Annotated in this window: 49 protein-coding genes and 2 riboswitches (2 of these 51 cut by a window edge); of the genes, 15 read left to right on the top strand and 34 right to left on the bottom strand. The window is 30.8% G+C overall.

All coding sequences use genetic code 11. From position 1 onward, the window contains the following. Positions 1–41 carry the 5' portion of a DNA-3-methyladenine glycosylase family protein gene (locus tag HGPB_RS02190; protein WP_019132048.1) on the bottom strand. 838 nt of this gene lie to the left of the window's left edge, so only the first 41 of its 879 coding nucleotides appear in the window; it begins with the start codon at positions 39–41; its stop codon lies beyond the left edge, outside the window. 182 nt (positions 42–223) lie between these two features. On the opposite strand from HGPB_RS02190, the gene HGPB_RS02195 reads away from it, so the two are divergent. Then, positions 224–2,110, top strand: coding sequence for an ABC-F family ATP-binding cassette domain-containing protein (locus tag HGPB_RS02195; protein WP_019132049.1), 1,887 nt, complete (start codon positions 224–226; stop codon positions 2,108–2,110). 413 nt (positions 2,111–2,523) lie between these two features. Here the strand turns inward: HGPB_RS02195 and HGPB_RS08415 are convergent, their stop codons facing one another. Continuing rightward, complete coding sequence (locus HGPB_RS08415; protein ID WP_019132050.1) at positions 2,524–4,086, bottom strand: stalk domain-containing protein; 1,563 nt, start codon at positions 4,084–4,086, stop codon at positions 2,524–2,526. 155 nt (positions 4,087–4,241) lie between these two features. Beyond that, complete coding sequence (locus tag HGPB_RS02205) at positions 4,242–5,186, bottom strand: hypothetical protein (protein ID WP_019132051.1); 945 nt, start codon at positions 5,184–5,186, stop codon at positions 4,242–4,244. A gap of 325 nt (positions 5,187–5,511) precedes the next feature. Between HGPB_RS02205 and HGPB_RS02210 the strand changes: the two genes are divergently transcribed. Then, the gene (locus HGPB_RS02210) at positions 5,512–6,225 is read left to right on the top strand and encodes a hypothetical protein (protein ID WP_019132052.1); all 714 of its coding nucleotides are present in this window, start codon (positions 5,512–5,514) and stop codon (positions 6,223–6,225) included. 19 nt (positions 6,226–6,244) lie between these two features. On the opposite strand, the gene HGPB_RS02215 is transcribed toward HGPB_RS02210, so the two are convergent. The 5 genes from HGPB_RS02215 to murI all read right to left on the bottom strand — a co-directional run bounded on the left by HGPB_RS02215 (position 6,245) and on the right by murI (position 13,916). Continuing rightward, positions 6,245–6,991, bottom strand: a complete 747-nt coding sequence (locus tag HGPB_RS02215) for a nitroreductase family protein (protein ID WP_036738027.1) — start codon at positions 6,989–6,991, stop codon at positions 6,245–6,247. A 14-nt stretch (positions 6,992–7,005) separates the two neighbouring features. Next, complete coding sequence (locus HGPB_RS02220) at positions 7,006–7,902, bottom strand: diacylglycerol/lipid kinase family protein (protein WP_019132054.1); 897 nt, start codon at positions 7,900–7,902, stop codon at positions 7,006–7,008. A 112-nt stretch (positions 7,903–8,014) separates the two neighbouring features. After that, the gene (locus HGPB_RS08935; RefSeq protein WP_019132055.1) at positions 8,015–11,431 is read right to left on the bottom strand and encodes an S-layer homology domain-containing protein; all 3,417 of its coding nucleotides are present in this window, start codon (positions 11,429–11,431) and stop codon (positions 8,015–8,017) included. A gap of 276 nt (positions 11,432–11,707) precedes the next feature. Beyond that, a complete protein-coding gene (gene hisS / locus HGPB_RS02235; protein ID WP_019132056.1) occupies positions 11,708–13,021 on the bottom strand; it encodes a histidine--tRNA ligase in 1,314 nt (437 codons plus the stop codon). Positions 13,022–13,094: 73 nt separating this feature from the next. Further along, positions 13,095–13,916 (bottom strand): glutamate racemase, encoded by an 822-nt coding sequence (murI, locus tag HGPB_RS02240; protein ID WP_019132057.1) that lies wholly within the window; start codon positions 13,914–13,916, stop codon positions 13,095–13,097. A gap of 160 nt (positions 13,917–14,076) precedes the next feature. Here murI and HGPB_RS02245 point away from each other — a divergent pair, with 160 nt between their 5' ends. Further along, the gene (locus HGPB_RS02245; RefSeq protein ID WP_019132058.1) at positions 14,077–14,601 is read left to right on the top strand and encodes an AAA family ATPase; all 525 of its coding nucleotides are present in this window, start codon (positions 14,077–14,079) and stop codon (positions 14,599–14,601) included. Positions 14,602–14,924: 323 nt separating this feature from the next. Here the strand turns inward: HGPB_RS02245 and HGPB_RS02250 are convergent, their stop codons facing one another. The 6 genes from HGPB_RS02250 to HGPB_RS02275 form a co-directional block, all read right to left on the bottom strand. Next, entirely contained in the window at positions 14,925–15,704 is a 780-nt protein-coding gene (locus tag HGPB_RS02250) for an alpha/beta hydrolase family protein (RefSeq protein WP_019132059.1), read from the bottom strand. A gap of 9 nt (positions 15,705–15,713) precedes the next feature. Beyond that, positions 15,714–16,379, bottom strand: coding sequence for a uracil-DNA glycosylase (locus HGPB_RS02255; RefSeq protein ID WP_019132060.1), 666 nt, complete (start codon positions 16,377–16,379; stop codon positions 15,714–15,716). Between the two features lie 12 nt (positions 16,380–16,391). Further along, complete coding sequence (locus HGPB_RS02260) at positions 16,392–17,762, bottom strand: NAD-binding protein (RefSeq protein ID WP_019132061.1); 1,371 nt, start codon at positions 17,760–17,762, stop codon at positions 16,392–16,394. Positions 17,763–17,941: 179 nt separating this feature from the next. Then, positions 17,942–19,243 (bottom strand): TrkH family potassium uptake protein, encoded by a 1,302-nt coding sequence (locus tag HGPB_RS02265; RefSeq protein WP_019132062.1) that lies wholly within the window; start codon positions 19,241–19,243, stop codon positions 17,942–17,944. Continuing rightward, positions 19,221–20,606, bottom strand: a complete 1,386-nt coding sequence (trkA, locus tag HGPB_RS02270; RefSeq protein ID WP_019132063.1) for a Trk system potassium transporter TrkA — start codon at positions 20,604–20,606, stop codon at positions 19,221–19,223. The genes HGPB_RS02265 and trkA overlap by 23 nt, the downstream gene beginning before the upstream one ends. An 8-nt stretch (positions 20,607–20,614) precedes the next feature. Beyond that, complete coding sequence (locus HGPB_RS02275) at positions 20,615–21,763, bottom strand: cation diffusion facilitator family transporter (protein WP_019132064.1); 1,149 nt, start codon at positions 21,761–21,763, stop codon at positions 20,615–20,617. Positions 21,764–21,898: 135 nt separating this feature from the next. On the opposite strand from HGPB_RS02275, the gene HGPB_RS02280 reads away from it, so the two are divergent. Genes HGPB_RS02280 through HGPB_RS02290 form a run of 3 tightly spaced genes read left to right on the top strand, consistent with a single transcriptional unit; the run spans position 21,899 to position 24,083 of the window. After that, the gene (locus HGPB_RS02280) at positions 21,899–22,417 is read left to right on the top strand and encodes an LURP-one-related/scramblase family protein (protein WP_019132065.1); all 519 of its coding nucleotides are present in this window, start codon (positions 21,899–21,901) and stop codon (positions 22,415–22,417) included. Positions 22,418–22,426: 9 nt separating this feature from the next. Beyond that, positions 22,427–22,933, top strand: a complete 507-nt coding sequence (locus tag HGPB_RS02285) for a DUF4825 domain-containing protein (RefSeq protein WP_019132066.1) — start codon at positions 22,427–22,429, stop codon at positions 22,931–22,933. Then, positions 22,926–24,083 carry an AI-2E family transporter gene (locus HGPB_RS02290; protein ID WP_019132067.1) on the top strand — a complete coding sequence of 386 codons (1,158 nt, stop codon included), beginning with the start codon at positions 22,926–22,928 and terminating at the stop codon, positions 24,081–24,083. The genes HGPB_RS02285 and HGPB_RS02290 overlap by 8 nt, the downstream gene beginning before the upstream one ends. 48 nt (positions 24,084–24,131) lie before the next feature. Here the strand turns inward: HGPB_RS02290 and HGPB_RS02295 are convergent, their stop codons facing one another. Continuing rightward, a complete protein-coding gene (locus tag HGPB_RS02295) occupies positions 24,132–25,043 on the bottom strand; it encodes a hypothetical protein (protein WP_019132068.1) in 912 nt (303 codons plus the stop codon). Between the two features lie 118 nt (positions 25,044–25,161). Here HGPB_RS02295 and HGPB_RS02300 point away from each other — a divergent pair, with 118 nt between their 5' ends. Continuing rightward, positions 25,162–26,592 (top strand): phospholipase D-like domain-containing protein, encoded by a 1,431-nt coding sequence (locus HGPB_RS02300; protein ID WP_019132069.1) that lies wholly within the window; start codon positions 25,162–25,164, stop codon positions 26,590–26,592. 85 nt (positions 26,593–26,677) lie between these two features. Here the strand turns inward: HGPB_RS02300 and HGPB_RS02305 are convergent, their stop codons facing one another. The 12 genes from HGPB_RS02305 to HGPB_RS02360 all read right to left on the bottom strand — a co-directional run bounded on the left by HGPB_RS02305 (position 26,678) and on the right by HGPB_RS02360 (position 40,490). Further along, entirely contained in the window at positions 26,678–27,640 is a 963-nt protein-coding gene (locus HGPB_RS02305; RefSeq protein WP_051008319.1) for a diaminopimelate dehydrogenase, read from the bottom strand. Positions 27,641–27,642: 2 nt separating this feature from the next. Beyond that, positions 27,643–28,383 (bottom strand): 4-hydroxy-tetrahydrodipicolinate reductase, encoded by a 741-nt coding sequence (gene dapB / locus HGPB_RS02310; protein ID WP_019132071.1) that lies wholly within the window; start codon positions 28,381–28,383, stop codon positions 27,643–27,645. Beyond that, entirely contained in the window at positions 28,380–29,246 is an 867-nt protein-coding gene (gene dapA, locus HGPB_RS02315; RefSeq protein ID WP_019132072.1) for a 4-hydroxy-tetrahydrodipicolinate synthase, read from the bottom strand. Before dapA ends, dapB begins: the two co-directional genes overlap by 4 nt. Before the next feature lie 10 nt (positions 29,247–29,256). Then, positions 29,257–30,417 (bottom strand): aspartate kinase, encoded by a 1,161-nt coding sequence (locus tag HGPB_RS02320; protein WP_019132073.1) that lies wholly within the window; start codon positions 30,415–30,417, stop codon positions 29,257–29,259. Next, positions 30,414–31,718, bottom strand: coding sequence for a diaminopimelate decarboxylase (lysA, locus tag HGPB_RS02325; RefSeq protein WP_019132074.1), 1,305 nt, complete (start codon positions 31,716–31,718; stop codon positions 30,414–30,416). Before lysA ends, HGPB_RS02320 begins: the two co-directional genes overlap by 4 nt. A gap of 77 nt (positions 31,719–31,795) precedes the next feature. Further along, positions 31,796–31,934, bottom strand: a riboswitch (Lysine riboswitch). Positions 31,935–32,215: 281 nt separating this feature from the next. Continuing rightward, a complete protein-coding gene (locus tag HGPB_RS02330) occupies positions 32,216–33,100 on the bottom strand; it encodes a histidine racemase CntK family protein (protein ID WP_019132075.1) in 885 nt (294 codons plus the stop codon). 1 nt (position 33,101) lies between these two features. Beyond that, positions 33,102–34,481 carry a methylaspartate mutase accessory protein GlmL gene (gene glmL / locus HGPB_RS02335; protein WP_019132076.1) on the bottom strand — a complete coding sequence of 460 codons (1,380 nt, stop codon included), beginning with the start codon at positions 34,479–34,481 and terminating at the stop codon, positions 33,102–33,104. A 130-nt stretch (positions 34,482–34,611) separates the two neighbouring features. After that, positions 34,612–35,241, bottom strand: a complete 630-nt coding sequence (locus HGPB_RS02340; protein WP_019132077.1) for a cyclodeaminase/cyclohydrolase family protein — start codon at positions 35,239–35,241, stop codon at positions 34,612–34,614. 17 nt (positions 35,242–35,258) lie between these two features. Next, positions 35,259–36,938, bottom strand: a complete 1,680-nt coding sequence (locus HGPB_RS02345; protein ID WP_019132078.1) for a formate--tetrahydrofolate ligase — start codon at positions 36,936–36,938, stop codon at positions 35,259–35,261. 38 nt (positions 36,939–36,976) lie between these two features. After that, positions 36,977–37,870 carry a glutamate formimidoyltransferase gene (gene ftcD, locus HGPB_RS02350; protein WP_019132079.1) on the bottom strand — a complete coding sequence of 298 codons (894 nt, stop codon included), beginning with the start codon at positions 37,868–37,870 and terminating at the stop codon, positions 36,977–36,979. A gap of 355 nt (positions 37,871–38,225) precedes the next feature. Continuing rightward, positions 38,226–39,560: a D-alanyl-D-alanine carboxypeptidase family protein gene (locus HGPB_RS02355; protein ID WP_019132080.1), complete on the bottom strand. Its 1,335-nt coding sequence runs from the start codon at positions 39,558–39,560 to the stop codon at positions 38,226–38,228. Between the two features lie 96 nt (positions 39,561–39,656). Then, complete coding sequence (locus HGPB_RS02360) at positions 39,657–40,490, bottom strand: tRNA lysidine(34) synthetase (RefSeq protein WP_019132081.1); 834 nt, start codon at positions 40,488–40,490, stop codon at positions 39,657–39,659. A gap of 119 nt (positions 40,491–40,609) precedes the next feature. On the opposite strand from HGPB_RS02360, the gene HGPB_RS02365 reads away from it, so the two are divergent. Next, complete coding sequence (locus tag HGPB_RS02365) at positions 40,610–41,215, top strand: hypothetical protein (RefSeq protein WP_019132082.1); 606 nt, start codon at positions 40,610–40,612, stop codon at positions 41,213–41,215. Positions 41,216–41,376: 161 nt separating this feature from the next. Here the strand turns inward: HGPB_RS02365 and HGPB_RS02370 are convergent, their stop codons facing one another. Beyond that, positions 41,377–43,164: an LTA synthase family protein gene (locus tag HGPB_RS02370; protein WP_019132083.1), complete on the bottom strand. Its 1,788-nt coding sequence runs from the start codon at positions 43,162–43,164 to the stop codon at positions 41,377–41,379. Further along, positions 43,161–44,282, bottom strand: a complete 1,122-nt coding sequence (locus HGPB_RS02375) for a M50 family metallopeptidase (protein ID WP_019132084.1) — start codon at positions 44,280–44,282, stop codon at positions 43,161–43,163. The genes HGPB_RS02370 and HGPB_RS02375 overlap by 4 nt, the downstream gene beginning before the upstream one ends. A gap of 187 nt (positions 44,283–44,469) precedes the next feature. Beyond that, positions 44,470–44,581: riboswitch (FMN riboswitch) on the top strand. Positions 44,582–44,664: 83 nt separating this feature from the next. On the opposite strand from HGPB_RS02375, the gene ribD reads away from it, so the two are divergent. Genes ribD through HGPB_RS02400 form a run of 5 tightly spaced genes read left to right on the top strand, consistent with a single transcriptional unit; the run spans position 44,665 to position 48,741 of the window. Continuing rightward, entirely contained in the window at positions 44,665–45,756 is a 1,092-nt protein-coding gene (gene ribD, locus HGPB_RS02380; protein WP_019132085.1) for a bifunctional diaminohydroxyphosphoribosylaminopyrimidine deaminase/5-amino-6-(5-phosphoribosylamino)uracil reductase RibD, read from the top strand. Continuing rightward, entirely contained in the window at positions 45,756–46,394 is a 639-nt protein-coding gene (locus HGPB_RS02385) for a riboflavin synthase (RefSeq protein WP_019132086.1), read from the top strand. Before ribD ends, HGPB_RS02385 begins: the two co-directional genes overlap by 1 nt. 11 nt (positions 46,395–46,405) lie before the next feature. Then, positions 46,406–47,614, top strand: coding sequence for a bifunctional 3,4-dihydroxy-2-butanone-4-phosphate synthase/GTP cyclohydrolase II (locus HGPB_RS02390; RefSeq protein ID WP_019132087.1), 1,209 nt, complete (start codon positions 46,406–46,408; stop codon positions 47,612–47,614). A gap of 1 nt (position 47,615) precedes the next feature. Further along, on the top strand, positions 47,616–48,092 hold the full coding sequence (gene ribH, locus HGPB_RS02395) for a 6,7-dimethyl-8-ribityllumazine synthase (protein ID WP_019132088.1): 477 nt from the start codon (positions 47,616–47,618) through the stop codon (positions 48,090–48,092). Continuing rightward, entirely contained in the window at positions 48,085–48,741 is a 657-nt protein-coding gene (locus HGPB_RS02400) for an HAD family hydrolase (RefSeq protein WP_019132089.1), read from the top strand. The genes ribH and HGPB_RS02400 overlap by 8 nt, the downstream gene beginning before the upstream one ends. A gap of 57 nt (positions 48,742–48,798) precedes the next feature. Here HGPB_RS02400 and HGPB_RS02405 read toward each other — a convergent pair whose 3' ends face one another. Together HGPB_RS02405 and HGPB_RS02410 are read right to left on the bottom strand one after the other, a co-directional pair. Next, on the bottom strand, positions 48,799–49,599 hold the full coding sequence (locus HGPB_RS02405) for an SDR family NAD(P)-dependent oxidoreductase (protein WP_019132090.1): 801 nt from the start codon (positions 49,597–49,599) through the stop codon (positions 48,799–48,801). A 150-nt stretch (positions 49,600–49,749) separates the two neighbouring features. Next, positions 49,750–51,057, bottom strand: coding sequence for a S1C family serine protease (locus HGPB_RS02410; protein WP_019132091.1), 1,308 nt, complete (start codon positions 51,055–51,057; stop codon positions 49,750–49,752). Positions 51,058–51,164: 107 nt separating this feature from the next. On the opposite strand from HGPB_RS02410, the gene HGPB_RS02415 reads away from it, so the two are divergent. Next, complete coding sequence (locus HGPB_RS02415) at positions 51,165–51,845, top strand: MBL fold metallo-hydrolase (protein WP_019132092.1); 681 nt, start codon at positions 51,165–51,167, stop codon at positions 51,843–51,845. A 45-nt stretch (positions 51,846–51,890) separates the two neighbouring features. On the opposite strand, the gene HGPB_RS02420 is transcribed toward HGPB_RS02415, so the two are convergent. After that, complete coding sequence (locus HGPB_RS02420; protein WP_019132093.1) at positions 51,891–53,312, bottom strand: aminoacyl-histidine dipeptidase; 1,422 nt, start codon at positions 53,310–53,312, stop codon at positions 51,891–51,893. An 824-nt stretch (positions 53,313–54,136) separates the two neighbouring features. On the opposite strand from HGPB_RS02420, the gene mgtE reads away from it, so the two are divergent. After that, positions 54,137–55,495: a magnesium transporter gene (gene mgtE, locus HGPB_RS02430; RefSeq protein WP_019132095.1), complete on the top strand. Its 1,359-nt coding sequence runs from the start codon at positions 54,137–54,139 to the stop codon at positions 55,493–55,495. 147 nt (positions 55,496–55,642) lie between these two features. On the opposite strand, the gene HGPB_RS02435 is transcribed toward mgtE, so the two are convergent. Both HGPB_RS02435 and HGPB_RS02440 read right to left on the bottom strand, forming a co-directional pair. Then, on the bottom strand, positions 55,643–56,974 hold the full coding sequence (locus HGPB_RS02435; RefSeq protein ID WP_019132096.1) for a zinc ribbon domain-containing protein: 1,332 nt from the start codon (positions 56,972–56,974) through the stop codon (positions 55,643–55,645). Positions 56,975–57,152: 178 nt separating this feature from the next. Next, positions 57,153–57,671, bottom strand: partial view of a L,D-transpeptidase gene (locus HGPB_RS02440; RefSeq protein WP_019132097.1) — the 3' portion only. The gene runs 252 nt beyond the window's last position; 519 of the gene's 771 nt are visible here — the last part of the coding sequence; its start codon lies off the right edge, out of view — the gene reads right to left on this strand; its stop codon occupies positions 57,153–57,155.

Below are 57,671 nucleotides of genomic sequence, written 5' to 3' on the forward strand. Positions count from 1 at the left end.
TCTTCAATAACTAAATTTCCATCAATTTCTTTTAAATCCATAACTTCTCCTATAATTTTAAATATTATATTTTCATTTTAAATTTTAATATAAAAACAAAATTTTTATCCTAAATTTCATAAATAATTTCCTAAAATTTTAGCTTATTTCTAATAGTCTTAATAAATTCTATCAATCTTTTTTTAATTTGTAAAATTTGATACAATTAAAAACGAGGTGCGATATGCTGATTAATATTAAAAATCTATCTAAAACATATGTAACAGAAAAAATCTTAGACGATGTAGATTTGATTGTTGAAGACACAGATAAAATTGGCCTAATTGGAAATAATGGTTCTGGAAAAACTACACTTTTTAAGATTTTATTAAATGAAATTTCCAGCGATTCTGGTGAAATTTATATGAAAAAAAATATAAAAATAGGCTACTTGGAACAACAATTAGACATCCATTCAGAAAACACTCTATATAATGAATGCCAAGAAATTTTTAAAGATATAATAGCCATGGAAAAAAATTTAAGAAAACTTGAACATGCTATTTCAGATTCTGACAATCAAAACCTAGATAGAGATATTGAACAGTACGGCAAACTCCAAGAAAAATTTCAAGACTTGGACGGCTACTCCTACCCTTCCAGGATAAGAGGAGCCTTGATAGGACTTGGCTTTACTGAAGATGACTTTGATAGGTCTGTAAATGAATTATCAGGAGGACAAAAATCAAGACTTGCCCTTGCAAAACTTCTCTTATCATCGCCTGATTTAATGTTACTAGACGAACCTACCAACCACCTCGATATAGATGCTATCAGCTGGCTAGAAAAATATTTAAAAGACTATAAAAAAGCAGCAATAATAATATCCCACGATAGGTATTTTTTGGATAGTATAGTTAATAAGATTTCTCTTTTAGAAAACAAAAAACTAACTCACTTTAATGGAAATTATTCAGTCTACTTAAAAGAGAGAAGAAAACAAATTGAAATATTAAAAAAACAATATCTCAACCAGGAAAGAGAAATAAAAAGACAAGAAGAAATTATAAAAAGATATTTGAATATGGGAAGGGACCGTTTTATCAGGGCTGGAAAATCAAGACAAAAACTCTTAGATAAGATGAAACAAGTAGATCCACCTGGAGAAAAGAAAAGTTTAAATGTATCCTTTATTCCAAAATTTGATTCTGGCCACGATGTTTTGATGGTTGAGGACTTGAAAAAATCCTATGGAGAAAAACTTATTTTTGAAAATATCTCTATGAATGTATACAAAAAAGATAAGGTCGGAATCATTGGACCAAACGGGGTTGGAAAATCTACTTTATTTAAGATTTTAAATAATAAACTTGATAAGGACCAAGGAGAAGTTAAATTTGGTTCTAGGGTAATAGTTTCTTATTTTGACCAAGAAATGGAAAACCTAAATTCAGACAATACAGTAATTGATGAAATTTGGGATAATTTTCCAAAACTAAACCATTATGAAGTCAGAAGTTACCTTGCCAAGTTTTTATTTATTGGCGATGATATTTTTAAAACAATAGATGAACTTTCTGGTGGCGAAAAAGCTAAAGTTTCTCTTTTAAAAATCATGCTAAAAGGAGCAAACCTACTTTTACTAGACGAACCTACCAACCACTTGGACATAGATTCAAAATCAGTCCTAGAAGATGCTTTAAATTCTTATGAAGGAACTGTAATTTCAATCAGCCACGATAGGTATTTTTTAAATTCTACTTGCAATAAAATTCTTGCCATGTCTCAGGACAGGATGGATGAATACCTTGGTAACTATGATTATTATTTAGAAAAAACTAAAAAATATGACGATTTTGAAGAAGAAGAGATTTCAAAAACTCAAATTGCCAACCAAAAGAAATTAGACAGAGAAGAGAGAAACAGAGAAAAGAAGAGAAAAGAAAAATTAGAAAATTTAGAAAATCAAATCCATGATAAAGAAGATCGTGTTAAAAAAATAGAAGAAGAATTATCTAAAAATGAAACCTATGAAGATATAGAACTTGTTCAAGATCTCTCTAAGGAAAGAGAAAGCTTGCAAGAAGAACTCGATGCACTCTATATGGAATGGATTGAATATAATGAATAAAAGGGATTTAAGTCCCTTTTTTATTTTTGTTTTTTTATTTTAAACACATATTCATAAATAGTTGGACATTATTATTTTATAAACATACTTATCCACATAATCAACAGTTGATTTTTAGCGATTTGTTTTTTCAATCTTTTTTAAAGCTAGTATTTAAGCCACTTTCTCTTATAATACACACAATATAAATATCAACAAGTGAATTTGTGTAAAACATCGTATTAACAAGCTTATCCACATTATCCACAAGCATCCAGCTTGGATAAGTGTAAACTTTGTGAATAATTTAAGAAAGCTTTATATAAAGCCTTTATCCTATATTTATAAAAATTTTTACTAAAAATATAAATTTAAGTATTTGTTTTATATTTTTCACAAAAAAAAGAAGGGTCAAACCCTTCTTTTAATTTGTTTTATTTTGCTTTTGTTTGTATTGATGTCGCTCCATCAGCTCCACCGATAATACCAACTGATTTTGCTGATTCTTTAGATTTTTCTTTATCTTCAGTTTTCATTTCTTTTTCTAATTCTTTAAGTTGAGCTTCTTGTTTCTTTTGAATTTCTTCATCGCTTATATTATTAACTTCAATTGTATAGAAGATTGGTGAAGCTTTTTCAAATTTTACAGTATAGCCAAAGTTTTCAGATATAAATCTTAGTGGAACCATAGTTCTATCGCCAATGATTTGTGCAGGAACATCAAGTTCTACTTTTTTATCTCCAACAATTGCAACCTTGTTATCAATTTCAAGAGCTATCGCCTTGTCGCCTTGTTTTGCTCTAACAGTTCTGTTAGCTGCGTCCCAAGTTATATCAGTTGCACCCATTTGTTCAAGTAGAGCCCTAAATGGTACTAGAGTTCTATCATTAACAATTACAGGTTCTTGGTCTGGAAATTCAACTGCATCTCCATTAATAGTTACAAAAATAACTGGTTCTTGGTTCGGCATAGTAAGTTGAATATATTCATCTTGACTTAATTTTTTAACAGAAGTTGGCATAGTAACTTTTATGCTTTCGTTCTTCTTAGTTTCAGAATTAACTTTAATATTCATCTTAAAATCATTTTCAACATTGATATAAAGGCTAATATTTTGTTTTACCTTATCTTTGTCAAAAACTGTATCCATTTTAACTTTTGAACCCTTTAAAGTTTCTTTTATTTCGCTAGCTTGTTTTGTAATTTCATCTTTATTAAATTCAGATGCGTCCATATCTAGGTCTTCAACCTTTACTGGAGCGCCCATTTTATTTAATAAATCAGCTAAAATAGTTTTTGCTGAATCCCAGTTTTTAACCATTGCTGCAAGAGCATTTACACCATCATCAGTTAATTGGTTTATATCAGCTTCGTAGCTAAATTTGTTTCCATCAACTTTGATATCATTCTTAGCTTCAAATCCTTTAAATGCAGTTTCTGCAAAATTTATTAAATCAGATTCAAATTCTGCTGAGTTAAGATATGCAATAGCTTTTTTGTTAAGACCCATGTTTGTGTCTGTTGGAAGTTCAATATATTCTTCTTTAATGGAATCTAAAAATTCATTTTCTTCTCCAGCAGTCATTGCCTTAAAGAATCCTTTATCCATGATCATTCTTGTATTATTAGGATCACTTGCATCAACAAACATATTTAATTCTAATTTGTCTTTTAAAGGAAAATCTTTTAGTGCATCAGGTTCTTCTTGAGCTACAAGATTTTTTAAAGCAGTAAAATCATATACTAGCTTTACTTCAGCCTTATCTTTTCCTTCTGTCTTAGTTGTTACACTTACAGGAATTTTAAGGCTTATATCTTTTTTGCTTTCGTCGTCTTTGAAGCTAACAGTTACTTCGCCAGTTCCAACTCCTTCGGCACCAGCCCAGTTGTTAACTTCTTTAGTTTTGTCCATATAGGCTTTAAAATTAGGACTACAAGCTGTTACTGTAAATAACATTACTAGTGCTAAAAATAAAGCTGTAAATCTTTTCTTCATAATTACCTCCTAAATTTTACTAAGTAAATTATAACAAATATTTATTTCTGGTTAAAGCTTGAATTTTAAGCCACTTTAACTCCTACTTAAATCCTACCCAGATAAGCTTAAAATATTATTAAATATTTCTAAAGATTTTCTAAATTTATTTTTAGCTAATTTTTATAGAAATTAGAATATCTATTTAAATCTTTTTGCATAGCCTCTAAGCTTGCTGCAAGCTCTTTTATATAATCATCAAGATAAGGAGGTTTTTTCCTTCCTTCTTTCATCAAATCTAAATTATATATTATCTCATTACTAGCATAAGCTGCATTTTCCATTTCTTCATAAATCTTTGGATAATAATTATAGTCGACTAATTTATGGTCCCTATTATTTATTTCTACAGTAAAATCATCTCTTAAATTCACAAGACTTTGCCTATAACAGTCTGTACATATTACATCTTGGTCCCCATCTGCTATCAAATTTGCAAACATAATTGGCTTCTTTATAAGAGGCATAATAAAATCATTTAACTTAAAATATTCTTTTTTGTGATTTTTGATAAAATCTTCCCTGCTTTCAAACTTGTAGGGACTTTTTAAATCAATTATCAAATTGTCCTTAACATAATCATAATAAAGAGAGAAATCTAAAAACTCTGCAAGATCTCTAATTTTTATATAGTTTATTCCATTGATATTGTAGCCACTTATCTTAGCTATATTTTTTCCACCGTCTTTAGTGACTTTTATATCTTTTTCTATTGTTTTTAAGTCTGCTAAGTCTTTTTTGTCGTAGTGATAACTTTTAAATACATCAGCTCTCTTATAATCACTTAGCCCATACAAACCATCCTTAAATAGGATTAAGTCCTTGTCCTTATCATATTCAATGTAAATTGAATTTTCGCTTAAAATCTGCCTAGCCAGGTCTTTTATGCTTATGTAGTTTTGTCCGTCTATATTATATAAATCATAAGTTTGAGGTCTATAGGATGATCCTTCTTCTAAAATAATTCTTTGATATGATTCTACAATAGAATTAGCCTTGACCTTAGTCGGAATAAAAACAAGCAAGGCAAGTAATAATATTATTCTTCTAACTTTTATCATAATTCCTCCTTAACAAAAAAAGCTAACTCGAGGTTAGCTTTAATAAACAATATTTAGTTTTATTTTCGATTATAGCTTTTTATATATAAGATAAGTCTTATTTGCTCCAGCATTTAGCTGCCAAAAAAATCAATTCACTATAATCTTTTTAAATTTTCCTTTTCTTCTGAAAAGCTAACAAACTGACTTTTCATCGGTCTCACCCCTAAATATTTTTAAATTCTTTTTCTTTTCATTATAAATATACCCAGCAATTTTAAAATAAAACAATATTTGTAATTTATTTTACTAAATAATATAATCTATATAATATTAGGAGGTAAATATGAACAAAGTAACTTATAAGACCGGCTTTATTATTCTTATTTCTATAGCCTTTCCTTATTTATTTTCAGGAATCTTGCATCTAGAACCCTTAATCGAAGGCACGACAATTTATATGGCAATTTGGATGATGTCAAATTATTTATTCTTAACAACCATGGAAGATCTTTTCCCAAAATACAGAAAAGTTTTATCCCTAAAAGGTTTAAAAATTTCTAAACTGCCTTATATCCTAAAATTTTTAGTTTATATAGTTTTTTTAGCATTCATAAACTTATATATGATTCAAATTTTATTTATCAGAGATAATGACTTCATAAATTCTTTGGTCTCTATTCCAAGCCTTGTTTTAATTTTATTTATCTTTTTCTTAAGTCTTAGCTACGGAGCCTTCCCTGAGCTAAAAGAAGAAGATAACTTCAATCTTTACTCTGTTTCTAATAAAAACTCATTCAAACTAGGTAGAGACAAGTTTGGAACTGTAGTAGGGTCTTATGAAGATGGAATAATTATTGGGGATATTTACTTATCTTACGATCAAATATCTAGCATCTATTCCAATAAAAAAGATAAATCACTTATGATGAAAGCGGACGGAGAAAAGAAAAATATTATTGTCAGCATCGAATCTGACAAGAGCAAGCAAAAAATGATAGAAATAATTAAAAATGCTCAAAAAAATAATAGGATAGAAAAAAAGCTAGTCAACATATAATTGACTAGCTTTTGTATTTTTAATCTACATCAAAACCCTGTTTTCTTAAAGCATCCAAAACTTGGCTCTTATTTTTCAATAAAGCGTAATGGAATTTACCAGCTATATTAGTAAAGTCATCTGATCTTTTCCCGTTAGCCCTTGTATCATAATAATTATTCATTTCCTTATCATAACCTGTCAGTTCTTCTAGATAATTATCATAAGTCTCATATTTGTTTTCAAAACATCTAAGCTTTATGCTCATCTTTGGCTTAACTTGTGGATCTTGGTCTGAATAACCCATTCCCATTCCAACAACTGGGAAAGTGTATTTTGGAAGATCTAATAAATCAATTAACTTTTCATAATCATTAAGAACAGAACCCAAATATACAACGCCAAGTCCTAAACTTTCAGCCGCAATTGCCATGTTTTCTGCCCCAATTATCGAATCAGTAAAACCTTGAATAAGCATTTCTAGGCTAGGTTTTTTTTCTATTTCAAATCCTCTTTCTATAGCTATTTGTCTATTTCTATAAATATCTGCCACAAAAATAAATAACTCTGGAATATCTTTTATATACTCTTGAGTAGAAATTTCCATAATTTTATTTTTTAAATCTTGGTCTGTTACATGAATTATACTAGCTTCTTGTAATCCCAAAGAACTTGGAGCATGAGTGTAGGCTTCAAAAATAGCTTTCATATCTTCCTCTCTTACCCTTTCATTCTTAAATTGTCTAATACTTCTATGCGTTTTAAATAAATTTAATGTCTCGTTCAAAATTACACCCCTTATTAAAAATAACTAGCCGGCAAATAAAATTCCACTCTCTGCTTAAGAATTTGAATATCTATCGGCAAACTTGGTCCCTTGTCTCCATCAATATCAGTTTCTTCTTCGCCTTCTAAACTTTCAACATGAAGTTTTGATGCTAAAAAATGCTCAACATTTGAATTCTTATCAAGCTCTCCAGCTATTGCAGATCCAGCACCAGATAATCTAGAAAAAATATCCTTCTTCTTTAAAATCAATACATTTGCATAGCCACTATCCATACTGCTATTTTGTCTAGTAAATTCTACATAGCCAATCTTATTTGATATAGAAACTAAAAAGTGATCTACCTCGCCCTCATAATTTCCATCATCAGTTTCAATCTTTAGCCTGTAATACTTATCTTTTCTAAGCCTTTCAATAGATTCCTTAAAATAAGTTAGCATGCCAAACTTTGATTTATCCTCTCCAGATGCATCATGTATAGCTTCGGGAATTGATCCCATACTAACAAAAAGGCAAAAACACTTATCATTGCATAAGCCAATATCTATTTTTTTACTATGTTCAAAATCATACCTATTTATTGCCTCTCTCCTTATTTGTGGAATACCCAAGTGCTTTGACAATAAGTTTCCAGTACCAGATGGTATTATAGCAATCTTAGGCCTATGCTCTTTGTCATATATACCCTGAACAACTGAATTAATAGTCCCATCTCCGCCAGAAACAACTATGCTATCATAATTTGTCTCAGCTGCAATACTCGCAAAATTTATAACATCATCAATATCTTTTGAAATCCTAAAATCAATAATTTCAAAATGTTTTTTTAATTTTTTGCTAAGTAAATCTTCCATTTTTACAGACTTACCAGATCCAGAATCAGGATTTAAAATTACCATTACTTTTTTCATAAATTCACTCTCAAACTAATATTTAATAATAATCATTAACTAATTTTATCATATTATTTCAATAAAATAAAAAACTCACAGCCTTTTACTGTGAGTTTCTTATAAATTTTATTTATTTGTTTAGAATTTGTAGCCAAGTTTCAATTTGTTTTCCTCTTGCTCTTTTATATTCATGGCTGTTTGTTGCTTCCATTATTTCATAGTAAGCCCAGTGACTTTCATCAATATCAGTAAATTTAATTAAATATCTTCTAACTCCTGCTAGTCCATCAAAATCAACTCCACGATTAGCGTATTGATTTAAAATTCTAGCAGCTTCTGATCTTTGAATATAAGCATCTGGTTTAAATGTTCCATCTGGATAACCATTTATACGACCGTTACCATAAGCTTGGTTGATTGCAGCTTCAAATTCGTGTCCTTTCACATCTTCAAATGGAGCAACTTTATCATTTTTCTTATCTACTCCATAAAGTGCTCTTGCAAATTCTGCACGCGTGATTGCTTGGTTTGGACGGAAGTTACCATCTTTATCAGCAAACATTAAATTTTTGCTAGTCATTGCATTGATAGCTGAGTTGTACCATGCAGATTCTGTATCTTGGAAGTTTGGTTTTGCATCATTGCTCATATCAAGCTTTGCTAAACGAGCAATTAAAGCTGCCGCTTCTGCTCTTGTCATCATTCCTTCTGGACGAACAGTACCATCTGGATAACCATACATATATCTTTCATGATTGTTATATTCTATTTCTTCTTGTTTTTCTTGTGTTTTTACTTCAGTTGCTTGGATTGGATCAGTGTTGTTTCCAAAATACCACCAGTAACCAGGCCAAGGTTGTACCCTGCCACCATTTTCTGGTTTTTCATTTGGTTTCTTAGTTCCTGGATCGTTTGGATCTTGTTTTCCTGGATCATTTGGATCTTGCTTTCCTGGATCATTTGGATCTTGTTTTCCTGGATCATTTGGATCTTGTTTTCCTGGATCATTTGGATCTTGATCGCCTGATTTGTCTTTCCATTTTGCTGTTACTGTTGTGTCTTCAGTTACTGTAATCTTATCCCCAACTTTTTTGGCTTCACCGTTTATTTCCCATCCGTCAAATTCTTTGTTTTCTGGTGGTGTAAAGGTGTCTTTAGCAGGAAGAGTAAAGTTTTCACCACTCTTCTTATATTCAACCTTATCGTCTCCTGTTCCGCCATTTGCTTGAACGGTAACTTTAAATTTCTTTGTCGCTGTGGCTGTGAATACATTGTTTTCAGCAGTAGCTTTGAAATCTTTTCCTTTATTCTTGTCATTCCATGTTAGGTCTACATAGGTATCATCTGTTACTATTGCTCCTACATCTTCAAAGCATGTTTTTTCAGTTTTTGATACTTTTTCTGTAGATAAATCAGTTCCTGGTTTAACTTTGTAGGTTTTGGCAGTAACAGGAGTTTCCTTACTACCTTCTACTTCACCTGCTTTTACACCTTCGCCTAGCTTCAATTCAACATCTATGGCATCATCAGGTAAGTTTTTCTTATCAGATGGACTAACAAGGTCGCTAACGTATAGCATTTGTTTTTCTACTATGATTTCAGAATCATCGTCAAACTTTACTTTAACCTTGCCTTCAAAGTCTCCAGAGTTATTAGTAGTTCTTATCTTTGGTTCACTTACATCAGTTACTGTCGCTCCGTTAATGTATTCTTGAATTTTATCTTTATCTGTTGCAGAATCTTTTGCCTTGACGCCTTTCTTCCATTCAACTGTATCTCCAACCCATTTTTTGATATCAACTGGGTCAAGTCCGCCTAGGGCTTCAACTTTGTCAGCTATTGTTTCTTTTATAGTTAAAGTTCCAGGTTCTGAAGTAAGTGGATCTTTATCGTCATCCGCTATTCCACCCTTATCTGTCACTGTAGCTGTTACATCTGTTCCGCCTTTTACCTTGTCTTTAGGAAGAGTTATAACTCCATTATCATCAACGGAACCTTCGCCTTTAGTGATAGACCAAGTTCCATCATCAGCTTTTGTAGCTGTAGTTGTTTGATCATTGCCATCTTTATCTTTATAAGAAACAGTAATGATATGAGCATCTGTATCTACTTCAAGATTTGGAGTTATTGTGATGTTTTTCTTATCTTCACTTAATGCAAGCGTTGGTGCATCCGGTTTGATGTTTTTTACAAGGTCTTTGGCTGGGATTATTATTGTTGGTTCAGCTCCTTCATTTACCTTGTATGAACCATCTTCATTTGTTTCTGGAACAAATTTATAATTATTGTTCGGGTCCCAAGTACCTGCTACATCATTACCGCTAAATATCTTAACATTTCCGCTGTCATCAAATTGTATAACTGCCGGCATTCCATCCCAGTCTCCGGTTCCGTCTGGTAATTTAGATACGTCATTTACAGTATTGGCATCTCTAATAGCTTTACCTATTGCTTCTTTATCTTTATCTGTTAATTTTCTAGGGTCTCTAACACCTGTTAGGTCTGGTATTACTAATTCTGGTTGTATTGTTTTACAGTTATTTTTCTTTCCATACTCTTTGACAATTACACCAAAATCTTTTCCAAGCACTACATTATCATTGCCAATTTCATAAGAAAACTCACCAGTGTCTGGATTTACTGTTGCAAATATCTTTGTTCCTTTATCGATTGAACATCCTCGATCCGTACAAAAATCTGATGGTTTCGTTTCGCCAAAACTTGTAACAATTTCTACTCTGAGTCTTTCTGGTGCTGCTACTTTTGTCAAATCCACTCTACCAGTGATTTTACTGTCAACAACTTTAAGTGTATCTATGATTGGAGCGGTTGAAATTTCTGTAATTTTATGAACTGTAACTTTATCAGAAACATCTAGTGTAAGTTTAGACTTATCCGAGAAAGTAACATCTATACTCTTACCATTACCTGCTACGTCAATTGGATTTATCTTATCATTTGCATTTTTAGGCACATAAAGGTTTCCTTCAAAGTTCTTATCGTCAACATTTTCTAATTTATTATTTTCAGTTTTAAAAGCTTTTACAATATCTTCTACTGCATCTGCATCTATAACGAATGTATCTTCTGACCAAACTTCAAGTGTCGGCATAGAAAGCTTGCCTTTGTATAATTCAGAAAGTAATTGCTTAACTTTTACAAATACTTCATCAGAAAAACCACCATTAAATTCTTGCTTCGCATAGACTTTATATCCTGCTTTTACTTTATTTTTTAATGTAACTTTCCATTTTGACCCACCCTTAGGTTTAATAGAAACATCTGCTGTTTCAATCTCTATATCATTTTCATCCTTAACAGTTACATGAATTATACAGTCTTTATTGAATCTCTTTCTTTGCCCAGATCCTACTAAACCTCCTCCAGTAATTTCTTGAGCGTTAGGTGCAACTGGATTAATTGTTGGTTTTGGTACGCTAGTTTGTGCACTTACTTCTCCTGCTCCCAATATGTTTGTTAAAAACATTACTAGGACTAGGGTCAATGCCAAAAAGCTTTTACTTATTTTTCTTTCTTTTGTTATCATGCTTTTTTCTTCTCTCCCTTTCAATAATTTTATTTCTTTTTAGACTTACTCAGTCTATTTATTTTTATAAGATCAATTTCTATTTTATCAAGTATTTTACTTCTTTACCATAGTTTATAGCCTAACTAGTATTACTTTTGTATTACTTTTTTTATATCTTTCTTAAAATTAAATTATAGGAATTTAAAAGTCATATAATTTTTCTAAAATCCTATATAAAATAAAAAATCGACAGGAGAATTATTCTTCGCTGCCGATTACTTTTTCCTAAAATATTTATAACTTATTTATTTTTTCAACTATTTGATCAAGTTCAAAAAGATCTTGATCTCCAGTTTTCATGTTTTTCAAAGTATATTTACCAGATTTTACTTCGTCTTCTCCTAATACTATTGTGTAAGGGATGTCTAAAGAGTCAGCATATTTAAATTTCTTCTTTAATTTTGCTTCTTCTGTATAGACTATACATTTTACTCCCTTATTTCTTAGTTTAGAAATTAATTTAATTCCTTCTTCTAAAAATCCATCCATAGGAATTACAATCAAGTCAATCAAACTTTTCTTTTCTGCCTTTATTATTTTTGCTTCGTTTAATTGGTAGAATAATCTAGATAGACCAATTGATAGTCCAACCCCTGGAAGTTTTTTGTCTGTATAGTAGCTGGCAAGGTTTTCGTATCTTCCGCCTGAGCATACTGATCCAAGTTTTGGATAGTCATTAAGTAGTGTTTCATATACTGTTGCTGTGTAGTAGTCTAGTCCTCTTGCTATTTTTAAATCAACTTGATAATTAGCTTCTGGTATGTCGTAATCTTTTATGTAGGATATTACTGTTTCAAGTTCTTCTAGTCCTTCATTAAAGACTGGGTTTTCGATTTTTAAATCATGTAGCTGGGCAAAGATTTCTTCGTTGCTACCTTCTATGGCGATAAAATCTAGTATTTTTTCTGCAACTTCTTGTGAAACTCCATTTTCAACTAGTTCTTTTATTACATTTTCTCTGCCTATTTTATCAAATTTATCTACTGCTCTTAAAACTGAAGTAAGGTCATCTATGTCTAGTGAGGCAAAGAATCCGTTTAATATTTTTCTGTTGTTTAGTTTGATTGTGAAATTGTCAAAGCCTAAGTCTTTAAAGGTATGGTAGATTACAACAGGAAATTCAGCATCGTTTGATATATCTAATTTTTCGTTTCCTATTGTATCAATATCGCATTGATAAAACTCTCTAAATCTTCCCTTTTGTGCTTTTTCTCCACGATAAACTTTTCCAATATGGTATCTTCTAAATGGGAAAGATAATTCATTGAAGTGCTCTACTGTGTATCTTGCTAGTGGAACAGTTAAATCAAATCTTAGGGACATATCTGTGTCGCCTTTTTGAAATCTATATATTTGTTTTTCTGTTTCTCCACCACCTTTTGCAAGTAGGACTTCACTTTTTTCTATGTTTGGTGTGTTTATTGGTAAAAATCCGTGATTTTCAAAATTTTTTCTTATCTTATCCATCATTTCATTGAATAAGATTTGTTCTTGTGGTAGTAGTTCCATAAAACCAGGAAGGGTTGATGGTTTAACTATTTGGCTCATATTTACCTCCTATATTATCCTGTTTAATATTTATTAATTTACTACTTTATCTGTCTAAGGTCAATTTTTATTTTTAAATTTCATTTGCATCTTTTATATCCAAGAGGTCTTTGTCTTGGTCTAATAATTTTGATGCTATATTTCTAAAATCTTCTGTGTCTCCTGTTACATAGTATGAAGTTTTTTGTCCTTCTTCCTTTGATAAAATTCCAAGTCCGCTTAACATCCTATTTAAATCGCTAGCTATACTTTTAGCTGGATCTATAATTTTAGAAGTTTTTTTCTTATCTTTTAGTAGTTTTTCTATAGAATTTTTTGCAAATGGAAGGTGGGTGCAGGCAAGAAGAACTGTGTCATAATCAAAGCCATCATATGCATCGATATATTTTTTTGCTGCTTGGTAGCCTTCTTCTTCGTTCCCTTTTCCATCTTCTACAGACTTAACTAAATCTGGACAAGCTACAATTTCTAAATTAACTTTTGAATCTATTTTGTGCATTGCCTTTTGGAATACATCACTTTTTGCTGTTGCAGTTGCTGCCATTATAAGTATATTTTTATTTTGTGTTACCATTGCACTGTCTACTACACCTGCTCCAATTACACCAAGTGTAGGAAAATCAAAATCTTTTTTTATATAGTCTAAACAATAAGGAGCGGATGCGTTGCAAGCAAGGATTGCCGCTTTTACATTAAGTTTTTTTAATTTTTCAAAGCATTCGATTGTGTAGTCTGCTATATCTTGTGGTTTTTTATCGCCATAAGGAACTCTTCCAGTATCTGCTATATATATGAAGTCTTCATTGGCAAAGTCTTTTTGCAATTCTCTTAGAATGCTAAGTCCTCCAACGCCACTATCAAATATTCCTATTGGTCTATTATCAAAATAATTCATTTTATACACCTCTAAATGATTTTACATCTTCCTTAAATTATTTCTTTATACTATCATTGTATCAAAGCTTTAATAAAATTACAGTAACTATATATTTGTGATTCTAATAAATCGCAGCTAGTATAAATTTTATGAATTTGCAAAAGTAAGGAGTGAAACAGTGATATATTTAATAGCTGGACAATCTGCAACCGGGAAAACTACTCAGGCAAATATTTTAAATCAGGATGAAAATTTTCATAAAATTGTTAGTTATACGACAAGGGACAAAAGAAAAAATGAAAAAGATGGCATAGACTATCATTTTATAAGCGAGGAAACATTTAAAGACCTGGAAAAAAATAATTTCTTTGTAGCTCCTGTTAAATATTCTGGCAATTATTATGGGATAGCTAAAAAAGATTTGGAAAAGTTTCACAAGTCTAGCAAGAATATAATTTTAGTTCTTGAGCTTAGTGGAGTTAAGGAAATAAAGAGCAAGTTTGAAGATGCTACCTCTATTTATCTAGACTTGAATGATGATGAGATGGTCGCTAGGATGAAAGCCAGGGGCGATAGTCCTGAAAAGATAAAAGACAGGCTTGAAAATAAGCAAGATTTCACAGGTTTTGCTGATCATACTATTGATGGATCAAAATCAATTGAAGAAATTTCAAAAGAGATTAGGGATATTGTAGGTATTTAAAATTTGATTTGTGAATTTATTTTGTAGTTTGATTTATTTTTTATTACTTTTGATTTGAAATTTGATTTGTGTTTTAGAAAATTATTTTGTATTGTGAATTTTATTTTTCACTTTAAAACTTATTTCAAATTTGTGTTTTGATTTGCACTTTAAAAACTTCTTTTAGTTTTAAAATTTGCTTTATATTTTAGAAATTTATTTTGAGTTTGATTTCTAATTTATATTTTTAAAAGCTATTTTAAACTTAGAAACTTATTTTTATTTTGAATTTTAATTTAAATTTTTATTTCTTCATAAAAAAAGGGTGATCTATTCGATCACCTTTAAAAATCTAATTTTTCTTGCATAAATTCCAAAGAATCATTGATCATAAATGTAGTTACTTGATGTCCTGTAGCTTCATATATTCTAAAATATGCAAGATCTTTTTTATCTTCATCATATCCATCAACTAAATCATTATAAAAGTTTTCCATTGATTCATGGTCTACAATTTGGTCTTCCATGCCGTTACATAAAACAATTGGTCTGTTATATAAGTTTTCCATGTGAAGGGCAGGGTTTAATCTTAGTAAAAATTCATTTACTCTTTCCCTTTCGTAGGAAATTTCTTCTTCGCCCTTGGTTGAGTCTTGGACAATCCATTCCCAGTTAAGAACACTGTTGTATAAAAGTGCAACCTTTAAATCTTTTTTGAAAGTAAAAATTCCGCCTGCAGTAAAGGCTCCCATAGAGTGTCCTGCTATTCCAATATTTTCAGGCTTAGTGCCTAAATTATTTACAACATATCTATGGATTCTTGGAAATTCTTCAATATTTTTCATTAAAACTCTTGGTAAATAAGTTTTTACTGTCATATCGTCATTATAGTCAAGTCTTCCCCTATCTCCGTGATAGATTGCTTGAGGAATTACTACCTGATATCCATAACTTGCAAAAATATTTGCCCTAAATATTTGATTATAGGCATTACTTGCCCAACCATGATAAAAAATCAAGGTTTTGTTTTCGCCATCTGTTTTATGTGGCGTTACTATATAGCATGGTACTCCACCTATTTTTAACTTAGTTAGGTCTGAATAATCAGACATTAAATATTTCAAATTTACCTCCTATAATTTCCAATTTGGTGCTTGAATGTTATTTTCTTCTAAAAATTTATTAGCTTTTGAAAAAGGTTTTGATCCAAAAAATCCTCTGTGAGCTGATAGAGGAGAAGGATGCGGCCCTTTAATTATTAAATGTCTATTGTTTGTTATTAATGTTTCTTTTGATTTAGCGTGGTTGCCCCAAAGTATAAAGACTAGTGGTTTTTCTCTATCGTTTAAAATTTCTATTACCCTGTCTGTAAAAATTTCCCAGCCAATTTTTGAATGACTCATTGGACTGTGAGCCCTTACTGTCAAGGTTGTGTTTAAAAGCATTATTCCCTGCTTTGTCCAATTTGTTAAGTTTCCGCTTTGAGGAATTTCTACTCCTAGATCATCATTTAATTCTTTAAATATATTTACAAGTGATGGTGGAATTTTTACCCCATCTTTTACAGAAAAAGATAAACCCTGTGCTTGGTTGTAGTTATGATATGGATCTTGTCCCAAGATTAAAACTTTTACATCATTGTAGGCTGTATATTTAAAGGCATTAAAAATATCATCAGCTGGTGGAAATATTTCATGATTCTTGTATTCACTTATCAATAGTTTTCTTAAATTTATATAATATTCTTTTTTAAATTCATCTTCTAATAAGTTATCCCAATCATTATTAAATTTAATCATAAAACCATCCCATCAAGTAAAGTAGTTTAACAAACCTCTTTGATTTTCTTCTTCCATAAATTTAGCCAAGTCTTTTCTATTTTCATTTTTGCAAAATACTACTACGGTATCTCCCTTTAAGAATTTTGTTTTACCTCTTGGTATTACAACTGTGCTATCTTCTCTAATTATTCCACCAATCAAAATTCCTTTTGGTATATTGACTTCTTCTATAGTTTTATCAAAAAGATTGGATTGACCATTTAATTTTATTTCTAAAATTTGAGCCTGTCCATTAAAGCTTAAGTAGGTCGATACTCCTCTATTTTTATTTATACCCTTTAAAATTACATTTGCAGCTATGTCTTGTGGATTAACAACTGCATTTATAGAAAGTTGGTCAAGTATTTTTAGATAATTCTTGCTTTGAATTTTCGTAAATATTTTTTCTATATTATATTCTTTTGCCATCAAGCAAAGTGCTATGTTTAATTCTTCATTATCTGTTAAGGAAATAAAGATATCACTTTTATCAACTTCGTTTAGGTCGAAAAAGTCTGCTCCTTTTAGCTTAGAATGAACTACATAGGCGTTACTATTGTCTTTTATCAGCTTGTCACATTTTTCTTTATCTTTATCGATTATTGTGAGATTATCATCTTCAAATATATCTGCAAGTTTGGCACTGATTTCATTTGCACCAACTACGGTTATATTTTTTTTGGGACTTTTTTGTTTCAGTCTAAAGTATTTCATATTAAATTTCATGATATCTTTAGCTAGTCCCATTATATAAAGGTAGTCGCCCTCTTTTAAAATAAATTCTCCATCTGGAATTATAAGTTCTCCATTTCTTACTACTGCTATTGCCAAAACTGTAGCAAGAGAACCTACGTCTTTTATTTTATGGTCTTCTAGATCTTTATCTGATCTTATCCTATGGCAAATTACCTCGATTTTTCCGTTTCCAAATTTATCAGATTGGTAGTTTATTTCACTCTTAATAATATCTGTTAAAGCAAGTGCTGTTTCAAGATTTGGGTTAACAATTTTATCTATGCCTATATAATCTCTTATATATGATAGTTGTTTCATTGATTCGACTTGATTTATTACACAAATAACATGTCCTGCTCCCATTCTTTTTACAAGCATACTAGAAAGTATATTGTCTTTATCTGATTTTGTCAGTGCGACTATGATGTCATAGCTTTCTATATCTAATTTTTTAAAAAATTCAGGACTTAAATCGTCATAAATTATTGCCTTTATATTTTTAAGATTTGCTATATCCAAAATTTCACTTTCATCTTTGGCTAATATAGTTATCTTATCTCCTTGGATATAGTTAGTATTTAATAATTTTTTTGCAATTTCTCCATTACCTATTACTAAAATTTTCATATCATTACTCCATTATTAAATAGCACTAGTCTTTTTTCTAATTCTAGATGGCGATATTAAAGCAAGTAAGGTGAAAAATTCTAACCTGCCCAGCAACATAAGTAAGCAGAAAAATAATTTTAAATATTGGTTATAAAATAAAAAGTTACGAGTAGCACCAACTGCTCCAAATCCTGGCCCTACATTTGAAAGTAGGTTACAGCAGTTGATAGTGAACTTAAAAAATCTACTCCACTTAAACTTACTATAGTTGCTGATCCTATCATTATTAAAACATATATTCCCAAAAATCCGTATATACCTGATATTACTTCTTCATTCATTACTCTACCATTAATTTTTACTGGAATTATAGCATGGGGATGAAGAACTCTTTTTATTTCTCTTTTTATTAATTTTATAAGAACTAAAATTCTTATTACCTTGATACCACCAGCTGTTGAGCCTGCACTTGCTCCTGTGCACATTAAGATAAATAAAATATATTTTGAAAAAGTTGGCCATAAATCAAAGTCTGTTGTTGCAAAACCTGATGTTGATGCTATTGATGTTACTTGAAAAAATGAATGCATTAAAGAATCTTCAAAATTAAAAACTTGATTATAATAAAGATCAAGACAAATAAATAAAGTTGCTGCGAATAAAATTATGTAATATGTTCTAAATTCTTCATCTTCTAAAATATTTCTAATTTTGCCCTTATATAAATGATTGTATATAGTGAAGTTTGTTCCGCAAAATAGCATGAAGAAAGATATTATATAAGGAATTATATAGCCATTGTTTGCGTAGTATCCTACTGAATTTGCCTTAGATGAAAATCCTCCAGTTCCTACAACTCCTAGTGTGTGGATTACTGCATCAAAAACTGGCATCTTGGCAAGAACTAGCAATATAAATAAGATAAGTGTTATTACCATATAGATAATATAAAGTCTTTTTGCTGTGTCTGTCATCTTAGATTCAATTTTTCCTGCAACTGGTCCAGGAGATTCTGCCTTAAAAATTTGATAGGCTCCTATGCCAAGTTTTGGAAGAAGTATAAGTGTGAATACTAATATTCCCATACCGCCTATCCAGTGGGTCATTGACCTCCAAAGTATTATTGACTTTGGAACTATTTCTGGATTTTGACAAACGCTTGCTCCTGTTGTTGTAAATCCTGAAACTATTTCAAATAAGGAATCTATATAAGTTGGGAATGACCCTGAAAAATATAGGGGCAAGGCTCCAAAAATTGATGCACTTATCCAAGAAATAGATACAACTAAAAGTCCATCCCTTGGTGATACCCTTAAATTTTTAGTCTTTGTAAATCTCCTTATACTCATAAATAGAGCAAATAAAATAAAAATCGTTACAGCAAATGCTGGTTGTGCTCCATCATCTAAGACCGTACTCACTATTAGGGGCGGTATCATAAAAAGTGATTCTATTGTAAAAATTATTCCTAATATCCTAAAAACTATCGCGTAATTCACTGAAAAAACCACCCTTATTGTTTCTTAAATTAAAATATTTTTTTATAGCCTGAATTTTTTCATGCCTGCAAAATACTATTATCCTGTCGCCTTCTTTTAATTCAGTATTTCCATTAGGAATTATAACTGTGTTTTCTCTAACCATTGAAGTTATCAATACTTCTTTTGGAAGATCAAGATCTTTTAGTGGTTTATTTAAAACATTTGTCTCCTTATCTAGGATAATTTCTGTAAATTCTGTTTCCCCATCTTGCATTAAGTTTACACTTAAAAATCCATGACCTCTTACAAATTTCAATATGGCTGATGCAGTGATTAGCGATGTATTAAAGGCTGCATCTAGGTTTAATTTATCTATTATCTTGTCATAATTTGACCTAGATAGTTTTGCAACGGACTTATAAACTCCAAGTTGTTTTACAGTTAGTGCCATCAAGATATTTGTTTCATCTATTCCTGTTGCAGCTACAAAGGCATCATAAGAATCTATCATTTCTTCATTTAAAATGTTTAAGTCTGTTCCATCAGCATTTATAATCATGGTATTTGGTAATTTTTCCATAAGTTCATTGCATCTTTGCGGATCTCTTTCAATTATGGTTGTTTCAATCCCATCATTATCAAGAAGTAGACCAAGATACAAACCAAGCTTTCCTCCACCAAGTATGATAACTTTTTTTACTGATTTATGTTTACTTATATCTGAATGATTTTTGTCAAAAGATTCTATATCATCCCTTGCTCCGACTATTAATATAGAGTCCTTTTCTCTTAAAATTGTTTCTCCATTTGGAATTATTGTCTTACCATCTCTTGTAATTGCAGCGATTAGTAGCTGAGGTAGGTCTTTTAATTCTTTAATTTTTTTATCAATAAAATTGGCATCTGATCCAATATGAAAATCAACCAGCTTGACTTTTCCATTTGCAAATTCATCACTAACTAACAAGTACTTTTTTAGCAAGTATTTTTCAATTGAAACCGCTGTTGCATGGTCTGGGTTTATTATTTCATCTATGCCAAGTTCATTCATTATAAATCTTATTTGGCTATGGTATTCTGGATTTCTTACTCTAGCTATAACCCTATTTACACCAAGTCTTTTTGAAAGCGTTGATATTAATACATTTGCTTCATCAGAAGTTGTTGCAGCTATAAGTAAATCATATGATCCAAGGTCAAGCTCTTCTAAAATTTGAAAATCTAGAGCATTGGCATTTACTGTCAACACGTCTAAAGAGTTATTTACATTTTCTATTACCTTATCATCATTATCCAAAATTGTTATATCGCAGTTTTCATCAACCAAAGATTTTGCTAATCTAAAACCTAGTTTTCCTGCTCCTACAAGTAATACTTTCATCATATCTCCTAATAAAAATACCTATCAATAGTTATTTTGCTCTTCTTGTTTAGCTCTTTTTCTAAAATATTTCCCACTTTTTCTCTAATAACTTCTATACTTTCTCTTTTACCAATTTTATCATTATTTATTACAATATCTGCAAAAATTGTCCCATTTTCTATATAAATATCGTGAAAAGAAATTATTCTCTTATCAACTTTTACTAATTCTTTTAATTTATTTACAACTATCTTTTCATCTTCTGAATAGTAGCCGACTGGATCGACATGGATTGAAATATCAACATTATATTTGCCGCCAATTTCTTTTTCAATCTCATCTATAATATTGTGGGCTTGGACAAGGCTTAGATTATAAGGTATCTCTACATCTAAAGTTAAATAGTCTTTGTCTGGTCCAAAATTTACAATCATCATATCGTGAACGCCAAGAATTTTATCATGTTTTAAAATATCATCTTCTATATTTTTCATCATATCAACTGGCACTTCTCCTATAAGTTCACTGAATGTTTCCCTTATTAAATCGTAGCCTGAATATATAATAAATATACTTACAATGATTCCAACATATCCATCTATGTGCCAGCCTGTAAACCTATAAACAATCATTGACACAACTACTACAGATGTAACAAAGACATCTGATAAATAGTCTCTTGATTGTGCTCTTAGTGGCATGGCTGATATTTTCTTTCCTATATTATCAAAGAAAAAAGTCATATATAATTTAACAATTATTGAAAAAGTCATTACCATAATTGAAAGTAAATTAAATTCTATATGAACAGGGTTTATAATCCTATCAACAGAAACTTTTATAAATTGAAATCCTGTTATAAAAATAAAGGCTGATACAATTAAGGCTGATATATATTCTATTCTACCATGTCCATAAGGATGTTCCTTGTCTGGTGGAATATGAGATAATTTTGCTCCAACCAAGGTAACAATTGATGAAACACTATCTACTAAGTTGTTAATTGCATCTGCAAGTATTGATACTGAACTTGTCGTTAAAAATAAAAATCCCTTAAATAAAACTAATAATAAATTTAATATCAAACCATAAATTGAAGTGTAACTAGATATTAAAAGTCTATCTTCCTTATCGGTATTATATTTTCCTTTTTCTAAAATAAAATTAGCGATCACTTTATCCCTCAATTAATTATATCTTTGCTTAAACACATAAGCTAATGACTAATTATATCACTAGAGACTAGCTTTTTAAACTCGTTTATAGAAATTAAAGATTTAATAATGTATAATTATTTTTAGGTGATTTACTTGAAAGAATTGACCTTTGTATGCGATCATACGATATTTGATAACTACAAATATAAAATATTAGAAAAGGATAAAATTACATATAAAGCAGAAGTTGATTTTTATACTGCAATTAAAAATTTTATAGAAAGTAGATTTTCTTATAAATCAAAAATAAGTTTAACTGACTTAGAAGATAAAGAGCTTGCGAGTATTTTTAGCTACAGCTCACTTCCTTTAAACGACAAACTTTTTTCTATAAAAATTGATGATGAGGTTTTTTATGTTAGAGAGGGAAAAAATTTTAGGATTCCTGATCTTTATATAAGAACAAATCTAGGGAAATTATCTATTTTTGGAAAATTATCAAGTCAAGAATTTAAAATTGCTCATAATGAAAAGATTTTAGCTTCTATAAACGCTTCTTATAATAAAAACGTTAAAGAATATAAATTAAGATTTGAATATGATTATTTAGAATATGAAAAACTATTTATTAGTGTAGTCTTAATTTTAGATAATCTTTACCACGATTATTAGGGGGATCTTATGAAAAAGAAAAATTTATTAATTTTACTGACTATCTTGCTATTTACCCTTACTTCTTGTTCTGTTTTTAAAGAAGATAAGAGCCTTTATGATTATAAAACTGAGTATGTTGGAAATGCATCTGCTACATCAAATCTTGTGAATAAGCTGAAGTTTGACCACAGACTCAATTATGATTTTATAAAGCTAGATTATAATGATGATATAAATTGCTTGCAGATACATTTTAAATCTAACACAGAAAATTTTGACCAAGATCTTAAGCAAAATCTATTTAATAATTGCTCATATCTTTTTGCCTTGATAAAAAATTTAGATGAGATTAAAATTTTTGTTAATGAAGGTCAAAAATTCCGTGCTAGTAAGGACTATATAGAGGAAAAAAAGATTTTTAACAAGACTTTTGCAGAGTATTTTGAAAGCGAAGAGTTTTTTTACGAACTCCAAAATCAAATAAAAGACTTGGACAAGACAGCTTTTATAGAGGGTGATATAAATAATGATTAAATTAAAAGAAAGAAAAAACGTAAATCCTTATAAGAGGTTATTAAAGGTTATATTAATATCAATAGTCTTTTATTTTCTACTTTATAATTTTAAAACAACTTTGGCAGTTTTAAATAAATTGTTAGTTATAGTCAGTCCTTTCTTTATAGGGGCGGCCCTTGCTTATGTTCTAAAAATACCTGTTAATTTCTTTGAGAGAACAATTTTCAAAAAGTTAAAAAATACTAAGTTTGAAAAATATATAAGGGGATTTTCAATCCTGCTAGCTCTTATAATAGCAATTTTGATTATCGTATTGCTATCAGCAATAGTGATTCCGCAACTTGTTGAATCTTTGAAAACTTTACAAGAAAAGCTACCGATGTTTTTAGATACAAGTCTTAATTGGATGAAAAAATATGAAATTCTAAAAAAACCTGCTGCTGATATAGAAAAATACCTAAGCGAATTATCTATTGACCAATTAATATCAGATGCTAAAAACTATATCTTATCAGAAAATAACAAGATTTTATCAACAGGTTTTAACCTTACTTATTCGTTTGTAAATGGCATAGTAAGTTTCTTTATATCCTTTGTTTTTGCTATCTATATTCTTGTTGATAAAGAAAATTTAGCAGACCAATCTAAGAAATTATTGAGAGTTTCATCTACTGAAAATAAATATGATTACACACTTTATTTCTTTGAAAATTTAGATTTTAATTTCCACGCCTTTATTAATGGGCAATTACTAGATTCTTTAGTAATCGGAGTTATGACTTTTGTTGGTATGCTTATTTTAAGACTTCCATATGCAACTATGATTGCTGTTGTTGTTTCTTTTCTTGATTTGATTCCAATAGTTGGACCAATAATAGGAATTGGAATTGGAGTTATATTTATTTTAATTGAATCTCCTCAACAAGCTTTAATTTTTGTTGTTATGATGCTAATTTTCCAACAAATTCAAGGAAATATAATTTATCCAAGAATTATGGGCGATAAGTTAAATCTTCCATCTCTTTGGACTTTATTTGCAATTACAATTGGTGGATCTTTGCTGGGCATAATTGGAATGTGGGTATTGATTCCATTATTTGCAACTTTCTACAAACTTATATCAGAATATGTAAACCACAAATTATTATTAGAAAAAAGACAATTATAATTTATAAATAAAAAATGAGTAGGGATTTGATTCTCTACTCATTTCTATTTATTCAGCTTTTAATTTATTCAACAAGTCTATAAATGATTCACTTAACTCCATGACACTTTTATTGTATTCATATATGCTTTCCTGTGAATCATCATATTTAATGCTCCTACTTTCTTCTATAAGCTGGTTGAACTTATCTTTTTGGATTTCATAATCACTCATAAACTTTTCATAAGCTTGTTTAGTTGCTTGATTATTTTTTATAAAATCAATTTCTCCAATTTGCTTATAATATTTTTCGTGATTTATTATAGTCTTTTGAAGATTGCTCAAGCTAGAACTGTTTGACCCATTCTTCATCAAATCTGATACAACCTTTGTCTGCATGTCATATATATCAAAATAAGACTTAGTGAATTGGTCTATAAATTCTTCCTTACTGCCAGTTTTAGAAAAATCCGGTACCTTTAAATTTTCGTCACCCTTAGATGTATATTCAAAATTCGTATCTATAAATATACTCCTATCACTAGGGTCAAGTCTTACTCCAAAATCTAAAATGGAAGCTATATCTCTTATATTGTAGTAACTATGTCCAGAAATTTTCACACCAGGAATTATTACTTCCCTATTCTCTATAAACAATCTGCTTTCTGAATCAAAAGCCTGGTCATTATATTTATAGATTGACATGGACTCATCTTGGAAATTTCTTCTTCTTAATATATAAATTGCATCTTCATCTTTATCATATATTACATCAAAACTTTTATTTGTATCTCTAAGGGCCTTGGCTATATCTGTGAGTCTATAATAATTGTCGCCATCAATATTGTAGGAATAATAAATTTTACTATTTCCATTTACCTTTAATTTTATATCAGTCAGTCTTACATCTTGTTCAGCTGCACTGATTTTACTTGGGATTAAAAATAAAATTGCCACAAGCAAGATAAAAAATCTTTTCATATCTACTCTCCTAAATAAAAGCAGTAATTTTCTTAATAATATCATATATGGCTTTTAAATTAAATATATTATCCCGTCACTCATAGCTAAAAATAAAAAACTATAATATAATTAAGGCATGAAAACTTTAACTATTAAAAAATTTATACTTTATCTAATTGTCCTAATTATCTTATTTTGCTTTATTTCTTCACTATTTAGCAAAAATCCTAAGGGGACAAATATAAAAAGTGAATACAAAAACCCAGCAAATTTAAAATTTATCTATGATTTAACTTATGAAAAAGACCAAGAAATCATAAGAGAGTCCAACATTTTCAATAGCCAGATGGATTTAATAAAAAATGCTAAAAAATATCTTATCCTAGATATATTTTTATACAATGATGACTATACAAAAGGTTCGACCTCCTATCCAAGTCAGGTTAAAGAGATGAGCGATGCCTTGATTGCAAAGAAAAAAGAATATCCTGACATGCCAATAGTTTTGATAACTGATCCGATAAATAATTTTTATGGAGCCTATGAGCAAGAAAATCTAAAAAATTTAAGGGAAGCAGGAATTGATGTCGTAATAACTGACCACGATGAGATGAGAGATTCCAACCCTCTTTACTCTGGAATATATAAGTTATTAATTAAACCTTTTGGTCCTGGATCTAAAGGCTATATCAAAAACTTCTTTGATAAGGATGGACCAAAAGTAAATATTAGAAATATCTTAAAACTTGCAAACTTTAAGGGCAACCACAGAAAAGTTTATATTTCTGAAAACGAAGCTATTATTTCTTCCTCTAACCCTCATGATCCAAGCGCCTTCCACGAAAATGTGGCACTTAGATTTAATTCATCTATTATTAAATATTTAATAGAGAGCGAAAAAGTTGTTTGCGATTTTTCTGGCTACGAATTTCCTGATATCGATTATGAAAATAATTATATGGACAAGGAAGGGAAAGATATTCTCATAAGAGCCATCAGTGAAAAATCAATTTTTAATGCCCTATATGAAAATATAAATCTCAGCCAAAAGGGCGATCAAATAAATATAGCAATATTTTATTTATCTGATTTTGATATTATAAAAAGTCTTGAAAAAGCAAGCCAAAGAGGTGTTGAAATTAATATAATAGCCGATGCTAATAGAGATGCCTTTGGTCTAAAGAAAAATGGAAATCCAAACAGGTCTGCCCTATCCAAGCTAGGAAAACTTGAAAATATAAATGTCCGCTGGTACAAGAGTCATGGCGAGCAATTCCATGCAAAAATGGCATTTTTTAACTACAAGACTAAAAATAATTTTGCTGCCATACTAGGATCAGCAAATTTTACTAGGAGAAATTTAAAAAATTTCAACCTAGAAACAGATATAGAAATTAAAACAGATCTTGATAATCCTATGGCTAGAGAAATTAATTCTTACTATGAAAGAATTTGGACCAACCAAGACGGATTATACAGCCTAGACTTTGAAGAATATTATCAAGAAGATTTATTTAAAGATATCCTATATAAAATTCAAGAATTTACAGGAATTTGCACCTGGTAATTAAAAATAATTAAATAAAAACGCCATATATTAATAATTAGCCTTTACATAGCTTCTGAATTAATATATAGCGTCTTTTTATTATTTATAAGTATTCTTCTATTAATTCTATATGACTTTTAGAAGAAAAATAATTTACTGGTGTGTCTAGGATTGTATGAGCTCCAAATTTTTTCTCTTTTTTAAATCTGTAGGCTGCTCTTGCAGATGCAAGACAAACTGCAGCTGTAAAATCTGGATTGGAATCTAAATCTAGATTATAAGAAATCATTTGAGTGTGAGAATCAAGTCCAAGACCAACTCTTACGACATGGCCTCCATGTGGCATTTTGTTGTGGTCTTTTTTAAATTCTTCTTCGCTTATAAAATTGACCTCAGTTTCATAGTTGGAAAAATAATCTGGCATTGTCTTTATTTCTCTTTCTATTCTTTCCTTATCTGCATCTTGTTCTGCAACTACAAATACTTCTCTTTTGTGAGTTTCATATGACTTATAATCTTTTAAATCATTCTTAATATTTTTTAATATTTCTTGGTTTGGTATTGTGTATTGAACGGCAAACTTTACTCCTTCAATCCTTCTTACTGCATCAGAGTGCCCTTGGCTAACTCCTCTTCCCCAAAAAGTTGTTGTGTGGCCTTCTTTTATGATAGCTTCTGCCATCATCCTGTTGAATGAAAATAGTCCTGGATCCCAACCTGTCGATACGAAAGCGACATTTTGATTTTCTTTTGCTATTTTATCAATTTTTTCAAAATAACTTTTAATCATCTTGTGGTTGTCATAGGCATCAAGAGTTGAAAAGTCTTTTATTAATCTTGGTCCAATTTCTGGTATATCTTTTGCTGATCCTAGTGCCATGATCACTAAATCAATATCATTTTTATAATTTAATATATTGTCTAGACTTTCAAATATATGGTCATTAAAAGATTTAGGATCTCTTCTTGTAAAAATTTTTACAAGTTCAAAATCTTCTTCTCTTTCAACTAGTCCTCTTATTGATTTTCCTAAGTTTCCATATCCAGCTATTGCTATTTTTATCATCATTAATCACCCATCTTCATTATGTCTTTTATACTGTATAGTCCTGGTTCTTTTCCTAGGGCAAATTTTGCAGCCTTGATTGCACCTTTTGCAAATATTTTTTTAGATGCTGCCTTGTGTTTTATTTCTAAAACTTCATCTTCTCCAGCAAATATAACTGTGTGATCACCAAATATTGATCCACCTCTTATGGCAGAAATCCCAACTTCATCATCTTGTCTTACCCTGTGAAGGTCTGTCCTGTCGTAGATTTCTTCAACTTGTCTTTGCTTTTTTACTGAATCAAGAAGCATGAAGGCTGTTCCGCTCGGTGCATCTTTTTTATTTCTGTGGTGAGCTTCTACAATTTCTATATCAAAGTCTGCCAAAACTTTTGCCACTCTTTCTACTAGGTCTGTCATTGTATTTATTCCTAGAGAATAATTTCTAGCATATACAATTGGAATTTTTCCTGATGCTTGTTTTAATCTTTCCATGCTAGAATCTTCTAGTCCTGTTGTTGCTTCTATAAGTGGCTTGTGTTTTTCTACCGCAAAGTCAATTGTTTGATCAACTAAATCTTTATTAGAAAAATCGATTATGGCATCAAAATCTTCTTTTACATCAGAAAATTCCTTGTAAATTTTTACTCCTTCAATTTCTCCTTCTTTGCTTGCAAGTCCTGCTACTATTTCTATTTGGTCTTGCATAGAAAGAAAGGTCCTGCCCATTCCTCCACTTGCTCCGACTAAAAATATTTTCATCTCAATAGCCCCTTTAGAAGTTCTTTAGTTGAATCTGCCGCTTCGTATAATGGTAATCTCAATCCACCAACATTGTATCCCATCATATTCATAGCTGCTTTTATAGGTATTGGGTTCGGTTCAACAAATAAAGCATCTATTAATTTTTTATTATTTACTTGGATTCTTCCAGCTTCCTTTATATTTCCATCGAAGAAGTTTTGACACATATCATGTACCTGTCTTGGATAAATATTTGCTAAAACAGAAATTACTCCAATTCCTCCTATACTCATAAGTGGAACAACAACATCATCATTGCCAGAATATACATCAAAGTCTTCTCCAACAAGATTTCTTACTTCTGCAGCATAGGATAAGTTTCCACTAGCATCTTTTAATCCAACTATGTTATCAATTTCAGCAAGTTCTTTTACAGTTTGTGGTGCGATACTCATGCTAGTTCTTCCAGGTACATCATAAAGTATTATTGGAATATTAACTGCTTCAGCAATTACCTTATAGTGTTCGTAGAGTCCTCTTTGAGAAGTTTTGTTGTAGTATGGTGTAACTTCTAAAAGTCCATCAGCTCCAACATCTTCGCACATTTTAGCTAGGTTTATACCGTGTCTTGTATCGTTTGAGCCTGCTCCTGCTATTACTGGAACTCTTCCCTTTGTTTTTTCAACTGCAAATTTTATGGTTTCTACTTGTTCCTCATCGGTCATAGTCGATGCTTCACCGGTCGTGCCACAAATAACTAAAGCATCTGTCTTGTTTTCAATTTGAAATTCAATTAATCTTTCTAATTCTTCAAAATTAACACTTCCGTCTTCATTAAATGGTGTAACTAATGCTACTGCTGATCCCCTAAATAAACTCATAATCTTCCTCCTATATATTAAATTCTTCTATTAATACTTTCATCACTTGGTCTTTTATCTTTGTATCTACTATTATTGATACAGAAATTTTTGATGTTGATACTTGATAAAATTTTATTTCCTTGTCATTTAAAACTCCGAATATTCTGGCTGCAACCCCAGTTTCATTTCTCATGGCATTTCCTATTACTGAAACTTTTGAAACATTTTCTATAAATTCAAAATCATCTGCAATTGTCTTAATGTTTTCTTTTTCATCAAGGGTTGATGTAAATGATACATATGATTTTTCGCCTATTTCAGTTTGATTTATAACGTCTATATTGATTCCACGATCTGCAAGTTTTGCAAATAATTCTGAAATTTTAAAATTATTTAATTCCTTGTTGACTAATAAAATCTCATCTACTGCCGATACGCTTGTTATAATACTTTTTTCCAAATTATCACCCTCAGATATTATTGTTCCCTTAACTTTTCCAGTATTTAAAGCAATCTCAAGTTCCACTCCATATTTTTGAGCCATCTCAACTGCTCTTGGATCGATTACCTTGGCACCTAAATGTGCCATTTCCATTGTTTCTTCGTAGCTTATCTGATCAAGTTTTTTAGCAGCCGGATAAAATCTTGGATCTACGTTATAAATCCCATCAACATCTGTAAAAATTTTGCAAGCTGCTTTTAACTTAGCTGCAAGAGCAACAGCTGATGTGTCAGATCCTCCTCTTCCAAGAGTTGTGATGTCATTTTCTTCATTCACACCTTGAAAACCTGCAACCACTACAACTTTTCCCTGGTCTAGTTCTTCCTCAATTCTTTTTGTATCTATATCTAAAATTTTTGAAAATCCATGTTTGCCATAAGTTTTAAATCCTGCTTGAAGTCCGCTAAGTGAAATTGCTTTTTGTCCAATATTTTCAAGAGCCATGGCAAGGAGGCTGGAAGAAATAATTTCTCCACTTGATAAGAGTGCATCTAATTCTCTCTTATTTGGATTTTTATTTATAGATTTTGCCTTTGCGATCAATTCATCAGTTGTATCGCCCATGGCAGAGACCACACAGACTAGCCTATTGTTTTTTGCAAGTTCTTTTAAAATTTTAGCCACCGATTCAATTTTTTCCTTATCGGCAACCGATGAACCTCCAAATTTTACAAGTAAATTTTTCATTCTAGCACATCTCCTATGTCATTTCTTATTAAATCTTCGTAAGTTTCTCTTCTTACAATAAGTTTTGCCTCATCACTTACTGCTATCATGGCTGGTTTTTCAATCTGGTTATAATTGCTAGCCATTGAATACCCATAGGCTCCAGTTGAAGAAACTAAGATTAAATCTTCATCATCGACCTTTGGAAGTTTTATATCTTTTATAATTACATCTCCCGATTCGCAACATTTTCCAGCAAGCGTATAGACCACTTCATCTTTATCATTCATCTTATTGGTGATTGCTGCTTCGTACTTTGCTCCGTACAAGGCAGGTCTTATATTATCTGTCATACCGCCGTCTATAAATATATAATTTTTACCAGAATAGGTTTCCTTCACTGAACAGGCCTTGTATAAAGTGTGGCCAGCATTTGCTATTAGAGATCTTCCTGGTTCAATGGATATAATTTTTACATCTAATTTGTTTTTTTCTAGGCTAGTTTTTATGTTTTCTGCATAAGATTCTAAAAATTTCCCTAGTTTGAAAGGACTATCTTCTTCTGTGTAGTAGATTCCAAATCCTCCACCCAAGTTTAATTCTTCTATTTTTATGCCAAGTCTTTCTTCTAACTTCTTTGCGTATTCTATGACCCTATCTGCTTCTTTGAAAAAAGAATCTTCTGCAAAAACTTGCGATCCTATATGAGCGTGCAGGCCAGCAAAGTCAAAGTTTTGGTTTTTCGAAATTTCTTCTATAAAAGAAATTGTCCCATCATCAAAGATAGATAGTCCAAATTTAGAATCATTTTTAGAGGTTGCAATATATTCGTGAGTATGGGCATCAATTCCTGGATTTATTCTAAGCAAGACTCTTTGCTTTTTGCCTTTTTCTTTTATGAGTTTATCCAAGTTTTCATATTCTTTTTTATTATCTATAACTATTGTTCCTATTTCATTATCCAATGCAAAATTTAATTCCTGGATCAGCTTGTTGTTTCCATGAAAATAGATTTTTTTAGGATTAAAACCAGCCTTTATTATGGTGTAGAGTTCTCCTCCACTCACTGCATCCATGTGTAGATCTTGTTTTCCAACAAGTTTTGCAATGTATAAGTTTAATAGAGCCTTTGAAGCATATATAATATGACTTTCAAATTTATCAGATTTAAATTTTTCTTTATACTTTTCGCATCTTTCTACAAAGTAATCTTCATCTATTATGTAAAGTGGTGTATCAAACTTTTCTGCCAATTCCGTCATAGAAAATTTTCCCAGATAAAGTTCATTTTCCCTTACTTTTAAATTTCCAAATAATTTCATAATCCCTCCAAATATATATAAAAAAATATATAAAAAAACTGTGAGCAAAAGACTCACAGTAGATAGCTTTTGCCCTCAATAACTAAAGCACTTCTTTACAAAAATGGGCATTCTCATAAAGACAGTTATGTACATATTTTGCACATACCCAGGTTTCCCTTCGGCGATTTTTCCTTTCGTTTCCTAATAATAAAAATCGCAGCCTCTTTAGCTATCGCACATGATTAAATTTTGATTATAATAACACCTAAAATTCCTTTTGTCAAATAAATCTATAAAGTTTTAATAAAAATCTTATATTTTATTAAAATTAGTGGTTTTTTAATAGGTTTAAAGTCTTGATTTTTGATTTTACTTATTTATTAAAGTTTATATATTTCTAAAATTTCATTTTGTATTTTTAATATAGATTTCAAATCCTAAATTCAAATAAAAAAATAATAGCTTTAAAAGACATAAAAAATACTGACCCTCAGGTCAGTATCTTTTAATCTTCATTAAAATAAATTATCTGTTTCTTCTTCAGAATTTTCTTCATCTTTAAGAGTTTTTTGGTATTCTTCTTTTACTTCTTTTTCGACTTCTTCTGAAATATCTATTTGAATTCTCTTAACTTCAGATAATTCTATAGGTCCGCCGATTAATACTTTTACAGCGCCTTCTTGATCTTTTTCAACTATTAATTCAAGATCTCCATTAGGTTCCTTTATTAATTCTTTAAACTCATCATTATCTTGGCTCAAATAGTAGCCTAGAGCTGCTGTTCCTGATCCACAAGAAGATTCTCTAAATAAAGTATTTGTTTCTGTAACATTTACATATGGTATTAGTTCAGACTTTTCTTTGTTGTAGAACATAACCCCATAAGCCTTTGCATCTATTTCAGATTTTAGTTTTTCTAAAGCTTTGTCTACAAAGTCTTTGTCTTCTTCCCTATCATCTACTATAAGATGAGTTATTCCTTGAAGTTCAAAAGCCTTGTATTTTTTAGAATCAAGTTCAATTTCATGAACAGCACTTGGTGCTTCAAGTGCTATATAAGCAGTATTTTTATTTGTATCGGCTATAACATTTACTGGATGGTCTATACCACTAACATAAACTTCCATATTAAATTCGCCTTTTTCTTCTAAAAATGTTGCAGAATAAAGTCCATATGCCCTAGTAGCATTTGCACAAAATTCTCCACCTGTCATGTCTAATCTTAGTGGTGGGCCTTCATAGGCTGGAGAAATAAATCCAACTTGTTCTACTGTTGGGTCTATTTGTTTCATTATTGCATCTTGATACGCTTTTCTGTAGCCAGGATATACTGGCCAAACTACAAATCCTGTTATATTTCCTGCTGGATTAGCTCTAAAGTATTGAAATCCTTGTTTCATATTATCTCACTTTCCTCAAATCTTTCTTCATAATTCTAATTGCAACTTCCGGATATTCCATGCTCAAAAGTCCCATAGCTGATAGGATATAATCACTATCTATATAATAGTCTGGACTTTTTGGACTTAAAGACATTGGATCATCATTTTCCACAGATGATAATATACTTCTTGGATCTTTAGCATGAACTAAAACTCCACCTGTACCTATTATAGTCTTTAGTTTAGTAAGATCTTTTCCTGTTTGATAGTAGACATATCTTGTCTTGGTAAATCTTTTAGTTAGATTACCTACGTGACGGGCAACAGCATGTTCTGTAGCCACACTAGCCATGGCACTATCAAACTCATAATCTTCATCTGTCTCTGGTACAAATTTTATATTATCAGCTCTGTATCTACAATTTTTTTCGATATCTATATCCTCATTCTTTAAATATTTTAGAATATCATCTTTTCCAACAGCCTCATACAATGATTCTGCTGAATATCTCATACCAAGGTCTCCTTCAACTGTTCTTTTTGCAAGAGGTTCAAGAAGTCCTTCGTAAATTATTGTCCTATCTGTAGGGTGTCCATAGCCAATAGAATGGACATCTGTTGTAGCTCCCCCAATGTCTACTACCATCAAGTCTCCAACGCCTTCTTCATCGCCAGAGCCTAGAGATAACATTTGTGCAGCTTTTATAACTGCTTGAGGTGTAGGCATTAAGATACTATCAATTTCGCCCTTCATACTATTCATACCCTTAGCCTTAACAATTCTATCCATAAATATTTGTCTAATTGTTTCTCTAGCGCCTTCAGGATTAAGAATATTTACTGCCGGCATTACATTATCAGTTACATAAATATCCATGCCTGCATCTTCAAATATTTTAGAAACTTCATCTACTATTCTAGAGTTAACTGAAACTACAATTGGAACTTTAACTTTAGTTGAAGCAAGTCTTTTCGCATTATTTATAACATTATTTCTGTTGCCATGTTCAGTTCCTCCAGAAAATAAAATTATATCACAAGGTGATTGTTTAATTTCCTCTAAATCTTCATCAGGCAATTCATAATAATATGTTTTTAGTATCCTAGCTCCGGCACCTAAAGCTGATCTTGTCGCTGCTTCTGCTGTTAAGTTTTTTGTTAGTCCTATAGCTATCATCTTTAAACCACCAGCTGCAGATGAACAAGCAAGTATTTTATCTGGTTTAACTTCGTAGCCAAGATCTTCACTCATTTTAGATAGTGCTTCTTCATAGCCAACTTTTACATCAGTTTCTACAGTCGTTATTCCATTACTCCTTGCTATAATTTCTTCCTTATCCATATCAACTAAAGTCAACTTAGTATAGGTTGAGCCAAAATCTACTAAAAGTATATTCAATATTACCACCTTCCATTAACTTCTCTATTCAATTTACTAAATTTATTTAATTTATCGATACTAAAATTATACATCAATAATCAAAAAAAAGAAGGACCAATTGATCCTTCTTTTCAATATTATGATTTAATTATTCGATTTCAGCTTCAACTTGTTTAACAATTGGAGCGATTCTTTCGTCAACTTCTTTTAAAGTCTTAGCCATTTTATCTTTAAGATCTTTTACATATGCTTCATCTTTAATTGATCCAAGGTTGATTTTAACATTGTAGAAAGCTCCTGTTACAGCTAGTTTAATGTTAAGAACACCAACACCAACATCAGTGATAGCATTTTTGTTTCCTTTTTCAACTAATTTTTCAGCATAGTCGATTAATTCAACAGTTTTCATACCAACTGTGAAAGGTACATTTGCTGCATTTTTGTATTCTTCTTGAATTTTTGCAGATCTTGCAGCTTTTTCTTCGTCAGTTGATTTTGGAAGTTTGAAAGCATCGATAACTCCGTTGAAAGAGTTAGCATCTTTATCTATGAAATCAGTAAATTCTTCGTGGTATTTTGCAAGTTCATCCACTAATGGTTTCATTTCTTCATGAACATCAGTGTAGTTTTTACTTTTTACAGTTAAGTTTGCAACCATACCAAGTAAAGCTGCTGCTTGAGCTGCTGCTAAAGCAGATACTGATCCACCACCTGGTGCTGGAGAATCTGAAGCTGTTTCAGCTACGAAATCTTTAACTGATAAATCTTTTAACATCATTTATTTATTCCTCCTTATTAGAATAAACCTGTCATTTGTCCGTCTGCAGTTATATCCATCTTGTCAGCTGCTGGAACTTTTGGAAGTCCTGGCATAACCATGATGTTACCAGTTTCACAAACTATAAAGCCAGCTCCTGCTGAAACTCTAACTGTTTGTACGATAATTTCAAATCCTTCAGGTGCTCCAACTGCTTTTGGATCATCAGAGAATGAGAATTGAGTTTTTGCCATACATAGAGGCATTTTATCAAGACCAAGTTCTTCAAGTTTTGCAACTTCTTTTTTAGCCTTTGGTGTAAGAGTAACTTTTGCTCCGTGATAGTAATCTTTAACAAGAACATTAAGTTTTTCTTCAATTGAAAGTTTTTCATCGTAAAGATGTTTGAAGTTAGCTGGTTGTTCGTCAGTAAGTTTAACAACTTTTTCAGCAAGGTCCTTAACACCTTCGCCACCTTTTGCCCAACCTTCGCATAGAGAAACTTCTACGCCGTATTCTTTACATTTTTCGATTAATTTATTAATTTCTGCATCAGTATCTTGAGCAAATTTGTTAACTGCAACAATTACTGGTACACCGAATTTTTTAAGGTTTTCAATGTGACGTCCTAAGTTAGCAAATCCCTTATCAAGAGCTTCTACATTTTCTTCTTTAAGGTTATCCTTAGGAACTCCACCGTGCATCTTAAGTGCTTTTATTGTAGCAACGATAACAGCTGCATCTGGTTTTAAGCCACCAAGTCTACATTTGATATCAAAGAATTTTTCTGCTCCAAGGTCAGCACCGAATCCTGCTTCTGTAACAAGATAATCTGACATCTTAAGACCAAGTTTTGTAGCTATTAATGAGTTACATCCGTGTGCAATGTTTGCGAAAGGTCCACCATGAATTAGAGCTGGAGTATGTTCAAGAGTTTGAACAATGTTTGGTTTTATAGCATCTTTAAGAAGCATTGCCATAGCACCTTGTGCATTTAAGTCTCCTGCTGTTACAGGTTGTCCATCTTTGTTGTAAGCTACAACCATTTTTGATAGTCTAGTTTTTAAATCTTCAAGATTTGATGATAGACAAAGAGCTGCCATGATTTCAGATGCTACTGTGATCATGAAGTGGTCTTCTCTTGGATATCCGCAAGCTTTTCCACCTAGAGCTACTGTTACGTTTCTAAGAGCTCTATCATTCATGTCAAGTACTCTTTTCCAAGTAATTTGTCTAATATCTATATTAAGTTTGTTTCCTTGGTGAATGTGGTTGTCAATAAGTGCAGAAAGTAAGTTGTTTGCTGCAGTCATTGCGTGAAGGTCACCTGTGAAGTGTAGGTTGATATCTTCCATTGGTACTACTTGTGAGTATCCACCACCTGCTGCTCCACCTTTAACACCAAATACTGGTCCTAGTGATGGTTCTCTAAGAGCTACAACAGATTTTTTACCAATTTTGTTAAGACCTTGAGTAAGTCCAATTGATACAGTTGATTTACCTTCTCCTGCTGGAGTTGGAGTGATTGCTGTAACAAGGATTAATTTTCCGTCTTCATTTTTTTCTAATCTTTCGATTGCATCAAAAGAAATTTTTGCTTTATATTTACCGTAAAGTTCTAGGTCATCTTCTTTAAGACCTACTTTTGCAGCAACGTCGACAATTGGTTCTAACTCGCAAGCATCAGCGATTTCGATATCAGTTTTAAATTCAGTCATATAAGCCTCCCTTTTATTTTCTTTATTTTAACTAACTATTATTCTTCAATTAGAAGAGTTTCAATAACTTGTTCTGGTTTTAAATCTTCAATTTGCATGTAGTATGCAGCAGAATCAATAAGTGCTTGAAGTGGAAGTAAACCGATTAGTTCACTGTTAGCAACAGTTACACCGTAACGTTTAGCTTCGAATTTAATCATTTCAAGAGCTTGGTAGATTCTTGTTTTTTCATAATTTACAAGGTTCATTGATACTTGTACTTGGCCTTTTTCTTCTAGAGCAAGTCCTATACCTTTAACGAATCTTAGTCCTCCACCGATGTGACGAACTTTTTTAGCAATTGCTTGAGCAATTTCTAATTTGTCAGTATTTAAGTTTACGTTAAATGCAACTAAGTGGAATCTTGCTGCAACACCTGTTACACCACTTTTAGCGTTCATTTCTTGTGGTCCAAAATCTGGTTTCCATTCAGGTTGTTGAATCTTTTCAAAGAAAGCTTCATATTGTCCTTTTCTAACCTTAGCTAGATTTTGTCTTTCAGGAGTAGTAGCAGCATCTTCATATAGGTAAACAGGAATTCCCATTTCTCCTATTGCTTTACCAACTTCTTTTGCATATTCTACGCAATCTTCAGTTGTAACTTCTGTTACTGGAACAAATGGAACAACGTCAACTGCTCCCATTCTTGGGTGAGCGCCTTCGTGTTTTGTCATGTCAATTACTTCAGTAGCTACCTTAACTGATTCAAGAACAGCTTTAATAACTGCTTCTGGTTCACCAATAACTTCAACAACTAGTCTGTTGTGGTCCTTATCTGGTTGGTAGTCAATTAATTTTACATTTTCTTTAGCTCTAAAGCATTCAACAATTTTATCGATCTTTTCAGCATCTCTTCCCTCAGAATAGTTGGGAATACACATTACTCTTTTCATCTTTTACCTCCTAGTAAATCATAATATTACTTTCGCTTATATTTTTATCAACAATTAATCTGTAAATCGTCAAAAATTTTTATACAATTTAACCGATTAATTTGTTCGCTCTACAATACAATTATAGCTTAACCAGTTGAAATTTCAAGCATAAGTGAAAAAGTAAATCATTTTCTCTTATAATCGCTTAAAATTTTTGTAAAATATGTATTTATTTAAGAAATCTTACTATTTAAAATTATTTATAGAAATTTTTACCTAAATTTAAAACTTTTCTTATAAAAATTTACTTAAATACAAAAAAAGTAGTCATTTAGTAAAATTTCTAAATAACTACTCTTTAATTACTTAAATCTTATGCAGCCTCATCAATTTTTATAAAAATATCTTCATAAACATTTTTTATCTTGCTTAAAATTCCCTTTTGGGAAACCCTATCTTTTACAATTAAATCAAGTTTTAAAACTTCTTCGCCCTTCATATAATACTTTACATAACCAATATTTTCTCCAACGTCTATTGGAGCCTTTAGTCCAGGCTTGTAGAAAAACTTTCTCTCAAATTCGCTTTCTCCATCCCAAAGTGCTGATCCTTGATTTTTTACATATACATTTGTTTTTTCATCTGCTGCATCTTCAATTGATATAACATCTTCTGGCTCATTTTCATTGCCAACCAAGATATATTGGTATTTTTCAAGACCTTCGCTCATAAGCCTATTAGCTGCAACATATCTCATCCAATCATTTGGACATCCAGTTACAATTCCTATAAGTCTTGTGTCCAAAGTTTTTTCTCCATCAGCTTTTTTAACACCTGTTGCTATAAGACATCTTCCAGAAGCATTTGTGTAGCCAGTTTTTAAACCATCAATTCCTTCTGTGATTCCAAGAGTTGGGTTTGTGTTGTATTCTATAAAGTTTCTTTCAGGATTTTCTATCTTTGGCTTAGAAGTAATTTCTAAAAGTTCTGGATAGCTAGAAATTAATTCTCTCGAAAGTATAAACATCTCTCTTGTTGTCATCTTATTATAATCTTCGATAGCATAGTCTGTAAGTCCAGTTGGATTTACCATGTGAGCATTTTTCAAACCCAATTCCCTGCACTTTTCATTCATCATATTGACAAATTCTTCCTTGCTACCACCAACATATTTTGCCAAGGCTGTGATCGCATCGTTTCCTGAAACTATAAGTGAAGCTTCCAAGAGTTCAGAAACTGTTTTTATATCATTTTCCTGTAATTTATAAGAAGATCCTGGCAATGATGCAGCTTCATTATCAATCAATACTGTATCAGTCTTTGATATAGTTCCTCTTTTTATTTCATCCATAACTACAAAAACTGAAACCAACTTGGAAGTAGATGCCATAGGTCTGACTTCATCTATGTTATAAGATTGTAAAATTTGTCCACTCTTATAATCTCCCAATAAATAAGATTTTGTAAGCTCTGTTAGATTTTTTTGCTTGTATTCTTCTATTTTTAGAGCCTCTTCATATGTAGCCCTTTGGACCCCATCTTTTGTCGGTACAAATATATTTTGATTTCTAATTTCTTTGTTGCCTTCAAAGACATCAATTGTATCTTGCAAGCTGGTGTTAGGGTTTTGAATAGCAGCCTGCTCTGCATTTACAATTGTTGGAAAAAATATGGCAAAAGCCATTAGAAATATAAAAATTTTCTTCAAAATTTTCACCTCGTTTTTTATTCTAACAAATGACCAGTATTTTTAAAAGAAAGAAAAGATAAAGAAAAGATAGAAAAAGCTCTATCTTCTCAACTTTTAATCCTCTTCATAATAGTCATCTAAAAAACTTATCTTTTTATCCTTATATTTGTAGGCAATAATCGCTCCAAGGTCTACATTCTCTGCCGACCTTAAGATATTTATATCTACATTCTTATTTTTCTTTTGTATCTCTTTTATTAAATCTTTTATATAAGCCCTGGTTGATCCTTCCTCTTTTTGAGTAACAGTGCAGGCACAATCCATGGCGTGAAGGCCAGTGTAGTTCATAAAACTTATAATCGATTCTTCCTTTATATAATACATGGGCCTAATAAGTTCAAGATTTTCAAAATTTTTAGAATGTAATTTTGGCATCATAGTCTTATAATTTCCTGCAAATAAAACATTTAAAAGTATAGTTTCAATAACATCATTAAAATGATGACCAAGGGCAAGCTTATTGCAACCAAGTTCCTGAGCCTTGGAATAAAGGTTTCCCCTTCTCATCCTCGCACACATATAACAAGGATTTCCCTCATTTAATTTATTTGCAACTTCAAAAACATCAGACTTGTGAATTTTTACATCAATTCCCAATTTTTCACAATTATATTCAAGCACCTTTCTGTTCTCTTCATTATATCCCGGATCCATGGCTATAAATTCTAGGTCAAACTTGCTCTTAGAATGTTTTTGAAATTCTTGAAATAACTTAGCAAGAGTAAGAGAGTCCTTTCCACCAGAAATTGCAACTGCAATCTTATCTCCATCGCTGACTAATTCATAATCTTTTATAGCCTTTACAAAATTTGCCCAAATATATTTTCTGTACTTCTTTATCAAGGACCTTTCTATATCAACCAAGGGTCTTATATTATTTTCTTCCATTTGTAACTCCATTCTATATTAAATAAATTTTTAGAAATTTTTAATTTATTCTTATCATTTTAAATATATAATCTATATTATAAAATATTATAAAGCAAAAGATAAAGGATGTGTTTATCTTGGAAAAGAAAAATAATATATTAAATTTATTTAGGGGAATATTAATTATTATCTTCGCCCTCTTTTGGATTTATTTTTCCTACAATAAAACTGCCCACTTTAGAGAAGCAGGCGATTATATAATGGGATATATTTTCCCAATCATGGGAATAGTTTTTATCCTAATGGGAGTGCTTGAAATAAATTCCTATCTAAAGATAAAAAAGAAAAAAATAAAAAGAAATCAGATTTTCGATGACGATAGCGAAAAGACTTTTTCAAGGGGAAAAAATAATCGTGAGAGATTTGAATTTTCTCATCAAGAATTTAGAGATAATATGGATAATCTATCTTCTAATTTAGAAAAAGATATATCTGCAAAAAAATATTCATTTGATAGAAAAGAAGATTTTTCTTTTGATCATGATGACTTTATACCTAATGATAAATCTTTTAATACAGATCAATATACAAATAGAGAAGATGACTTTTCAATAGAAAAAGACCCTTCAGAAACAAAATACTTTAGACCAAGTAAAAAACGATATAAATATTGTCCCTATTGCGGTTACCACTTGGAAAAAGCCTTTAAATATTGTCCAGAATGTGGCGAGAAATTAAAATAAAAAATGGATGCAAGCTATATTTTTTAGCCAGCATCCATTTTTCTTATGCTAATAAATTTAATTATTTATCATGTTTTTTTTATCAACTTTTTATTTAATTTATATTTTTTTGGAATTTCCCATCAAAAAAAGCAGGAATTTTATCCTGCTTCTTATAATATTTAAATTTTCTTTTTTGATGTGTAATATTCAACATTATAAAAATCTGTCAATCTTTTTTTCTGATTATAATTAAGGTCTGTGGTAAATCCTTCTGTAGTCTTAAAAAGAGTCTCTTTAATAACAGGAAAATCATCAGAAAAATCTCTTAAAAATTGATTGTACTGATTTGCTTCATATCCCATAGTTCTAAAAAGCTCACTAAATAAAAATATTGGTTCTAGTTCTCTGCCTTCTCCCTTAAAGTCATTGTTCAATATGTTTTTAGCTTCTTGGTTTGCCCAAATTAGATAAGGGGTTTGGTAAATATTTCTAACTCCTTCTTGTGATCCTGTGTCTGAATTTATGCCAAGCATTTTATTTATCTTATAATTTTCGCCCATGGAAGGAGAATGGTCCCCAAAGATTAAGAACACGGTCGGTTCAGGGCTTTCTTGTAAATTATCAACTATAATTTTAAGAGAGTTTGATGCTGATTCAATTCCGTGCAAATAGTTATTAAAGTATATATAGTCTTCTTGATTGTAGTTGTCTTTCCATTCTATATAAGGTTCTTCATACTCTGCATGGTCTGATGGATAGGGCCCGTGATTTTGATATGTTACTGCAAAGAAAAATCTTGGTCCAAGTGTTGAGTTGAATTTTTGATTTATATAGTCGTAAAATTGTTCGTCCATGAGTGGATATTCTGCAAATTCACTAAAAGTGTTATCTAATTCAAAGAATTCATCAAAGGCTATATTTTTATAAACATTTTTCCTGTTGTAAAAAATTCCTGTGTTTGGATGGAAAGCATAGTTTGTGTATCCATTTTCTTTTAGATATCTTGGATAAGAAATAACTTGCCTGTTAAATTCTGGTGTGTGTTTGTAGCCTGTTAGGGCATTTATTTCCGTTTTAAATGTTCCGCCGCCAAAACTGTTTACTAAAAGATCTCCGCTTATGCTTTCTTTTTGTAAGTCGTGGAAATACCAATAAGGGTCGCTGGTAAAGGTCATGTTATCATTTTGTAGTTTATAAAAATCTTTAAATGATTCTAGCATAACTACTACAACGCTTACTTTTTTACCTTGTGGAATTTCTTGGTAGTCATAGCTTGAGTATATTTCTTCAGCTCTTTTCTCATCGTAATCTTTATATTTATAGGGCATTGTTGCTTTTATACTATAGATAAATGGATATACAAAACCTTTTGCTTGGTAAGAATTTAGTTCTATCCAGGTGTTTAATTCTTCTAGATTGCTGCCTAGTTTTGCATAGATAGCTGGACTAAATAAAAATATTTTTGTAAATATAATTAATGCCAAAGTTGATACTGCTATTTTTCCAAGTCTTTTTTGATTGCTTAATTCACGGTCTTTTAGGGCAAAAAATATTATAAAAGTTATTATTAAACTTGCTAATAAGATTTTTGCATTTGGACTATTTAACATAAGGCTATATTTTTGACTCATCTTAAAGGCTTCAAATAGTATGGTTAAGTCTACAGCTTTTAAGGCTTCTTGCCTGTATACAATTTTTACAAAATTTGCATAGGCTCCGATATTTAAAAGCAAGGACATAAACAAAAAGCTTGCTCTTAATGATTTAAATAGATATCTAAGTATGTAAACTAAAAAAATTATTGGTAAAAGATTTAATAAGAATATTTGATATTCTACAAATATATTTTTAATAAGTCCGTCATAAAATCCGTAGCATGATATTAAGCTTGAGCTTATTGTTAAAAATATGCTTAATAATACTATTAAAATAAATTCTTTTATTTTTCTTTTTATTGAATTTTTCATTGGATTACCTCTTTTGCTAGCTGGTCTACAATTTGGATTTTCTTATCGGCTAGTCTTATTTCGCTTTCAAATATGTAGTTTTTCCTAAATCTTATGTATTGTGTCTTTAATTTTTCGGCCGCTTTTTCATTTTTATCTATCAATAGCAGCTTGGCATATTTGGTATAATAGCCGTTTACTAATTTCAGTAAAAAATTATCTAAGAAAAATTCAAATTCTTTACTGAAATATTTTTCGTAGTTTGCTTGGTCTTTTTTTATTATGCTTAGGTAAATTATTTCATTTATTAGGGCTTGTTTTTGTAGTCTGTCTGATAGAACTTCTTTATCCAAGGCTTTTTCATATTCTTCTTTTGCCTTATCTAAGTCTAAATTTTGAGAATAGTAGTCGCCTTTTAGAATTCCTATTTCTGCAAATTGATTGTCGCAGGATAAAATAAAATCTACTTCATCTTGGTCCATATCTTTTATTTCTTTTCCATCTACAAGAAGTCTTGCTATTTTTAAATTATATTTTATAAATATCCTGTATTCTTCGTATTTATCTAAAAGTTTGACCTGCATGGCATCGTTTGAAATCTCTGCATCAATTTTTAAGCCATTTGTTAAAAATATATAGATTCCCACGCTGGCGAAAAAATATGAAAACTGGTCTAGGAAGTAATTTCTATTAAAATACATTATTATAAAGGCTAATATTGAAAAAAATAAATTGCTTATAATTCCTGCATACATGTAGAGTTTGTAGGAAAAATTTTCATATGCCTTGCCTTTTGGTGCAAAAAGTGCCTGACCCCCCGTTCCTGGAATTTCAAATTTTGCAATTTTTAATTTTCCATTTTTCTTTACGAAGGCAAATGATCCCAACCTAAAAAATATGAAGTCATAACCTGAAAATATTGCTGCTAGAGAATGTCCAAGTTCATGCAAGAATATTTGAATAAAGATTGATGCTACTATTGAAAATATATCAAATGTTATTAAAAATACACTTCCATAATTTTCTTTTATGTATATTACATCTGTTCTTTTTGCAATTAATATTGTATTTACAAAAGATATAATAATAAATCCTATTATTGTTAATATTAGAATTTTATTTTTTTTAAGTTTTTTCATAAACTTTCTCCAATCTATTACTAATTAAAAATTATTTAAATTTAGTATAATATCATTTGTTAAATACTGCAATTTTAATGTTTTATTTTAAAATTTTTTATAAATTTTATTTATTACCCATTTTTTTCTTTATTATTCTCATCTGTTGACAAAAAACTTTACTTATCCTATAATTTTCTTAGTTTAATAGGATCTTCAGGGCAGGGCTAATTTCCCTACCGGCGGTGAAGCCCGCGAGCGAAAGCTGATTTGGTTAAATTCCAAAGCCGACAGTAAAGTCTGGATGAGAGAAGATATTTATTTTTTGAATAATATAGTTATATATATACTATTTTTGTGTTGCCCTGATTGTATTTTCAGGGCCTTTTTTTTGGAGGATTCAATGAAAGATGAAAAATATATGAAGCTCTGTTTAGAGCTTGCAAAAAAAGCAACCGGTTATGTGAGTCCGAATCCTTTAGTAGGCGCTGTTATTGTTAAAGATGGTGAAATAATTTCAACCGGCTACCATAAAAAATACGGCGATCTTCATGCCGAAGTAGATGCTATTAATAACGCTAAAGAGGATCTTGAGGGAACAACTATGTATGTTAATTTAGAACCTTGCTCTCACTATGGATCACAACCACCTTGCGTAAAAAAAATTATCGAAGCTAAAATAAAAAGAGTTGTAATTGGAGTTAAAGATCCTAACCCACTTGTTGCTGGAAGAGGAATAAAAGAGCTTACTGATCATGGTATCGAAGTAAGAGTAGGAGTTTTAGAGGATGAATGTTTAGAGCTAAATAAAATCTTCTTCTACTTTATAACTAAAAATCTTCCATATGTTGCTATGAAGTTTGCAATGAGTCTTGATGGAAAGATTGCAACATCAACTGGCGATTCAAAATGGATAAGTGGAGAATTTTCTAGACGTCATGTTCACAAGTTAAGACTTAAGTATTCTGCAATCATGGTTGGCATTGGAACAGTGCTTGCTGATAATCCTATGCTAGATTGTAGACTACCTAATGAAACAAAAAATCCTATCAGGGTTATTTGTGATAGTAATTTAAGAACTCCTCTAGATTCAAAGATTGCAAATTCTGCTCACAGGGTTAAGACAATAATTGCAACTTCTCGTGATAATGAAAATAGTGATAAGATTGCTGCTTATAAAGAAAAAGGAATAGAATTTATCTTCCTTGGCAATTCTGGTCTTGGAATTGATATTCACGAGCTTTTTGTTGAACTTGGAAAAAGAAAAATTGATTCTGTTTTTGTAGAAGGTGGCGGAACTCTTAATTCAAGCGTTATGCAAACAGGACTTTTAAATAAAGTTTATGTCTACATGGCACCAATACTCATTGGCGGAAAGGATGCTAAGTCTCCAATTTGTGGTCTTGGTATACCTTACCTAAAAGATGCTATAAAACTTAAAGACTTATCAGTTACTAATATAGGATCTGATTTCCTAATTGAAGGAGAAGTTTAATGTTTACAGGAATTGTTGAAGAACTTGGCTCTGTTAAGGCTATAAAAAGTGGAAGACATTCATCTAGAATAGAGATAGCTGCAGAAAAAATTCTTTCTGATGTCAATCTTGGAGATTCAATAGCAGTTAATGGAATTTGCCTAACTGTTACTGATTTTTCTTCCCATAGTTTTTGTGCAGATGTTATGCATGAAACTTTGAGGCGTTCTTCTATTTCAAATCTTGCTGTAAATGACAGGGTGAATCTGGAAAGGGCCATGCCTCTTAATGGAAGGTTTGGCGGACATATTGTAAGTGGCCATATTGATGGTGTAGGAAGAATAAAAAATATTAAAAGAGACGATATAGCAATTTGGTTTGATATAGCTTGTCCTGCTGATATTCTAAATTACATTATTCAAAAGGGTTCAATTGCAATAGATGGAATCTCCCTAACAGTAGCAGATGTAAAAAGTGATAGTTTTATGGTTTCTTGTATTCCCCACACTATCGATCAAACTGTTTTGAAGTTTAAAAATATCGGAGATATGGTTAATCTAGAAAACGATTTGATCGCAAAGTATGTGGAAAAATTTACTAATCAAAATAAATCAAAAAATATAATTGATGAAGATTTTCTTAAACTGCATGGATATTAAGGGGGATTAAAATGTTTAAATTTAACACAGTTGATGAAGCGATAGAAGACTTAAAACAAGGAAAGTTAATCCTTGTGACAGATGATGAAGATAGAGAAAATGAAGGCGATTTGATTTGTGCTGCTGAATTTGCAACAACAGAAAATGTCAACTTTATGGCTATCCATGGCAAGGGACTAATTTGTATGCCAATGAGCAAGCATTATGTTGACAAACTTTTATTTCCTCAAATGGTGCAAAATAATACAGACAACCACGAAACTGCCTTTACTGTTTCTATTGACCATGTGGATACTACAACTGGTATATCAGCTGTTGAAAGATCTCTGACAGCTATGAAGGTTATAGATGAAAATTCAAGACCAGAAGATTTTAGAAGACCTGGTCATATGTTTCCTCTTCTAGCTAAGAAAAATGGGGTCTTAGAAAGAAATGGACACACTGAAGCAACTGTTGATTTAATGAAGCTTGCTGGCCTAAAAGAATGTGGACTTTGCTGTGAAGTTATGCATGATAATGGCGAGATGATGAGAACTAAAGATTTAATAGAACTTGCTAAAAAGTTTGATCTTAAATTTATAACTATAAAAGCTTTACAAGATTACAGAAAAAAATATGATAATTTAGTTGAAGAAGTTGCTGTTACAAAACTTCCAACTAAGTATGGTGAGTTTAAGGCTCATGGTTTTGTAAATGTATTAAATGATGAACACCATGTTGCTCTAGTTAAGGGCGATATTGGAGATGGAGAAAATATTCTTGTTAGAGTTCACTCAGAATGTTTAACTGGCGATTGCTTTGGATCTTTAAAATGCGATTGTGGAGACCAACTTGCAACTGCTATGAAACAAATTAATGCTGAAGGTAGAGGTATTCTTCTTTACATGCGTCAAGAAGGAAGAGGTATCGGACTTATAAATAAATTAAAGGCTTATCAATTGCAAGACCAAGGCATGGATACTCTAGAAGCTAACATTGCCCTAGGTTTTAAAGGCGATTTAAGGGAATATTATATAGGAGCTCAAATTTTAAGAGATCTTGGAGTTAAGAGCATGAGACTTTTAACAAACAATCCAGACAAGGTTTACCAATTAGAAGACTATGGTATGAAAATTGTAGAAAGAGTTCCAATTGAAATGCCTCTTAGAAAAGAAGATACAAATTATTTAAGAACTAAAAAAGAAAAGATGGGACATATACTTAATCTAAAGGAGATATAAAATGAATGTTAAAATTTTTGAAGGTAAATTAGTTTCTGGTGATGTCAAAGTTGGTATTGTTGTTGCAAGATTTAACGAATTTATAACATCAAAATTACTTTCAGGTGCAATCGATGGACTAACTCGTCACGGAGTTGATGAAGCAAATATAGATGTGTATTGGGTGCCAGGAGCATTTGAAATTCCTCTAATTTCACAAAAACTTGCTAACAATGGAAAATATGATGCAGTAATTGCACTTGGTGCAGTTATTAGAGGATCTACTACTCATTACGACTATGTTTGCAATGAAGTTGCTAAGGGCGTTGCTCAAGTATCTTTAAAGACAGAAGTTCCAGTTGCTTTTGGAGTTCTTACAACTGAAAATATAGAACAAGCTATTGAAAGATCTGGATCAAAAGTTGGTAACAAGGGTTACGACTGTGCATTAAATGTAATTGAAATGATAAACTTAATTAAGGAAATTGAGAATGCATAATATAATCTTTGATTACGACGGCACTCTTCATGAAACAAGTTACATTTACTACCAAGCTTTTACACAGGCCTATGATTATCTTGTAGAAAATAATTATATGCCAGAAAGAAAGTTCAAAGTAGAAGAAGTTACAAAGTGGCTTGGCTACAATAAATATGAAATGTGGTCTAGCTTTGCACCTGATCTTAAACAAGATATAGTCGATACGGTTAGTAATATGATTGGCGATGAGATGCTAAATCTTATTAAAAACCACAAGGCAAAACTTTATCCAGGAGTTATTGAATTGCTTGAAAATTTAAAAAAGGATGGAAGAAAACTTTTTATTTTGAGTAATTGCAAAAATTCCTATATGAATGCTCACAGACAAGAGTTCAAGCTTGATAAGTATATCGACGAATACTTTTGTGCAGAGGCCTATGACTTCATAAGCAAGGAAGAAATTTTTGAAAGTATTGAAAATAAATATCCAGGACCTTTTATAATTGTTGGAGATAGGTTCCACGATATAAAGGTTGCAACTGAACATAATCTTATTTCAATTGGAACTTCTTACGGATTTGGAGAAAAAGAAGAATTAAAAGATGCAAGCTATATAGCAAGTAGCCCAAGAGAAATTTATGAGATAATAGAAAATATAGAAAAATAATTATTAAAAAAGTCTAATCTACATTAATTTGTAAATTAGACTTTTATTTTTATAAATTTATGGTCTTAGTCCAAGTCCACCTTCTAGAGTTAAGGTTTCTCCTGTCATATATTTAAAGTCTGGTGAAGCTAACTGAACACAAACCCTAGCTATATCTTCTTCTGGTTTTCCAAGATAACCAATTGGTGGTATAGTAACATTTTCTTCGTAGGCTTGAGGATATTCTTCCTTAAATCTTTCAAGAGCTGCAGTGTATGCAAGAGGACATACTACATTTACATTTATGCCATCTTTTGCCCATTCTGTTGCAGCTACTCTGGACATTCCTCTGATTCCTTCTTTGGCTGCTGCATAGGCAACTTGTCCATAATTTCCAAAAAGTCCTGCTCCTGATCCAAAGTTTATTACTGTTCCCTTACTTTCTTTTAAATAAGGATAGCAATATTTCATGTAATAAAAACTTGCATAAAGTCCAGAATAAATAGCAAGATTAAATTGGTCAGTTGTATTATCAGCTAAAGGAACTCCTGATGCAGAAGCTTGTGCTATATTAATTAAAACATCAATTCTAGAAAAAGTTTCAATAGTTTTTTCTACGACATTTTTTATAGTTTTTTCATTGTCATTGCCAGCAGAAACATCAGCTTGCAAAGCTAGAACTTTTATTCCATAATTTTCTTCAAGTTCTTTTTTCGCATCTTCTAATTTTTTTACATTTCTACCAGTTATAATTAAATTTGCTCCCTCTTTTGCATAGGCTAAGGCAACCCCATATCCTATTGCTCCTGCTGTTCCATCTTTTAGAAGGGCTTTTCCTCCTCCAGTTATTATGGCTGTTTTTCCTTTTAAATGTCCCATAATTTCCTCCTTGTATAATATCTTAATATTAAATTTAAAATCATTATTAACTATTTGATATTTATTATATTACCCCTAAAACTTTATCTAAATAAAATAATCGGCAAAAAGTAAAAACTTAATGCCGATTAGCTTTAAAATATTTTATTTTTAATCTTCAAATCCGCCTAGGCCAGATTTTTGACTTCTTTCTTGTCCCCTGATCATATCTTCTTTGGCTTGTTTGTCATTATCTACGCTATAATTACCAAAATCAACTTCTATTTCCATTTGCTTTTTATTTCTTATAACTGTTACCTTGGCCTTATCTCCTTGTGTATATTGGTATAAAACTGACTTCATTTTTGCAGTTGAATCAATATCTTGGTCTCCAATTTTAACTATAACATCGCCAACTTCTATACCTGCAACTGCAGCTGGTGAGTTGTCATAGATTTTTATTACAAAAACTCCATTTTGGACTTTTATTTCTTGGTTTAGATATCTTCTAGCCCCTTCAACATCGACGGATAATATTCCAAGTGATGGAGAAGTATAATCTCCTGTTTCAATTACTTGTTTAATAATTGGTTTTACAAAATTTATAGGAATTGCAAATCCCATACCTTCTGCTGAAGAAACTTTTACTGTATTTATCCCAATAACTTGTCCCTTAGAATTAAGTAGTGGTCCGCCTGAGTTACCACCGTTGATTGATGCATCAGTTTGAATTAGTCCCATCATAAATCCGCCACCATCAACTTGACCTAAATACCTATCTAGTCCTGAAACAATACCTTGTGATACAGATTTTTCAAAGGCAATATTAATTGGGTTTCCAATTGCTATTGCAGTTTCTCCAATTTCAAGTGAATCTGAATCTCCAAGATCAGCTGCTAGAAGTTTTTTGCCAGCTGGATCAATTTTTACTATGGCAAGGTCTATTCCACTATCAACCCAAATTGGTTTTCCTCTTAATTCTGTTCCATCATCAACTATTACAGAACATTCACTTACAACTTGGTCATTTAATTTTACAACATGGGCATTGGTAAGAATATAGCCTTTTTCATCAACGACTATTCCAGATCCTGTACCAGATGCTTCAACTGAACCAAAAAATCCGTAGTCAACTTGTCCTCTTGTTGTTATTCCTACAACAGAAGGCATGGCTTTTTTAGCAACTGCTGTTGCAACATCTAATTTCTTATCTGAATTTATTGTTATTTTTTGGCTCGCAGGTTCTGAACTAGAAGAGATGGCATTGTCTGTTAAGATTACATTGGTTATAGCAGATCCAACGATTCCTCCAAGCATAGAAAAAACTAGTGCGAGAATAATTACAGACTTATTAGATTTTTTCTTAGGCCTTCTTTCTGGAACATAAGTCTGATCTTGGTATCTATTTTCATAATTATTATAGTTAGTATTGTCATTGTTATCGTAGTTGTTATAATTTTTATTATTATTTTCAAACATATTATTGCCCCCTTAACTAATATTAATATAATTATTATATGTGAATAATAAATGAAATCTATTTTAAATTTCTTTAATATTGGTATCAATAAATGAGGAGGAATATTATGGAAAAAATTAAAGTTAAATTTATAAAACACTCTTGCTATACATTGACTACAAAAAATTATTATTTAGTCTTTGATTATATAGGCGGAAAACTCGATATCCCAAAAGATAAAAAAGTTTTTTTCTTTGTAACTCATAGGCACGAAGACCATTTCTCTTCTAAAATCTTTGACTACCCAGCAGAAGCCTATATTATTTCTGATGATGTATCTGTAAAAGCAGATAACAAGATTAAATTGATAGGTCCAGATCAAGAATTAAAGCTTGACGACTTAAAAATTATTAGTCATGGCTCAACAGATGAGGGAGTTAGTTTTTATGTAGAGGCTGATGATTTTGGAGCCATCCACTGCGGAGACCTAAATTATTGGATGTGGCCTCACTATACTAAAAAAGATATTGAAGAGATGGATGTCTGGTTTAAATCTGAAGTTGATAAGTTTAAAGACCTGAAAACAGATATTGTTATGATGCCAGTTGACCCAAGGCTTAATGAATATTATGATTTGACAGCTGATTATATTTTAAAAACAATTGATGCAAAAAACTTCTTCCCTATGCATATGTGGGAGGACTTTGATATCTCAAAAAGATTAAAAGATAAGTATCAAGCTAGCTATCCAGATAAAATTTTGTATATAATTTCTGGAAATGGAGACGAGTTTGAAATAGAAAAATAAAAAGTGTGGAAGATTTATTTCTTTCACACTTTCTTTTATTTGATATTATTTTAAATTTTCTAGTAATTTTAAAGTATATTCCCAAATTCTCTCACTTGAACTTATGCTAAGTCTTTCTTTTGGACTATGGCAATCGTAAATATTTGGTCCGTAAGATATCATTTCACAGTCTTTTAATTTTGATTTTAACATACCACATTCTAAGCCACCGTGAGTTGCTTCAAATCTTGCACCTTTTGAAAATACTTCTTTATAAGTTTCTTCTGCTATTTCTTTTAGTTTATTGTCTTTTTCAAATTCCCAAGATGGATAAGAATTTACTAAGAGCATTTCAACACCAAGTCTTTCTGTCAAAATTTCAAAAATATTTAGCATAAAATCATATTTTGAATCTCTTGATGATCTGATTGAAACCCTGTATACTAATTTATCTTCTTCAAAAATTTGAGCATTGTTAAGTGATGCTTCAGCAAGTCCCTTAAATTCTTTTGACATGGATATAACTCCATCTGGCATTAGGATTGCAAAATCAATCAACTTATTTGTTTCTTTTTCTAAATAAGCTTCTTCTATATCTATTTCAGATAAAGTGATTTCCATTCCTGGGTCTTGAACTTGATATTCATCTACTAATTTATCAGAAATCTCTTCAAAAACTTTTTTTGCTTTTTCTATATCTTCTAGGTAAATTTCAGTTTCTGCAAAGGAAGGAATTGCATTGTCTTTAATCCCTGCATTTATTTTTCCTATTCTCAATGGATTTTCTTTTCTGATTTCGTTTAAAATCCTAGCTAAAATTTTTATGGCATTGGCTCTTTCTTTTGTGATCTCTTGGCCAGAGTGTCCTCCCAAAAGACCTTCAACTGTTATTTTTAAGCCTTCCTTATTTATTTTTTCTCTTGTCTTGTCAAAATAAAATTCTAAAGTTCCACCACCTGCAGAAGATAAAGTGAATACTCCTTCTTCTTCAGAGTCAATATTTAAAAGTCTTTTGCCAGATAAATCATTTCCATCAACAGCTGCTGCTCCGCCCATAGTTGTTTCTTCGCTTGTTGTGATTAAAATTTCTAGCGGTGGATGTTTTATATCATCTGAATCTAAAATAGCAAGAGCCATGGCAACTGCTATCCCATTGTCTGCTCCAAGAGTTGTTCCATCAGCCTTGATAAAATCTCCATCTTTTATTAATTTTATTGGGTCCTTATCAAAATCATGGTCTGATGAGTCTTCCTTTACACAAACCATGTCCATGTGTCCTTGTATGATCACTGGCACAGAATCTTCAAAACCAGGACTAGCAGGCTTTTTTATAATTACATTGTAGGCGCCATCTTGGATACATTCTAAATTTCTTTCTTTTGCAAAAGCTACTAAGTAGTCTGAAATTCTTTTTTCATCTCCAGAACATCTTGGAATTTCAGAAATTTTTTCAAAAAATTCAAAAACTTTATCTGCACTTTTTCCCATTTTTTCTTTCCTCCTAAATTTATTTAAAATACTTTACAATTTATATAAAATCTCACTGGTCTAGCTATGCTATAATCAAGAAGGGGGTTATTATGAAAAATTCTTTTAATAAAAAAATTCATTACTTTATATTTTTAATCTTAAACATATTACTCTTTTATTTTCTCGTAAAAGCAAAAGAGGTCAGCTTTGGATCTTATAATCTTAAATATTATATTCGCTTAATTTTATTTATCTCATCAATAGCTATTGTATATCTTATAGCTTTACAAATAAAGAAAAGCGATTTTTTAAGAAATAAGACTTCCCCTCTAGTGAATATATTTTTCCTACCCTTGGCTTTATTTATACTAATTACAGATTTTAGATTTAATATAAATATTTTCAAAGTTCTATCTATAATAATATGGATAATTTCAACTTTTATCTATATTAATAATTATAACAATATATTTGACCTAGACTACAAAAAAAGCCTTATTTATCCTGATAATTTAATTTTAGTAGAGGTAATTTATTTATTGGCATATTATTTTGCCTTAGTCTTTTTTTTAATTGGTTTTGCTTCTATAGCTCTAATATTTACTATCTTTATAATTTATTTTTCTATATATTTAGCAAACAAGTCCTACAAGACAAGACTTGATGATAGTAAAGTTTTTCCTATATTTGCCATTCTTTCTTTCTATCTTATAAGGTTTTTTAAATATTTGCCTAGACCACTACTAAGCTTTAATATTTGCTTTATACTTGCTTGTCTAGTATATTATTATCGTTGCTATCATAAGAAAAATAAAAATGATAATTTTACGGAGGTGTAAGAATTGGATTACAATGAATACAAAGAATACAGAGATTATTATCAAGAATTAATAGAAAAAAAACATTTAAAAGATTTAAAAGATTCTGTAAGTGAACTAAATGTTGTTGATATAGCAGAAATCATTGAGGACTTAGATGACCAAGAAATGCTTCTAGTTTTTAGGATGCTACCTAAAGAAAAAAGTGCTGAAGTATTTTCCTACATGGAAGTCTACAATCAATTAAGAATAGTAAATTCAATAACAGAACCAGAGTTACAAAACTTACTAGAAAAGATGAACTTTGATGATAGGATTGACTTGATTGAGGAAATGCCTGCCAATGTTGTTACCAAAGTACTTGCACAGGCACCCCCAAATGAAAGAAAATTAATAAATGAATTTTTAAGATATCCAGAAGATTCTGCTGGATCAATAATGACAATAGAATATGTCTCTTTAAAACCTGATATGACAGTAAAAGAAGCCATGCTTCATATTAAAAATACTGGCATGCATAAGGAAACAATCTACACTTGTTATGTAGAAAATGAATACAAGATGTTACTTGGTTTTGTAACTTTAAGAAGTCTTGTTGTTTCTGATCCAAACCAACAAATAAAAGACATAATGGAAGAAGATGTTGTCAGTGTTACAACAACAGATGACCAAGAAGAAGTTGCAGATAAATTTGTAAAGTATGGTTACATTGCCCTTCCAGTTGTGGATAATGAATATAGACTATGTGGTATCATAACTTTTGATGACGTTTTAGATGTCGTAACAGAAGAGGCTACAGAAGACTTCCACAGGATGGCTGCTGTTAACCCTTCAGAAAATGAATACTTAGACCAAACCGCTTGGCAACTTGCAAAAAACAGGATTCCCTGGCTTTTAGTTTTGATGGTTTCAGCAACTTTAACATCTGGAATAATAAGTAATTATAATTATATAATTTCTCAATATATTATTTTAACAACTTTCATTCCTATGATTACTGATACTGGTGGTAACTCAGGTAGCCAATCATCAACTATAATAATAAGGGCCTTGGCAACAGATGAAATCGGTTTGTCAAATGCTCTTCCTGTAATATTTAAGGAAATGAGAGTCGGTATAATATGTGGTGGAGTGCTAAGTGTAGTTAACTTCCTTAGATTAATTTTCCTATCTAAGGTTGAGATCCATATTTCATTTTTAGTATCTTTAACCTTATTTACAACTGTAGTTTTAGCTAAGGTCATGGGCGCCCTACTTCCAATGGGAGCAAAGAAAATACATCTTGACCCAGCTATAATGGCATCAGCCCTAATAACAACAATAATTGACTCCGTAGTTCTAATGATCTACTTTGGTCTTGCAACAAAAATATTAGGAGCTTAATTTCGATAATTTTTATTTAAAGCTATGATATTTTTCATAGCTTTTCTTATTTTTAATAATTTTGTGCAAAGAAAAATCCTGCTTATTTACAGGATCTTTTTTTCTTTAAATTTTATTTTTAATCTAGTCTTAAATATTGGAATAATATCAGTTAGATTCGAGTATCATATCATCTGTTGATACCCACCAGTTTTTGTTAGGACTTGTATTTACCCAATAGACTCCATCGACTACTGCTATATCATAAAACCTAACTTCATCTTCCATAATCCAATAGCCGACTTTTTTATTTCCTCTGCCTGGAGCATCATATAGATAGGCTTTTTCTACACTTATAAGTCCAAAATCTCCGATATCTATATCATAATATCCATAATAACTATCGGACCTTTGGGAAAGTGATTCTTGATATTCTGCTTCTCTTTCTTTTTCAGCCTCTTCTTCTTTTATTTTATCTTCCAATTCTTTTTTCTTTGAATTGACAATTTCAAGCAGACCAGAAATATATTGGTCATCTGGATCTATAACTAATAAATCTTCCAATAATTTTTGAGATTCTTCATAATCTTCTAAATTGACATTTAAATCAAGTTTTTTGTTTAAATTTGCTTCAAAACTAGCATATAAACTATTTAATTCATCATCATCTCTTACTGATCCAAGTTCCATCGCCTTTAGTCTTTTATAGGCTTCTACAAATTCATAATTGTTGATTAATTCTCTAATATTGGCACTCTTCTCTTCAATTTCTTTAAGTGATCCAATTTTGTCTATTTCTTTTTTATATTTTGGATCTTTAGTTAGATTATAAAGTTCTTGGTTTATCTCAGCCATTCTTTTATAGTTTTTATCTACTTCTTCAGTCTTAAGGGATTGTTCTAGCAATTTAATTTTTTTATTCTTATTTGCATCGTAAACAATGTAACTAGTTATCAAAGCTATTATTACAAGTCCAATAATACTTCCTATAATAATTTTATTTCTAGTCTTATTATCTTTAAAGTCTTCCCTGTCATTTCTTTTGTTAGTATCTTCAAATCTATCGTTTCTAGTATGAGATTTGTTGTTATCTTCAAAGCTATTATTCCTCGAATAAGAATTATTAGGTCTTTCAAAATTATCATTTCTTGGATAGGATTTGTTAATTTCTTCAAGATTTTCTTTTTTTATGTATAAGGTATCGTCTTCTCCAAAGCTATCTTCAAATTTATTTTCAGAATTATTTTTAGAATTATCTACAGCTTTATTTTCAGAGCTTTTTCCAGACTTGTTTTCAGATTTATCTTCAATTCTGTTTTCAGCTTTATTTTCAAATTTATCTTCTGTTTTATTCTCTACTTTATTTTCGGGTTTGTTTTCAATCTTGTTTTCATTTTTATCTTCTAATTTATTTTCAAAGTTCTCAGAAAGATTGCTTCCACATTTTTCACAAAATTTCGCTGATTCCTCATTTTCAAAACCGCAATTATAACATCTCATATCTCCAGCTCCTATATTATTTTTATTAGGTATAATCGGTATAGTTTCTTATATTAATTATATATTATATAAAGTTTTTATTTAATAGATTTGTTAATTTATATATTAATTTTAATCACATAAAAAAATCGGCACAAAGTTTAAACTTCATGCCGAATATTTTTATACTAGCTTACTTTTAAAATACTAAAAGCTCCCCAGTTTTATAGTTTTCTTCTTGTGGTTGTTCTTGTGCTGGTGCTTCTTGTTTTTTAGGTGCATATTCTACATTTTGTTTTACTCCCCAAGCTTCTAGCTCTGCATCGGTTCCAATCCAAACTGGCATGCCAACTTTTGCTCTTGGAAAAATAAATGTTTCAATATCATAATTAAACATTCTTATACATCCATTTGATGAATATGTTCCTATTTGTACTGGTTTTATTGTTCCATGTATTCCATAACCTGATTGGCCTGGTATACTAAGTCCCATCCATCTTTCTCCTAGAGGATTGTTTGGATCATTTGCTGCTACTGGTTTGTATTTTCCACCCATGCCTCCCCAAGCTGGATTTACGTGTTTGTTAGCAATTTTTGCTTTTGCTGATGGAGTTGGTGTTGCGCTTGTTCCAAGGCAAACTGGAAATTTATACATTGGAGACTTGCCCTTATAATAAGTTAATGTTTTTTTAGATTTATTCACTACTATCCATTCTCC

Origin of the sequence: Peptoniphilus obesi ph1, assembly GCF_000311865.1 — a bacterium.
In the GTDB taxonomy this organism is placed as follows: Bacteria; Bacillota; Clostridia; order Tissierellales; family Peptoniphilaceae; genus Peptoniphilus_E; species Peptoniphilus_E obesi.

What these genes read in the sequence shown, in the direction of transcription:
- dapA (WP_019132072.1), bottom strand. Translation starts at nt 29,246, where the DNA reads ATGAGTTTATTTAGGGGATCAGCAGTAGCATTAGTTACACCATTTAAT.
- HGPB_RS02290 (WP_019132067.1), top strand. Translation starts at nt 22,926, where the DNA reads ATGATTAAATTAAAAGAAAGAAAAAACGTAAATCCTTATAAGAGGTTA.
- HGPB_RS02420 (WP_019132093.1), bottom strand. Translation starts at nt 53,312, where the DNA reads ATGGGAAAAAGTGCAGATAAAGTTTTTGAATTTTTTGAAAAAATTTCT.
- ftcD (WP_019132079.1), bottom strand. Translation starts at nt 37,870, where the DNA reads ATGAAAAGAGTAATGTGTATTCCCAACTATTCTGAGGGAAGAGATGCT.
- HGPB_RS02320 (WP_019132073.1), bottom strand. Translation starts at nt 30,417, where the DNA reads ATGAAAAATTTACTTGTAAAATTTGGAGGTTCATCGGTTGCCGATAAG.
- HGPB_RS02370 (WP_019132083.1), bottom strand. Translation starts at nt 43,164, where the DNA reads ATGAAAAATTCAATAAAAAGAAAAATAAAAGAATTTATTTTAATAGTA.
- hisS (WP_019132056.1), bottom strand. Translation starts at nt 13,021, where the DNA reads ATGAGCCAAATAGTTAAACCATCAACCCTTCCTGGTTTTATGGAACTA.
- HGPB_RS02415 (WP_019132092.1), top strand. Translation starts at nt 51,165, where the DNA reads ATGGAAAAAATTAAAGTTAAATTTATAAAACACTCTTGCTATACATTG.
- HGPB_RS02360 (WP_019132081.1), bottom strand. Translation starts at nt 40,490, where the DNA reads ATGGAAGAAAATAATATAAGACCCTTGGTTGATATAGAAAGGTCCTTG.
- HGPB_RS02375 (WP_019132084.1), bottom strand. Translation starts at nt 44,282, where the DNA reads ATGAAAAAACTTAAAAAAAATAAAATTCTAATATTAACAATAATAGGA.
- HGPB_RS02400 (WP_019132089.1), top strand. Translation starts at nt 48,085, where the DNA reads ATGCATAATATAATCTTTGATTACGACGGCACTCTTCATGAAACAAGT.
- ribH (WP_019132088.1), top strand. Translation starts at nt 47,616, where the DNA reads ATGAATGTTAAAATTTTTGAAGGTAAATTAGTTTCTGGTGATGTCAAA.
- HGPB_RS02405 (WP_019132090.1), bottom strand. Translation starts at nt 49,599, where the DNA reads ATGGGACATTTAAAAGGAAAAACAGCCATAATAACTGGAGGAGGAAAA.
- HGPB_RS02220 (WP_019132054.1), bottom strand. Translation starts at nt 7,902, where the DNA reads ATGAAAAAAGTAATGGTAATTTTAAATCCTGATTCTGGATCTGGTAAG.
- lysA (WP_019132074.1), bottom strand. Translation starts at nt 31,718, where the DNA reads ATGAAATTATTTGGAAATTTAAAAGTAAGGGAAAATGAACTTTATCTG.
- HGPB_RS02385 (WP_019132086.1), top strand. Translation starts at nt 45,756, where the DNA reads ATGTTTACAGGAATTGTTGAAGAACTTGGCTCTGTTAAGGCTATAAAA.
- murI (WP_019132057.1), bottom strand. Translation starts at nt 13,916, where the DNA reads ATGAATTATTTTGATAATAGACCAATAGGAATATTTGATAGTGGCGTT.
- HGPB_RS02390 (WP_019132087.1), top strand. Translation starts at nt 46,406, where the DNA reads ATGTTTAAATTTAACACAGTTGATGAAGCGATAGAAGACTTAAAACAA.
- HGPB_RS08415 (WP_019132050.1), bottom strand. Translation starts at nt 4,086, where the DNA reads ATGAAGAAAAGATTTACAGCTTTATTTTTAGCACTAGTAATGTTATTT.
- HGPB_RS02260 (WP_019132061.1), bottom strand. Translation starts at nt 17,762, where the DNA reads ATGAAAATTTTAGTAATAGGTAATGGAGAAATTGCAAAAAAATTATTA.
- HGPB_RS02410 (WP_019132091.1), bottom strand. Translation starts at nt 51,057, where the DNA reads ATGTTTGAAAATAATAATAAAAATTATAACAACTACGATAACAATGAC.
- HGPB_RS02305 (WP_051008319.1), bottom strand. Translation starts at nt 27,640, where the DNA reads ATGATAAAAATAGCAATAGCTGGATATGGAAACTTAGGAAAATCAATA.
- HGPB_RS02300 (WP_019132069.1), top strand. Translation starts at nt 25,162, where the DNA reads ATGAAAACTTTAACTATTAAAAAATTTATACTTTATCTAATTGTCCTA.
- HGPB_RS02340 (WP_019132077.1), bottom strand. Translation starts at nt 35,241, where the DNA reads ATGATGTTAAAAGATTTATCAGTTAAAGATTTCGTAGCTGAAACAGCT.
- HGPB_RS02210 (WP_019132052.1), top strand. Translation starts at nt 5,512, where the DNA reads ATGAACAAAGTAACTTATAAGACCGGCTTTATTATTCTTATTTCTATA.
- HGPB_RS02205 (WP_019132051.1), bottom strand. Translation starts at nt 5,186, where the DNA reads ATGATAAAAGTTAGAAGAATAATATTATTACTTGCCTTGCTTGTTTTT.
- HGPB_RS02330 (WP_019132075.1), bottom strand. Translation starts at nt 33,100, where the DNA reads ATGAAACAAGGATTTCAATACTTTAGAGCTAATCCAGCAGGAAATATA.
- ribD (WP_019132085.1), top strand. Translation starts at nt 44,665, where the DNA reads ATGAAAGATGAAAAATATATGAAGCTCTGTTTAGAGCTTGCAAAAAAA.
- HGPB_RS02195 (WP_019132049.1), top strand. Translation starts at nt 224, where the DNA reads ATGCTGATTAATATTAAAAATCTATCTAAAACATATGTAACAGAAAAA.
- HGPB_RS02255 (WP_019132060.1), bottom strand. Translation starts at nt 16,379, where the DNA reads ATGATTAAATTTAATAATGATTGGGATAACTTATTAGAAGATGAATTT.
- HGPB_RS02345 (WP_019132078.1), bottom strand. Translation starts at nt 36,938, where the DNA reads ATGACTGAATTTAAAACTGATATCGAAATCGCTGATGCTTGCGAGTTA.
- HGPB_RS02435 (WP_019132096.1), bottom strand. Translation starts at nt 56,974, where the DNA reads ATGAGATGTTATAATTGCGGTTTTGAAAATGAGGAATCAGCGAAATTT.
- HGPB_RS02295 (WP_019132068.1), bottom strand. Translation starts at nt 25,043, where the DNA reads ATGAAAAGATTTTTTATCTTGCTTGTGGCAATTTTATTTTTAATCCCA.
- trkA (WP_019132063.1), bottom strand. Translation starts at nt 20,606, where the DNA reads ATGAAAGTATTACTTGTAGGAGCAGGAAAACTAGGTTTTAGATTAGCA.
- HGPB_RS02285 (WP_019132066.1), top strand. Translation starts at nt 22,427, where the DNA reads ATGAAAAAGAAAAATTTATTAATTTTACTGACTATCTTGCTATTTACC.
- HGPB_RS08935 (WP_019132055.1), bottom strand. Translation starts at nt 11,431, where the DNA reads ATGATAACAAAAGAAAGAAAAATAAGTAAAAGCTTTTTGGCATTGACC.
- dapB (WP_019132071.1), bottom strand. Translation starts at nt 28,383, where the DNA reads ATGAAAATATTTTTAGTCGGAGCAAGTGGAGGAATGGGCAGGACCTTT.